Source organism: Desulfuromonas sp. (assembly GCF_002868845.1).
In the GTDB taxonomy this organism is placed as follows: domain Bacteria; phylum Desulfobacterota; class Desulfuromonadia; order Desulfuromonadales; family BM501; genus BM501.
Genome location: NZ_PKUB01000009.1, coordinates 1 through 57671, shown reverse-complemented (window position 1 = coordinate 57671; position 57671 = coordinate 1). Strand labels below are relative to the sequence as shown.

The window sequence follows — 57671 nt, the reverse complement described above, 5'->3', positions numbered from 1 at the left end:
CAACATGCTCGAGGTCTCGCCCCACTCCGGTTACATGATGAGCACCGTGGACGGGACTCTGCACTTCATGGCGGGCGACAGGAGCATTTTCTCCACGGTGCGCATCGACGACGGCACCTGGAAGCATGTCGTCGCGACCCTCTCGGGGACGACCGGGACGATCTACATCGACGGCGTGTCGCACACCTCCGGTACGCTCGGCGTACCGACCTACGAAACGCATGTCGACCAGACCATCGGCGGCGCCTACACCCATGCGACCTACAACTTCCCCGGCGACATCGACGAGTTGACTATCCTCAACCGGGCTCTTTCGGGCGCCGAGGTGACGACCCTTTACACCGGCGTGGACCAGGAAGATGACGGCGGCGACGCCGACGGCGACGGCGTCAGCGACAACCTGGACAACTGCCCGCAGAGGGAGAACCCCGACCAGGGCGATTTCGACGAAGACGGCCTCGGCGACTCCTGCGACGAGGACGGCGACAACGACGGGTTCCCCGATTTCTACGAACTTCCCTTCCGCTATGACGCCAGCGAGTGGCAGGACGGCGACGGCGACGGCATCGGCGACAACGCCGACAACTGCCCGCTGGTTCGCAACCCGGACCAGCTCGCCTCGGGCGGCAACAGTTACGGCGACGCCTGCAGCGATGACATGGACCAGGACCGGATGCCGAACGCCTACGAACTGGCCAACGGCCTCGATCCCGCCGACCCGGCCGACGCCTCGGGCGACCTCGACGGCGACGGGCGCAAGAACCTGACCGAATATCTCAACGGCACCAATCCCAGGGTCGGCGGGGACCCTGTCACCCTCTTTACCGAAATCGGCTTTATCGACCTCCCGGGGATGCAGGTCAACGACATCGATCTCGATTTAATGACCGTCTATGCCGCCGCCATGGACGCGGGAGTCCGGATCATCGATGTCGGTACGCCCGAAATGCCCACCGAGATTGGCGCCTACGAGATGGCGACCGAGGCCTGGGAGGTGGCCTGCGCAGCCGGCTACGCCTATGTCGGCGATTCCGACATGCGGGTCATCGACGCCACCGACCCGGCCGCACCGCGGGAGATCGCCCATTTCCCCACCGAGGGCTGGCTCTGGGGCATGGGTACCGATCTCGATTACTACTACGCCGCCGATTACCATGGGGGATTCCGGGTGTTCGATCTTATCGACCCGGCCCGCCCAGTGCAGGTCGCCTCGATCCCCGTCTCCGGCACGGTCAACGATCTGGTGATCGACGGTCGCCTGGCTCTTCTGGCGACAGGCTCCGGCATCCCGGAGGCCCCGGGTGTCGTCCGCATCATTGACCTGAGCGATCCGACTTCGCCCCTGGAGGTCGGTTCTTTCGAAACCCCAGGCATGCCGACTCAGGTTGCCGTTTCCGGCGACTACGTCTTTGTCGGCGAGTTCGGCAGGGAGCCCGGCACGGACAACGGGATCAGGGTTCTCGACATCTCCACCCCCTCCGCCCCCATCGAGGTCAGATTCTTTTATGAGCCGGGAATGTTGATCCGGGACATGGCGGCCCAGGAGAACATGCTTTACTGGATCGGCAGCGATCAGCGTCTGTGGGCGGCCGATGTCACCGACCCGACCCGGTTGCACGGCGGCAATTTCACCGATCTGCCAGCCCCCGCCTGGAGCCTGCGAATCGATGAGAAAAAGGTTTTTCTCGGCGACAACGAAGGCCTGCGGGTGATCCGGATCGACGGACCGGTAGCGGGCGCATCGCCCGGTACGGAAAATAGCCACATCTGGACCAACGACCTGACCATCGACCGGTGTTCGGAGTCGCTCTACAGCGACCACGCCGACGTCCTCGTCGAGAGGGACTCGCAATCGGGGACGGTTCCGGTCACCGGCCTGATCAACGGAACCATTGAGGGCACCGTCGATCGGCGCATCACGATCCTGACCGGCGCGAAGGCCGGCTGGGGCTACTTCCGCACCAGCTGGACCGTGACGTCCGATTCGGGGGAGATCTACCACTCCAAGGGCTACGGGGTGGTCGACATCACCGCCAACAAGCATTACGGCGCACTGGTCGGAGACATCAGCGGCACCTTCCGCAACGACGGGCCGGATACCCGCCTCTACGTCAGCAGCATTCGCGGGGAGAAGGCGAGCGGCGAAATGGTCTCGCCCCGGCCCGCTCCCATCACCTTCGCCGAGACCGAACTGCTCGAGAACACCCCGCTTGAAATCTCTGGCGGCTGGGAGGCCTCCGGCGCCGCCTCGGGGCCATACAGCGGGCCCTTCTGGAACAACATCGAAGAGGCGGTATACATCCCGGCCCTGGCGCCGGAAGATCCGGGCTTCGTCAAGGGCACTTACCGGCTCGGCGCCGCCTCGCTGGCCGACAGGGGCGATAGCTTCGTCTACATGCACGGCGCCAACGGGGCCAGCATCGTGTATTCGGGGCCCTATACCGGCGTCGGCTTCGGCCCGCTGCCGACCTCCTGCGCGCAGGGAACCCGCTTCATTTCCCGGGGCGAGGTCGTGATGCACTACAACTTCGTCGAACCGCAGAACGATGTGGCGATCGCCGTTCACCCGGACGATACCGAGGTTTTGAGCGAACCGGTCGAGATCCTCTTCGAGGAGATCAGCCAGGCCGGATCGGTGAAAGTCCTGGTCGATCCCGGCACACCGGAGCCGACCAGCTACCATTTCAACGGCACCATCTTCGATATTTCGACCACCGCAGCTTACTCGGGCAGCGTCGAGATCTGTCTGCCCTACGACGACACCGGCATGAGCGAGCAGGACGAGCTCGCCCTTTCACTGCTGCACTTCGTCGGCGGCCGCTGGGTCAACATTACCGAGCTGAGCTCAGCCGACCCCAACCCGGACATCGACAGGAACATCGTCTGCGGCAAGACCGATTCCTTCTCGCCCTTCACCGTCGCCACCCCGACTCCCGACGACACCGACGGCGACGGCATCCTCGACGGAGATGAACTGACGACGACGTTCACCGATCCCAACGATCCCGACACCGACGGCGACGGCATGCTCGATGGCTGGGAAAACCTCTACGGTCTCGACCCGAACGCTGACGACGCATCGGCGGATGCCGACGGCGACGGATTGTCCAACCTGCAGGAGTTCCTGTCGGACAGGGACCCGACGGCGGGCATATCCGGCGCGTCCACTGCCACGGCCAACCGCGTTCCGGTCATGGACGGCTGGTGGCTTCTGCTCGGGGCCCTCGGCGGCATGGGCGTGATCGGGCGCCGCAGGAAAACCTCTAACTGATCGGTCATCGGATGACAAAGAAACAAAAAATACCCGTACAACATCCGGGGGCGGCAAGCAGCCGCCCCCGGTTTCCTGTCGGCCGGGTCTGCACGGTCTTTGCGCTGCTCGTGTTCGGGCTCAACCTGGCCCATTGGCAACTCATGACGCCGGGCTACCTCCTGCCCCTGCAGGAGGCGACGGCCCGTATCACGGCGGCACTGGTCTCTGCCTCGGGCATTCCCCTGACCCTGACGGGGATCGAAATCATCATGCCGGAGGCGCACTGGAAAATCGTCGCGGAGTGCACCGCATACTCGGCGGCTTTCGTATACCTCTCCTTCGTCTTCGCCTATCCGGCCAAGGTGAGGTCCAAGGCCATCGGGATGGCCGTCGGGATACCCTTTCTGTTTGCCGCCAATATCGTCCGCCTGGTCGGATTGGCTTGGGTGGTGCGGCTGATCCCTCGCCACGAGGCTCTGGTGCACGACTACGTGTGGCAGGTGGCGTTTCTTTTTCTGTTGATCCTGATGTGGCTGGCCTGGATCGAGATGGTGGTGAAGCGTGAAGATAAATGTGTTGTTCCTGGCTAAACTGCTCGGTTTCTCCTTGCTGCTCTTCGCTTGCCAGAAGTGGGTGATGATGGGGTACGAGCTGATCCTGCTCCTGGCCATGTTCCTGCTGTCCAAAGGTTCCGGCCCTTTTCCCGCCTACTACGACAGCGCCTACCGGATAATCCCTTTCCTCGCCCTGGTCCTTGCCACTCCGGGACTGTCGCCGAGGCGGCGTCTTCTGTCACTCCTCGGCGGCTTGTCAGCCTTCTGGGCCATCGACCTGCTCAGCTTCATGGTCTGGGGGGCGCCGCCTTCCAGGGGCCTCGGTGACGGGGCCTCAAAGGCCCATTACCTCTACAGCCTTTTCTGGGAGCTTGCCGGCCACTGGGTGTTGCCGATACTGCTCTGGATCATCGCAGCCCACCGACAATTGGGCGAACTGCTCCTGTCGAGCGATCCCCAATCGTCCGAGGACGCCAAGGCGACTCAAGCCTAGCCGGTCATTCCTGCTGCCGCCGTGCAGGAGGCCGACGTGGTGTCATATGCGATTGCTCTGCAGCGAGAAACCCTCTCCGGTATCGTTCCGGCCGTTGTTGTTCTTAACGGACGCAGGAGATTCATCGCCCTAATAATCACGTTTGTTTGTCTGCCTCGTCCTGGTATAGAAATCGTTTGCCGAACTGCAGGAGTTGCTTCCCGTGGGCATTTTCCGTAAACTGCGGTTCGAGTGAAACATCTAATCAAGGGAGGGCGGGGTGAGCGATCAGCAGACGACGCTGCAGGAGCTGAAGGAGAGGATGGCCGCCTTCGTGCGGGAGCGGGACTGGGAGCAGTACCACGCCCCCAAGAACCTCTCCATGTCCATCGCCATCGAGGCGGCCGAGCTGATGGAGCACTTCCAGTGGCTGACTGTGGAACAGTCGAAGGCCCTTGACGCCGAGGCCCTTGAGGAGATCGGCGAGGAGCTGGCCGACATCGTCATCTACGCTCTCTCCATGGCCAACACCCTCGGACTCGACCTCTCCGAGACGGTGCTGGCCAAGATGGCGAAGAATATCCGCAAATACCCGAAAGAGAAGGTGCGGGGCAAATCCCACAAGTACACCTACTATCGGGACGGGGAATGAGCGGCCCGGTCCGCAAGCCGGGCAAGCCGGCCAAGAAATACAGCCAGGCGGCGCGGCTGCACGATGTGATCCGCATCCTCAAGGCCCGCTACGGCGCGACGGTTGCGGAGCTGGCCGAGGAGTGCGGGGTGACCCGCCGTACGGTCTACCGCGACCTGCAGGCCCTGGAGGAGGCCGGCTACCCCCTGACCCGCGAGGAGCAGCCCGACGGGACCGTGCTGCACGGCTTTATCTCCGAGTTCAAGGACACTCTTCCCATCACCTTCTCCCTGCAGGAGCTGATGACCCTCTACTTCTGCCGGGGCCAGCTCGCTTTTCTCCGCGGAACCCCCTTTCAGGACGACCTCGACGCCATCTTCGCTCGCATCCGCTCGGCCCTGCCGGCCCGCAGCGTGGCCCACCTCGAGCGCCTCGCCGAGGCGGCCGTGCCGCGCTTCCAGGGACTGCGCGACTACAGCGGCAAGCGGGAGATCCTTGAATCGCTTCGAGATGCCCTGCTTCGGCAGTACCGTTGCAAGATCCTTTACGCCCCGCCGCGGCGGGAGGCCGAGGAGTACCTTTTCGATCCCTACACACTCCTGTTTTTCAAGGACTCCCTCTACCTCGGGGGATTCGCCCACAACCGCGGCGCACTGCGCCTTTTTCTCGTCGATCGTCTTCAGCGCGTCGAGCCCGGCGCCGAGCGCTTCGAGGTTCCCGAAGATTTCCGGGTCGAAGACCTGACCGGCAGCGCCTTCGGGCTCATCGACGACGCGCCGATGGCGGTTCGGGTCCGCTTCGCCCCCGAGGTGGCCCACCTCATCCGTGAACGGACCTGGCACCCCGACCAGCTCCTCGCCGTTGAGAAGGGGTGCTCCGTCGTCCTTTCCTTCGATGCCGGCGGCGAAAAGGAAATCCTCTCCTGGCTCTATTCCTACATCCCCCACGTCGAAGTTCTCTCCCCGCCGGAACTGAAGCGCACCTTTGCCTAAGGCCTGGAAAAGGCCCTGGACAGAAACGCAACGGCGTAAGATCTTTTTTGCCCCTGGCTTCTGGCCCCCGGCCCCTGCGACATATTCTGTCACCAGTCTCTGGTATCTCTTGTTTCACGCAGGACAATCCTTTCGTACAGGAGGCAGAAGATGGTCTGGCTGAACATGGCGGGAAACGACGGCAGTCTGCTTTATCTTGACGTATTCAACGTGGAGCATCGGCGGCAGCGGGGGGAGAAGGTCGTCGCTGTCTCGGCCGTGCTGGGGGACGGCCTCTTCGAGGGGCAGGTCCTTCTCGAGGTGGGGGTGGGGGTTGAGGTGACCTTCGTCGATGCCTGGCTGGCCGAGGAGCGCTTGCGGGACTTCTTCGCGCGGGTCGACCGCGAGGAGGTCGAGGAAGCCCTCGAAGAGGCCGCCCGCGCCCTGACGGGGTCGGCGGGACGGCAGGCGCCATCGCCCGCCTGGATGTCCCCCCATCCCGGCGGAGGAGGCTCTGCATCCCGGGTCGCCGAGGACGCTCCGACATGGAGCGCGGTGGCCTGAAGGACAGGGCGGGTAAGCCGTTGCAATTTCGGATTCGCTGGGGTACAAAAGGGGAAACCCCCTGCCAAGGACCGTCCCCATGCGTACCCTCGTGCTCGCCTCGACAAGCCCCTACCGGCTGCAACTGCTGCGCCAGCTAGGCCTCCAGTTCCACGTCGACGCCCCCCTGTTCAAGGAGGAAATCGACCAGGAGGTGGCCCCCGAACTTCAGGTCAAGCACCTCGCCCACCACAAGGCCAAAAGCCTTCGGGAGAGATATCCCGATGCCCTGATCCTCGGCGCCGACCAGGTGTTCGTAGACGCCCGCGGCCATGTCCTGGGCAAGCCCGGGACGGCGGAGGGGGCCTTTCGGCAGCTTCGCGAGATGGCCGGGCGCAGCCACGTTTTCTACACGGGGGTCAGTCTCTTCGACAGCGCCTCGGGGGATTCGGTCACCGACGTCGCCACCTACACCGTGACCCTCCGCTCCCTGAGCGACGACCAGATCCGGACCTATCTCGAGCGGGAAAACCCCTTGGACTGCGCCGGCTCCTTCAAGATCGAGGGGCTGGGCATCGCCCTCATGAAGCGCATGGCGGGAGACGACTACACCGCCCTGATCGGCCTGCCCCTGACCAAGGTGATCGACCTCCTCGGCCGCTTCGGGGTGGAGGTTCTCTGACCCCTCGGGTATCGCTTGACGCCCCCGCCGCTCTGGGGTAACATGCAGGCGCCTCGAATCCAGCCAACCGGTCATCGCAACGCGGCAGCGTTCGCCGATATCGGTTTTTTTTTACCCGCCGCAGGGCGGGGGGCGAAAGGTGACAAGGAGGAAGTGAAAAGCCCGCCCGGCAGGCTTTTCCTCCCCTGCGACCTGCCGCTTGACACCTCGACATCCAGGTTTCCATGGAACACGCCAATTTCGTCCATCTTCACCTCCACAGCCAATACAGTCTTCTGGACGGGGGGATCAAGATCCCCGACCTGATCGACCGCGCGAAGCAGTACAAGATGCCGGCGGTCGCGGTCACCGACCACGGCAACATGTTCGGCGCCGTGGAGTTCTACAGCAAGGCGATGGCCGCCGGGATCAAGCCGATCATCGGCTGCGAGGTCTACGTCGCGCCCGGCTCGCGATTCGACAAGAGCAACGCCCGCGGCAGCTCGGAGGCTTCGTTCCACCTGGTCCTGCTCTGCAAGAACCTGGTCGGCTATCGCAACCTGTGCCGCATGGTTTCGGCCGGTTACCGCGAGGGGTTCTACTACAAGCCGCGCATCGACTGGGAGCTGCTTCGGGAGCATAACGAGGGGCTGATCGCCCTGACCGCCTGCCTCGGCGGCGAGGTGCCCTCCCTCATTGGCAAGGGGCAGCTCGACCGGGCGACCGAGCGGACCCGTGAGATGGCCCAAATCTTCGATCGCGACCGCCTTTACCTTGAAATTCAGGAAAACTTCCTCTCCGAGCAGGAGCCTGTCAACAAGGGGCTGATCGAGATCTCCCGGGAGCTTTCCCTCCCCATGGTCGCCACCAACGACTGCCACTACCTGACCCGCGAGGACGCTTACGCCCACGAGGTGCTCCTCTGCATTCAGACCGGCAAGACGATGGACGACCCCGGGCGGATGCGCTTCTCCAACGACGAGTTCTACGTCAAGACGCCCGCCGAGATGGCCGAACTCTTCAAGGCCACCCCCGACGCCCTGGCCAATACCGTCGCTATCGCCCAGCGCTGCAACCTGGAACTCGACTTCGACACCTACCATTTCCCCCAGTACGAGAAGCCGGCGGACAAGACCCTCGACGATGTGCTCGAGGAGATGGCGAAGGATGGCCTTGAGGAGCGGCTCAAGGCCATCCGCAGGCTTCAGTCCGATTTTTCCGCCGAGGACGAAAAGGACTACCGGAAGCGGCTCGACATCGAGCTCGACTGCATAAAGCAGATGGGCTTTCCGGGGTATTTACTCATCGTCGCCGACTTCATCAACTGGGCCAAGGACCACGACATCCCGGTCGGGCCCGGCCGCGGCAGCGCCGCGGGCTCCCTGGTGGCCTACTCCATCCGCATCACCGACATCGACCCGATGCCCTACAACCTCCTTTTCGAGCGCTTTCTCAACCCGGAGCGCGTGTCGATGCCCGATATCGACGTCGACTTCTGCATCTACGGCCGGGAGGAGGTCATCGACTACGTGCGCAAGCACTACGGGGAGGCGAACGTCGCCCAGATCATCACCTTCGGCACCATGCAGGCCAAGGGGGTCATCCGGGACGTCGGCCGGGCGGTCGGGATGTCCTTCTCCGAGACGGACAAGGTTGCCAAGATGATCCCCGGGGTGCTCAACATCACCCTCAAGGAGGCCCTGGCCCAGGAACCCAAGCTCAAGGAGTACGCCGAGAAGGACCCTCAGGGCAAAGAGCTGATGAAGGTGGCCCAGGCCCTCGAGGGGCTGACCCGCCACGCCTCGACCCACGCCGCCGGGGTGGTGGTTACCCCCCGGCCGCTCCCCGAGTACCTGCCGCTCTACACCGACCCCAAGTCCGAAGCCCAGGTCACCCAGTTCGCCATGAGCTACGTCGAGAAGATCGGGCTGGTCAAGTTCGACTTTCTCGGCCTCAAGACCCTGACCGTCATCGACAACGCGGTGCGCATTATCCGGGCGGGCAAGACCCCCGATTTTGATCTCGACCTGGTCGGCGACGACGACCCCAAGACCTACGAACTTCTCTGCGCGGGGGAGACGACCGGCGTCTTCCAGCTCGAATCCTCGGGCATGAAGGAGATGCTGATCAAGCTCAAGCCGAGCTGCTTCGAGGACATCATCGCCGCCTGCGCCCTATACCGGCCCGGCCCCCTCGGCTCGGGGATGGTCGACTCCTTTATCAAGCGCAAGCACGGGTCCGAGAAGTTCGGCTACGATTTTCCCCAACTCGAGCCGATTCTCAAGGACACCTACGGGGTCATCGTCTACCAGGAGCAGGTCATGCTCATCGCCCAGGTCCTGGGGGGGTACACCCTCGGCGGCGCCGACCTGCTGCGCCGGGCGATGGGCAAGAAGAAGGCCGAGGAGATGGCCAAGGAGCGGGAGAAGTTCCTCGCCGGGGCCAAGGAAAACAAGCTCGACCAGAAGAAGGCGGCGGGGGTCTTCGACCTCATGGAGAAGTTCGCCGCCTACGGCTTCAACAAGTCCCACTCGGCCGCTTATGCCCTTATCGCCTACCACACCGCCTACCTCAAGGCCCATTACCCGGTGGAGTTCATGGCGGCGCTTCTCACCGAGGACATGGAGAACACCGACAAGGTGATCAAGAACATCGCCGAGGTGCGCTCCATGGGGGTCGAGGTCCTGCCCCCAGACATCAACGCCTCGGACCGCTCCTTCACCGTGCACGACAAGTCGATGCGCTTCGGCCTCGGCGCGGTCAAGGGGGTCGGCGCCGCGGCCATAGAGGCGATCCTCGAGGCGCGCAAAGAACAGTCCTTCGAGTCCCTCCACGATCTCTGCGAGCGGGTCGACCTGCGCCGGGTCAACAAGAAGGTCGTCGAGGCCCTCCTCAAGTGTGGTGCCTTCGACTCGCTCGGTGGCAAGCGCGCCCAGTACATGGCGGCCCTTGAGGACGCCATGGAGGTCGGGCAGAAAGTGCAGCGGGAGAAGGCTCAGGGCCAGGAGTCCCTCTTCGGCGCCGAGGAGATCATCACCTCCCCGGGCAACGGCTACGGCAAGCTGCCGGAGCTGGAGGAGTGGGACGAGAAAATCCGGCTCGGTTTCGAGAAGGAGGCCCTCGGCTTCTTCATCACCGGGCACCCCCTGGCCCGCCACAGCGCCGTCATCAAGCGCTTCGCCACCTGCGACACGGCGGGGCTGGCCGAGCGCAACGACAAGGAAGAGGTCAAGGTCTGCGGCCTGGTCTCCTCCATCAAGGAGCTGACCACCAAAAAAGGGGACCGGATGGCCTTCGTCACCCTCGAGGACCTCTCCGGTTTCGTGGAGATGGTGGTTTTTCCCGAGGTCTATCAGGCCGCCGGCGAGCTGCTCAAGGGAGACGAGCCCCTGCTGGTCAGCGGCTCGCTGGATGTCGGCGAAGAAACTTGTAAACTAATGGTGTCCGAGGTCCTTTCCCTGCAGAACGTCAAGGAAACCTTGACCAAAAGGATCCATTTCCGCCTCACCACGCCGGGCCTGGAAGAGGCGCAGCTGCGGGCCCTGCGGCAGATCGTGGAACGACACCGCGGCAGCTGCGACGTGCTGCTGCACCTGGTCATTCCGAATCGCAGCGAGACGGTCCTCGCTCTTCCCGACAGCCACAAAGCTGCTGCATCCGACGCTATTATGGAAGACGCCGAAAAGTTGTTCGGCTACAATGTCATAACCTTCGAGTGACGGGCGGGCCGCACCGGTGGCACGCTCAAGGTTCACCCGGGCCCGCCTGCCGGGTGAAAGCTGAAATGACAGGAGATTAAAGATGCGTTTTTCCCTAGATTTTGAAAAGCCCCTGGTCGAACTGGAACGGAAGATCAGGGAACTCAAGGAGTTCTCCACCGCCAAGGTCGATTTTACAGGGGACATCCGGAAGCTTGAGAAGAAAGCCGACAAGCTGCGGGCGGAGATCTTCTCCAACCTTTCGCGCTGGCAGCGGACCCAGCTGGCGCGGCACGTGGACCGGCCTTTCACCCTCGACTTCGTGGAGCACATCTTCACCGACTGGTTCGAGGTCCACGGCGACCGCAACTTCCGGGACGACCCGGCCCTGGTCTGCGGCTTCGCCCGCCTCGACGGGGAGCCGTGCTGCGTCATCGGCCACCAGAAGGGGCGGGACACGAAGGAAAAGGTCTACCGCAACTTCGGCATGCCCAACCCGGAGGGGTACCGCAAGGCCCTGCGGGTAATGCAGATGGCCGAGCAGTTAGGGGTGCCGATCTTCACCTTCGTCGACACCCCGGGGGCTTTCCCCGGCATCGGCGCCGAGGAGCGCGGCCAGGCCGAGGCGATCGCCCGCAACCTGCGCGAGATGGCGGCCCTGACCGTACCGGTCATCGTCACCGTCACCGGGGAGGGCGGCTCCGGAGGGGCCCTGGCCATCGCCGTCGGCAACAAGGTCCTGATGATGGAGTACTCGGTCTACGCAGTCATCTCCCCCGATGGGTGCGCGGCGATCCTCTGGAGCGACGGCACCAAAGGCCCCCAGGCCTCCGAGGCTCTCAAGCTGACCGCCCACGACATCCGCGAGCTCGGCTGCGTCATCGACGACGTCATCCCCGAGCCCCTCGGCGGGGCGCACAACGATCCGGTCGCCGCCGCGGCCAAGGTCAAGGAATACCTCAAGAAGCATCTCGAAGACTTGCAGCAGCTCTCCGCCGAGGAGATCGTGGAGCAGCGCTACGAGAAGTTCCGGGCCATGACCCGGGTCGCAGAGTAGGGTGAGCCACCAGGTCGTAGGCCTCGGCCAGTGCGCCCTCGACCTGCTCGGCACCCTGTCTCGCTATCCCGGGGTCGATGAGAAGGCGGAGCTGCACGAGGTCCTGATCCAGGGCGGCGGGCCGGTGGCCACGGCCCTGGTGGCTCTTTGCCGACTTGGCGTCGAAACGGCCTTTTGGGGCCGGGTCGGCGACGACGACTTCGGGGAGAAAATCCGCTCCGGACTGGAGGGGGAGGGGGTCGATTGCAGCGGCCTCCTTTCCGACTCAGGACGGACCAGTCAGGTCGCTTTCATCGCGGTTGAAGGGGGAAGCGCCCACCGCAACATCTTCTGGCACCGGGGCAGCGCCAGGCCCCTGGAGCCCGATGAGGTGGACCCCGGGATCCTCGGAGCCGCGCAGGTCCTGCACCTCGACGGACTGCAGCGGGGGGCGTCCCTGGCCGCTGCCCGCATCGCCCGCTCTCGGGGTTTGATCACGGTCCTCGACGGAGGCACTTTCCGGGAGGGGACCGAGGAACTGCTTCCCCTTATTGACCATCCCGTTGTCAGCGAGCGCTTCGCCCGCTCTCTCTGCCCCGATGACCCTCTTCGGGCCGTCGATTTGCTCCTCTATCGCGGGGGGCTGGCGGCGACGGTCACCCTCGGCGCCTTGGGCAGCCATACCGGAAGCCGGGAGGGGGAACGATTCCATCAGCCCGCTTTCTTGGTCGACGCAGTCGACACCACCGGGTGTGGGGACGTCTTTCACGGCGGCTACATCTTCGGCCTGCTCCAGGGGTGGCCCTTGAAGCGGGTCGTCCGTTTCGCCGCCGCCTGCGCCGCCCTCAAGGCCCGCAAGCTCGGCGGGCGCACTGCGATTCCGACCCTTGCCGAGGCGGAGGCTTTTCTTGCCGAGCGGGTCGATGCCTGATCCGAGGGAGGGATTGCGGTGAACCGCTCCGGTGCCCCCTTCTCGTTTGCAATTCCATCCAGGACAGCCACGAAAAGCTCTGAAAAGCAGGCAGATAGGTGGTCGTGGCTAAACCATCGCTTTAAATGTCTTCAGTGCAGATTTCAGGATGTCTTTGCGCCTTGAGAGAGCGCATCGAACTGGCGTGAGACCTGTTTCCGCTTTACCCCGAAGTTGAAGGACCCGATGTCCCTTAAACGCATTTACTATTCTTTTCTTCTTCTGTTCCTTGCCCTTCTGCTCGGTGCCTGCGGTGGCTACCGCACGCGGGTCATCGACACCCCCGAGAACAGCCACCTGAAGGGGCACCAGAAACCGTACACGGTCAACGGCGAGCGTTACGAGCCGATGCTGCGCTCCGAGGGGTTCGTGCAGGAGGGGGGCGCCAGCTGGTATGGGGAGAAGTTCCACGGGCGCAAGACGAGCAACGGCGAGATCTACGACATGTATGCCATGACCGCCGCCCACAAGACCCTGCCCCTCGGGGTGACGGTCAAGGTTCGCCACCTTGGCAGCGGGAAAGAGACGGAAGTGCGGGTCAACGACCGGGGTCCCTTCGTCAAGGGGCGCATCATCGACCTGTCTCTCGCCGCGGCGACGAAGCTCGGGGTGGTCGGTCCCGGTACCGCGCCCGTGAGGATCGAGGCTCTCGGTTTCCGGCAGATCGGCGAGGCGGGGAAGGTGGAGTACCGGCGCCTGGACAGCTACGACTCCGGCCCCTTCGCCATCCAGGTGGGGGCCTTCGGCGTTGCGGCCAACGCCGAACGGCTGAGGGCGGACCTGGAGGGACGCTACGGCGTGGCCACGGTGGAGCAGGAGCGGGTCGGCGGCACCCTCTTTCACCGGGTTCGGGTCGGCCGGTACGAGTCCCTGCTGGCCGCCGATCAGGCCCGGGCGAGCCTTGCCGCGGCGGGGCATGGGAACGGTTTCGTGGTGGCGATCGACTAGGGAGGGGAGCGGGCCGGGCCGCAAGGGCCGCCGCCGAATTTACTTGAAGAGGGAAGGGGAAGCCGCCGGACCGGAATGATCGGTCCGGCGGCTTTCGCGCTTCAGGAGGGCGCTTCTTTCGATGGCCTCAGGCGCGTGGCGGCCCGGCGAGGAACCCCTTGACCCTGGCGAGGTAGCGGCGGGTTTCCCCCGGGAGCGTGCCGTCGCTGCGGTCCAGGTTTCCAGGCCCCCAGTTGTAGGCCGCGAGGGCCGAGTCGAGGTCCCCGTCATAGCGGTCGAGAAGCTGCCTCAGGTAGCGGGTTCCCCCCATGACGTTCTGCTCCGGGTCGAAGGAGTCGCGCACCCCGAGCTCTTGCGCGGTGGCCGGCATGAGCTGCATCAGGCCCCTGGCCCCGGCGGGTGAGACCGCCTGTGTGTCGAAGTCGCTCTCGGCCCGGATCACCGACCTGACCAACCTCGGCTCCAGGCCGAAGCGGCTCGCGGCCTTCTCCACAATGGCGTCGAGGTTCGCCGAGTCTTCCTTGTAAAGGCTCAGCGCCCGGTTTTTTTCTGGTGCGGCCGGCAGTGGCGGGGACGGTTCGATATTTTGATCCCCGCGGGCCACGGCGCTCCGCAGGTTCTCCAGCCAGGCGGAGGAGGAAAAAGCTCCGCCGCCGCTGTCTCCGTCCGACAGGCCCAGCAGGCCCCGGGACATCTGGAGGCTGACCATCCGGGCCAGTGCCGGGCCGTCCACGGAGGGGGTAAAGCCTTTTTCGCTTTTGCGAAGCAGGGACTCCAGGGCATTTTCGAAGGCGGAATCTTTGCCGTGGCCGCGGTGCGGCGCGCCCCTTTCCGCCGGGAACGCTCCCTTTCCGGGGAGCCCTCTTGCTGGGTTGATCGCCATCCGGTTCTCCACGCCTGTCGGAAAAATGTCATCGCAGGCCGGTTATGGGGACGACCGAATGAAAATGCAGGGAGCGTACCAAACGGGTGGTCACAACGCCCTTTCTCGAGGTCCTTCAGCCGATGGTTTTTTCGCATCGCCGAAGGGCCGACGCTGAGCTGGGGTTAATGGCCATGAGGATTGACACGGGAGAGGGGGTTGGGTTATTTCTAGCAGAAGTGTGTTTCATTAGGTACGTGGGAAAGGGGCTGAAAGTGCGCCGTTTTTCCCCAAAAACGGAGCCCAGTAAAGCGTATGTATGTCCCCGTCCGCGGTAAACTTGCCCTGGCAATGGCTTTCGCCATCTCCTGGGTCGCCTTCAGCCTTTATGTCGCCCTTCCCTGGATCAACGACCTGGCCGAACTCTTTTCCCTGCCCGTGGCCTGGTTTATCGTCGCCGGCATCGCCCTGATTCCGGGATGGGCCAACGCCTTCCTTGTCGCCGGACTCCTGATCGACCACCGGCCCCGCTACTTCATCCACGAGAAACTGCCGCCGGTGACTCTGCTCATCGCGGCCTACAACGAGGAGGGGTGTATTGGCGACACTCTCCGTTCGGTCGCCGTCCAGGACTATCCCGGGGACGTGGAGGTGCTGGTCGTCGATGACGGTTCCACCGACCGGACCCGCGAGGTCGTGGCCGAGACCATCGGGACCCTCGGGGCCGGGAAGAATTTCAGCTTCCGGCTGATTCCGGTCTTTCCCAACGGGGGCAAGGCCAACGCCCTGAACGTCGCCCTCGCCCAGGCCAGTCACGATCTTATTGCTTCGGTCGACGCCGACACCCACCTGTTCAAGGATGCCCTGGCCCGCATCGTCACCAATATCATCGACGGTCCCGCCCATACCGCGGCTGTGGCCGGCACGGTTCTGGCCCGCAACTCGCGGAACAACATGATCACCAAGCTCCAGGAATGGGACTACTTCCTGGGGATCTCCGTGGTCAAACGCATCCAGTCTCTTTACCAGGGGACCCTCGTCTCCCAGGGGGCCTTCTCGGTGTACCGCAGGGAGGCCCTGGAGAAAGCGGGGGGGTGGGCCGATACCGTCGGGGAGGACATCGTCCTGACCTGGGCCTTTCACGAGCTCGGCTACCGGGTGGGGTACGCCGAAAACGCCTTCGTCTTCACCAATGTTCCCGAGACCTATGGTCAGTTCTTTCGCCAGCGCAAGCGCTGGGCGCGGGGGCTGATGGAGGCGTTCCGCTTTCATCCGCGGATCTTCACCCGACCGAGGATGATCACCCCCTTCATCTACCTCAACGCACTCTTCCCCTACCTTGACCTCGTCTTCCTGTGCGTCTTTCTTCCCGGCGTGTTCGCCGCGGTCTTCTTCCAGTATTACGCCATTGTCGGGGTCATGACCCTGCTGTTGCTGCCTCTGATGCTTCTGATCAACGTTTTGATGTTTTTCAACCAGCGGCGCATCTTCCGCCGCTACGGCCTGAAGGTCCGCAAGAACTTTCTCGGGCTTATCCTTTACATGCTGACCTACCAGGTGATCATGTCTCCAGCCAGCATTCTCGGGTACTTCTCCGAATTCTTTCACTTCAAGAAATCATGGGGGACGAAATGATCCGCCTGTCGATGGTTCTGCTGATCACCCTGGTCCTCTTCGCCCAGGGGGCTCACGCCGGCAACCGCGTCACCGGCGGGGTCGAGTTCTCCAGCGACAGCGACGACGCCGATCAGTACGGCGTCTACCTGGGGTACTCGCATCGCTTCGACGACAGTGCCTATAAGCCTGAATGGGGCTTTCGCGGCGGCGTGTTGACTCTCAACGACGTCTCCGGATCGGAACGGTTCAAGGTCCTGGAACTGAACCACCGTTCGGACCTTTCGGAAAACATACACCTCGACCTGAAGGGGAAACTCTACCAAGGTGACGACTGGTCCCCCGCCCTCTATGCGGCCAACCTGGTTTACGGCCCGACCCGCAAGTGGTACGCGGAGGTCTTCGCCGAGCGGGGGATCGTCGACTCGGTGACCTCCGCGCGCCTCGAGTACACGGTCGATACCTACGGCGTCTCTGCCGACTACAACATTACCGACGAGTTCACCGTGGTCGGGGCGCTCTTCACCCAGGACTTTTCCGACGGCAACGACCGGCTCGGCCGGGTCGGGCGCATCGTCTACACGCCGCGCAACCACGACTGGTTCAACGTCCAGCTCAAGGGGCGGGTCCTGGAGAGTGATTTCAACGGCATCGGGTATTTCAGCCCCGACCGGCTCGAGGAATACTTTCTTCTCTTCGGCGCGGCCAAAGCCTTCGGGGGCGACAACTGGGTGATTCGTGGCCTGGCCGGTCCCGGCATCCAGGTGATCGACGACGAGAACAAGGAGGCCTACTGGGCGGAGGCCCGGCTCAAGGGGTGGTTCACTCCGGAGTTCGGCCTGGACACCCGTTTCGGCTGCACCACGGCCCAGGCGACAAGCGAGAGCTACCGCTACTGCTTCGGTCACGCCAACCTGATCTACGCCTGGTGAGGCAGGCCGGACTTGCCTAGACCCGGTTCTTTTTCAGCTCCTCCAGCCCGTAGTGGGTCCCCCGCCAGTCGATCCCCCCTTTCAGGGTGATCACGATCGCCGAGCGCCACAGCACGTAGACGAAGAGCAGGGTCGCCAGGGGCAGGCCGAGGCCGTAGCGGAGCCGGATGCCGTTGGCGGAGGCGCACTCGAAGTAGATCAGGCAGATGGCCCCGACGACGCCCAGGTTGCACCACCAGGTGATCCCCGAGGTCAGCAGGACCGCCGCGAAGGGCCATGCGAAGCCGAGCAGGCAGGCGAGGGTTCCGGCGATCAGCAGAGCCCAGTTGTAGTTCACCCCGGCGAAGGTGTTTTTCTCCAGCCCCCGCACCATCTCCCCCGCCGAAGCGTACCACTCCACCCGCAGCATTCCCCTTCCCGCCAGCAGGTCCTGGCGGAATCTCTTTTTCTTGATCAGCTTGCCGAGTTTCATGTCGTCGTCTGGGCGCATGGCGATCGCCCGGTGCCCTCCTGCGTGTTGGTAGGCCTTCCGGCGCACCATGTTGAAGGCGCCGATGCCGATGTGGGCGCCGCTCTTCGGATTGCGGACGGCCCAGGGCCGGGCGTAGAGGGTGAAGAAAATCATGAAGGCCGCCGCGAAGCAGTTGAGGATCCATCCCTTCATTGCGACCTCCGGCCCAACCGCCAGATGGTCGATGCCGGTGCGCTCCATATAGGAGACAGCTCTGGAGACAGCCGAAGGCTCCATGACCACGTCCGCATCGGTGAAGAGCAGGATGTCCCCCTGCGCCCTTTGCGCGCCGAGCCACAAGGCGTGGTTCTTGCCCAGCCAGCCCGGGGGCAGGTCTGTGACGGTGACGACGTGCAGTTGGGGACCGTTCGCCCCGAGTTCCTCGAGGATGGCGCCGGTGGCGTCTGTCGATCGGTCGTTGACGACGACGATCTCTTTGGCCGGGTAGTCCTGTGCCATGACCGAACTCAGGGCTTCGGCGATGTTGCGCTGTTCGTTGCGGGCGGCGATGATGACCGAAACCGGGGGGCAGACCTTGCAGGGGGCGACGGTCCCAAGGTTCAGGCGGTATCCCCTGCTCCCGAAGAGGGCGGCAGCGAAGGCGGCAAAAAAGCCGAGAGTGCCGAAGGCGAGGGCCGTGAGCAGGGCTGTCATCTCTTCTTGTCCATATAGCCCCGCTTCTTCAGCTCTTCGCGGATCAGACCCTTCTGGCGCGGAGTCAGGCGGGGGGAGGCGAGAAGGTTGTTGATGTCGCTGGGCTTGAGGCGGGGCAGGAAAAGGGTGAACCAGACCGCCGGGGTCTTGCGGTTTTTGAGGATAGCGAGGCGCACGTTGGGCCGGTTTTTCCACCGGGGGTGACGGGCCGCCGCGGAGATCGACGCGGCGGTTCCGTGGGGTCCCTGGAGGAGTTGCAGGATGGAGACTTCTTTCAGCCTGGGATTGGACAGGCAGGCTTCCATCAGGGCCGGGTGGCCTTCCTTGAGGAGTTCGCCCGCAACCGTCGCCGTCGCCCTGCGGGCGAGGGTGATCTTATTGCCCAGTTCGGTCTCGGCCAGGCGCTGGACGATGGCCCTCTCGGCGGCCACGCGCTGATCCGGGGTGACCCCGGGCAGGAAACAGAGGTCAACCAGTTCGAAGAGGTGGAGGTGGGGAAGCAGGCTGCGGACGATCGGCCCGGGGGTGGCCGGGTTCCGGACCAGGGCGACCTTGAGGCGATGGCCGGGGCGCTTCTGCTCAAGTTGGTAGAGCGCCTTGAGCAGGGCATCTGACAGGTCGCGGCGTTTGAGAAGCGCAAGGAGATGTTCTTCGGAGATGTGAGGGTTTTTCAGCGCGGCGCGCAGGACGTCCCCGGAGGAATCCTGCAGTATCGCGAAGAGGGCGTCCCCCCGGGCCGACAGGGCAAGCCGGAGACGCCCGGCCAGGCCCGGGTCGAGGCCGCCTCTATGGTCCGCATCGCTCATGCGTCCATTATGGGATGCGGCCGAGTGCCCGTCAACCTTTGGCGGGAGTATATCCGTATTGGCCGAGGAATTCTGCTTTGAAGGCGGCAAACTCGTTATTCTCGATGGCCTGCCGGGTCCGGCTCATCATGTTCTGGTAAAAGCGGACATTGTGGATCGCCGCGAGGATGGCGGAGAGGATTTCGTTGGCGTTGTACAGGTGGTGCAGGTAGGCCCGGGTAAAGTTGCTGCAGCAGTAGCAGTCGCAGGCGGCGTCGACGGGGTAAAAATCGCGGCGATAGCGGCGGTGGGTGAGGCGGATCTTGCCGCGGCTGGTGAAGAGGGTGGCGCTGCGGGCGTAGCGGGTGGGGATAACGCAGTCGAACATGTCCATGCCCCGCTCGACGCTCTCGAGGATGTCCTCGGGAAGCCCGACCCCCATCAGGTAGCGCGGCTTGTTCTCGGGAAGAAAGGGGGCGGTGTATTCGACCACCTGCTTGAGCAGGTCGAGCCCCTCGCCGACGCTCACCCCTCCGACCGCGTAGCCGGGGAAATCCATGGCGGTCAAGGCCTCGGCGCACTGGCGGCGCAGGTCTTCGTAGATCCCCCCCTGGACGATGCCGAAGAGGGCCTGGTCCGACCGGCGGTGGGTCTTGAGGCATTCTTCAGCCCAGCGCAGGGTCTTCCTGATCGATGTGGCGGCATAGTCGTGAGTCGCAGGGAAGGGGATGCACTCGTCGAAGGCCATGATGATGTCGGCGCCGAGGGCGTTCTGGATGGTCATGGCCTCGGCGGGGCCGAGAAAGATCTCCTCGCCCGTGACCTCGTGACGGAAAAAGACCCCCGTGTCGGTGATCTTTTTTTTCGGCAGTGAAAAGACCTGGAACCCGCCGCTGTCGGTGAGGATCGGCTTGTCCCAGTTCATGAACCGATGAAGGCCGCCGGCTTTTTCAACCAGCCCCTCGCCCGGCTTGAGATGAAGGTGGTAGGTGTTGGAAAGAATGATCTGGGCGCCGGTCTCGTCCACCTGGGTCGGGGTCATCGCCTTCATCGCTGCGTGCGTGCCGACGGGCATGAAAACCGGCGTCTCGATGACTCCGTGGGGGGTGGTCACACGGCCCCGGCGTGCGGCGCTGGTGCGGTCGGTCGTCAAAAGGTCGAAACGAAACATGGGCGGTTCCAGAAATGGTGAGTGGGGACGATGGTTGCGGTCCTGCTTTGCGAAACGAGCTGGGCGAGAACTCTAGCAGAAACGGTAACCTTTGGCAACGAAGGGTTTTAGAGGGAAAGATCGCGTTCCGAGGGGAGGGCAAGGGGGGTGGGAACCCGGTCGAATAGGAGGAGAACAGGGTTTTACAAGGTGCATACTGTATACATATTTTGGTTGACAGCGGCGCTCTGCGGATGGTAGATAAACTCAGTTTTGTCCTGCCAAAGGGCCAGGGTGTTGTGTGTCTCGCTGGTCTTGGCGGGGCCCTTGTATTCAAGTCAATGTCACTTTTTCCCAAGGAGAGAAAAGATGCAGAGTTTCAGCAGTTGGCGGGGACCACCGGTGGTGGATTGGAGATGTCCAGGCGGAAGCGTGGGAACCATTCCCTCGCCCCGGCTGTGAAGGGAGCCTTTGCATACGGCTCAAAACGGTACATCACCGACCCTGATAGACTCTTGAATTTCATTCCAAGGGATTAAAATTATGCTACTTACGAATAGTTCTGTGGGCAGAAAGATCTTGATGGCCTGTACCGGCCTGATCTTGATCAGCTTCATCATCGTTCATCTGCTCGGTAACTCATCGATATTTGCCGGTCCCGACGGCATCAACGCCTATGCGGAGCACCTTCATGCCCTCGGGCCCCTGGTATGGATTTTCCGGCTGGTCATGCTTGCTGTCTTTGCCCTGCACATCGTTATGGGCGTCCAGCTGACCCTGGAAAACCGCGCCGCCCGCCCCGGCAGCTATGTACAGAAGCAGAACCTGCGCACCACCATCGGCGCCCGGACCATGATCTGGTCCGGCCTCGTTCTGCTGATCTTCCTGATCTACCACCTGCTTCACTTTACCGTGCAGGTATCCAACCCGGAGATTTCGGCCCACAACCTGCCGCTCGACGCCATGAACCGGCTCGATGTCTTCTCCATGGTCGTCCTCAGTTTCCAGAAGCTGTTCATCGCCCTCGTCTACGTCGCTGCCATGGTCTTCCTCTTCCTCCACGTGAGTCACGGTTTTGGCAGCTTTTTCCAGACCATGGGGTGGAACAACGACCGGACCATCGACGGGATCGGGATGGCCAGCAAGGCCTTCGGTTTTGTGGTCCTTCTAGGGTACATTGCCATCCCCGTCCTCATTATCGTGGGCTTCGTCAAAATTTAGGGAGATTTCATCGTGATATTAGACGGAAAATGTCCTACCGGACCTATCGAAACTTCATGGGATCGTCACCGTTTCGAATCGAAACTGGTGAACCCCGCCAATAAGCGCAAGTTCAAAGTCCTCGTTGTCGGCACCGGCCTGGCCGGCGGCGCCGCCGCCGCGACCCTTGGCGAGCTCGGCTACAACGTCGAGGCGTTCTGCTACCAGGACAGCGCCCGGCGCGCCCACTCGATCGCCGCCCAGGGCGGGATCAACGCCGCAAAGGCCTACCCGAACGACGGCGACAGCATCTACCGCCTCTTCTACGACACCATCAAGGGCGGCGACTTCCGGGCCCGCGAGGCCGACGTCTGGCGTCTGGCCCAGGTGTCGAACAACATCATCGACCAGTGCGTCGCCCAGGGTGTGCCCTTTGCCCGCGACTACGCCGGTTACCTGGACAACCGCTCTTTCGGCGGCGCCCAGGTTTCCCGGACCTTCTACGCCCGCGGCCAGACCGGCCAGCAGCTGCTGATCGGCGCCTACCAGGCCCTTTCCCGCCAGGTCAAGGCCAAAACCGTCAAGCTCTTCGAGCGCCGCGAGATGCTCGACCTGGTCGTGGTCGACGGGGTTGCCAAGGGGATCACCTGCCGCAACCTGGTCAGCGGCGAGATCGAGTCCTACTGGGGCGACGCCGTGGTGCTCGCCACCGGCGGCTACGTCAACGTCTTCTATCTCTCGACCAACGCCATGGGGTGCAGCGTCACCGCCGCATGGAAGGCCGCCCGCAAGGGCGCTTACATGGCCAACCCCTGCTACACCCAGATCCACCCGACCTGCATTCCGCAGACCGGCGACCATCAGTCGAAGCTGACCCTGATGTCCGAGTCGCTGCGTAACGACGGCCGCTGCTGGGTGCCCAAGAAGAAGGCCGACTGCGACAAGGCCCCCGGCGACATCCCCGAAGGTGACCGCGACTATTACCTGGAGCGCAAGTACCCCTCCTTCGGCAACCTCGCCCCCCGCGACATCGCCTCCCGCGCCGCCAAAGAGCAGTGCGACGACGAGCGCGGCGTCGGCCCCGGCAAGCGCGGCGTCTACCTCGACTACCAGACCGCCATCGACCGGGTCGGCGAGAGCACCATCCGGGAGCGCTACGGCAACCTCTTCCAGATGTACGAGAAAATCACTGACGAGAACGCCTACAAGCAGCCGATGCGCATCTACCCCGCCCCCCACTACTCCATGGGCGGGCTGTGGGTCGACTACAACTGCATGAGCAACGTCCCCGGTCTCTTCGTCCTCGGCGAGGCGAACTTCTCCGTCCACGGCGCCAACCGCCTCGGGGCCTCCGCCCTGATGCAGGGTCTGGCCGACGGCTACTTCGTCATCCCCTACACCATCGGCAACTACCTCGCCACGGTCAAGCCCGGCGTCGTCAAGGACGACCATCCCGCCTTCAAGAAGTCGGTGGAAGAGGTTAAAGCCCATATCAAGAAGCTTCTCTCCATCAACGGCAAGAAGACGGTCAGCGAACTGCACCGCGAGCTGGGCAAGGTCATGTGGGAAAACGTCGGCATGGCCCGTTCCGACGCCAGCCTGAAAAAGGCCCTCAAGCGCATCCCCCAGATTCGCGACGAGTTCTGGAACAACGTGAAGGTCACCGGGAACGCCGATGAGACCAACCAGCAGCTCGAGAACGCCGGCCGCCTGGCCGACTTCCTCGAGTTCGCCGAGATCATGACCAAGGACGCCCTGCACCGTGAGGAGTCCTGCGGCGGCCATTTCCGGACCGAGCATCAGACCGATGACGGGGAAGCCATGCGCGACGACGAGAATTTCACCTACGTCGGCGCCTGGGAGTTCAAGGGGGTCGGCAAGGAGCCCGAGCTCCACAAGGAGCCCCTGAAATTCGAAAATGTCAAACTTGCCGTGAGGAGTTATAAATAATGAATCTGACACTGCACGTATGGCGCCAGAAGGGCCCCAACGCGAAGGGGAAGATAGAGCAGTACGAGGCGAAGGATGTCAGCCCCGACATGTCTTTCCTCGAAATGCTCGACGAAGTCAACGAAGACCTGATCAAGAAGGGGGTCGAGCCGATCATCTTCGACCACGACTGCCGCGAGGGAATCTGCGGCATGTGTTCCCAGGTCATCAACGGCATCCCCCACGGTCCCGAGGAGGAGATCACCGTCTGCCAGCTGCACATGCGGCGTTTCAAGGACGGCGACCACGTCTTCATCGAGCCGTGGCGCTCCCGGGCCTTCCCGGTCATCAAGGACCTGATGGTTGACCGCGGTGCCTTTGATCGCATCATCCAGTCCTACGGCTACACCTCCGCCCACACCGGCGGGGTGCCCGACGGCAATGCCATTCCCATCGCCAAGACGGCCGCCGACGAGTCGATGGACGCCGCCGCCTGCATCGGCTGCGGGGCCTGCGTCGCCGCCTGCCCCAACGCCTCGGCGATGCTCTTCGTCGCCGCCAAGGTTTCGCACCTCGGGGTCCTGCCCCAGGGCGAGGTCGAAGCCGCCCGCCGGGTCCGGGCCATGGTGGAGCAGATGGACGCCGAAGGCTTCGGCAACTGCACCAACCACTACGAGTGTGAGGCCGCCTGCCCCAAGGGGATCAAGGTCAAGTTCATCGGTCGTCTCAATCGTGAGCTGATGAAGGCCCTGCCCAAGGGCAAATAATAATAATCAAGGGGTCGTCTCCGGGAGACCCCTTTTGCTTAGCTCGCATGGAAACATGCTCTGGGGCGAAGGGTCATTCCTTCGCCCCTTTTTTTCGTGCGGAAGTTTCAGTGGACTAATTATCGGCCCCGGGGAGGTGAGGTATGGGTGGCGCACCCGAGCAGTTGCGAGCGGCAGAGTTCTCTTCTTTGATCTTTCGTCTGGAATTTTTGGACGATTTCCATCTGACCGAGGAAGCCTTGTTGCGAATGCGGCGCGATCTCCGGCAGGCCGCCCGTTCAGCCCTTGATATGGAGCCGGGAGGTCGGGAGAGGTTGGCCCTTCTCTTTGAGCCCCCGCTGAGTTCAGATCCGGTCGCACTTCGCCGGTTTCAGCGGCCGGGGCCCCCCTTCGTCATACATCCGCCCGGTTGCGGATTTCCCCATGATTTTGAAATGGGCGATCAGCTGGAATTGCCGGTACTGTTCTGGGGGAACGGGCGGCACCTGGTGGAAGCCTTTGCCAAAGCCCTGAGGGCGCTCGGGCCGGTCGGCTTTCACAGAGGACAGGGGCTCTTCGACCTGGTGGCGGTTGAAGCCGTGGCTTCCGGCGGGGAGAAGGTAAGGATTTGGGACGAGGGGCAGAGGATCGGACGTTGGGTCCTTCCGATTCAAGATGCCCTGTGGTGGCTCGAGGTTCAGGATGACCTGGCGGAGAATGTGGCCATGGACTTTGTCACACCCGCCCGCGTGATGTCCCAGGGACGGCCCCTCTTCCGGGCCAGTTTCTCCCAAATATTCCCCTTTCTGCTGCGCAGGGTGACCTCCATGCTTTTTGCCCATTGCGACCTGGAGGTCGTCAGCGATTCAAGCCCTCTCCTGGCTTCAGCCCGGCAGGTGGAGGTTTTGGAAAGCACCCTGGCCTGGCGGGACTGGCGGGTCCTGGGGGAAGGAGTGAAAGAGCAGGATTTGGGGGGACTGGCCGGATCGATGATTCTGGGGGCAAAGAGCCTCGGGGAGGTCGACTGGGTGCTGAGGCTCGCCTCTCTGTTCAATATTGGCAAGGGGGCGGCCTACGGAGCAGGCCACTTCTCCCTTTCCGGTCGTTCCGCCAGCCGCTAGTGTCCTCAGGTCATGGCTTCTTATGAAGGATGGCGTACGGCTTTTTGCAGGACTTGAAAGCCTCGTAAACCGCGTTATACTTCATTAAAATAGAACATCACTTCGGGGGGAGCTGCCATGACAAATGTGTGGGACGAGCGAAAAAAGGCCCTGGAAAACGAGTTTATCTACAAGCAGGAGAAAGAAAAAATTCAGAAGATGAAGGAGACCGCACGGGAGCAGGTTGTTCGGGAGTGCTGCCGTAACCGTTGCCCCAAGTGCGGGGATCCCATCGACCCCCTGACCTTTCGCGGGGTCCCCCTCGACAAGTGTCCCGGGTGCGGTGGGGTTTGGTTGGGGCCCCGTGATCTGCAGCTGCTCGCCGAGAAGGACCATCGAACCTGGTTCGACAAATGGTTCAAAGGGGAAAAAGACTGAGAGACGGATATATGGTTCAAGGCGGCGGGAATTCCCCGCCGCCTTTTTGTCTTCTGGTCTGGCATAGGGCCCAAGTTGCCCCGTTGTCCTGCCCTGATAGACTGATAAGTGCCCGATATGTCAACCCACTTGTCTCGCCGGCGGAGAGAATATGAATAAAAACGCCTGGAAACAGGTCTTTTTCATCCTCCTGCTGATCCTGGTGTTCAATTACCTGTATGTGACATTCGCGCCCCGGGAACCGACCCTGGTCGCTTCCATCAGTTACAGCCGATTTAAACACGAGCTGAGACAGGACAACCTCCTCGAGGTCACTTTTCAGGGGACGGCCATTGCCGGGAAGTTCAGGGAGGCTATCCTGGTCGGAGACGCGCAGAGGGCCGTTCCCGCCCCCCATTTCATGCAATTCCAGACCACCCTGCCGCCTTTTCAAGACCCCCAGCTCCTCGCAGAGTTAGCCAGCAGGGACGTGGAGGTCCATGTCCTGCCCGAGGAGGAGCCTTCGCCCTGGGCCACGGCCTTGCTCTACCTGATCCCCTGGGTGCTGATCATCGGGGTCTGGTGGTTCATCCTGAAAGGAATGCGTAGCAAGGGGGCGGGCGGAGGCGGGATCATGGGGAGCTTTTCCAAATCGGGGGCCCATCTCTATACCCGGGAGTCCTCCAGCGTGACCTTCAAGGACGTGGCCGGGTTGGAGGAGGCGAAACAGGAACTCGGCGAGGTGGTCGATTTTTTGCGCAACCCGGACAAATTCACCCGCCTCGGCGGGAAGGTGCCCCGCGGCGTCCTTCTGGCCGGACCGCCGGGGACAGGAAAGACCCTGATGGCCAAGGCGGTCGCCGGGGAGGCGGGGGTTCCCTTTTTCTCCATTTCCGCCTCCCAGTTTATCGAAATGTTCGTGGGGGTTGGGGCCAGCCGGGTCCGGGACCTTTTCAACAATGCCAAAAAGAATTCCCCCAGCATCATCTTTATCGATGAACTCGACGCCGTCGGCAGGGCCAGGGGGACCGGTCTCGGGGGGGGGAATGACGAGCGGGAGCAGACCCTCAACCAGCTTCTGGCCGAACTCGACGGCTTCGAGACCCACGAAGAGGTCATTGTCATGTCGGCCACCAACCGGCCCGACGTTCTCGATTCGGCCCTGTTGCGCCCGGGGCGCTTCGACCGGCAGGTTGTCCTCGACCGGCCCGACTGGCGGGCGCGCCTCGGCATTCTCAAGGTCCACACCCGTCGCATTCCTCTCGGCGATGACGTCGATCTGGAGTTGATCGCCCGCGGCACCCCGGGGATGTGCGGGGCCGACCTTGAGAACCTGACCAACGAGGCCGCCCTGATCGCCGCCCGGGAGGATCGGGAGTTGGTCGTTATGGATCACTTGGAACGGGCCAAGGACAAGGTGCTGATGGGTGCGGAGCGCAAACTCTTCCTTTCCGAGGAGGAGAAGCGGATCACCGCCTATCATGAAGCAGGCCATACCATCGTGGCCAGGAATCTGCCCGGTGCCGATCCCATCCACAAGGTCACCATCATCCCCAGGGGGCAGGCTCTGGGGATGACCCAGCAACTACCACAGGACGATCGCTACCACTACGGCCGGGGCTACCTCATGACCCGCATCGGGGTCAGCCTCGGCGGGCGGGCCGCGGAAAAGGCTGTGTTCGGCGAATTCTCCACCGGTGCTCAGAGCGACCTGAAGCAGGTGACGGAACTGGCGGAGAAGATGGTGTGCCAATGGGGGATGAGCGAGAAGATCGGCCCGGTCACCTTCAACCGTGGCGAGGAGCATCCTTTCCTGGGGCGGAAGCTGGCGGCGGAGAAGACCTTTAGCGAACAGATGGCCTGGCTGATCGACCAGGAGATCGAGAAGCTCATAAAGAAAGGGGAGCAGACCGCCGATATGATTATTGGTGAGAATCGTTCGGGCCTGGATGCGTTGGCAGAGGCCCTGCTGGAAGAGGAAGTTTTGGGAAAAGACCGTGTAGAAGAGGTCCTCGGCCGGGTCGAAACCGATTCCGAGACGGGAACCCGGACCTCCCCAGTGGAGGAGCGCGGTGGTTCGCATGGGCAGGTCTCTGCCGGGGAGGAATGATATGGGAGTGGTTTTCTGGATCGTTGCCGTTGGGGTTGTCGTTTTCGGCTATTTTTCCTGTCGAAAATTAAAGGACCTTGAGGAGGAGATCCGCGGCGAGTTGAGGGAGTGTGTCTCGAGTGAACCAGAAACAGAGATCGTAAAGGACGGTTCAGACGGTGGTGGTGCCGAGGCCGCAGGGCCTGAATCCGACCGCGAACCGCCTCCGATAGTTGTCCCAGAGGACCCGGTCCAGACGACCATCGAGGAACGTATCCTGGAGGTCTTGCGGGAGCACCCCGGCATCTTGCAGACCGATCTGTATCCGCTCTTTCCCAACGAACCCCGGCGGCGCTTTCAGGGCCTTCTTCGGGAGATGGATGCCGCCGGGGCTCTCAGCCGAATCCGGGAGGGCGGAACCTTTCGGCTCCATCCCGGAAAGTAAGAAAAAGGAATGCACAAAACGCGCAAAAGGTGGACCGAAATCCGCCGCTCTATAACGCAGATCCGGCCAGGAGGCGGGAAGGGGCGCAAAGATTGACGATCTGAGAATCGGGCGTGGTATTCCCCTGTTTTGAGCTTTGCATCACAGGTCTGCGTCCCCAGGGGAAAACATTTCGTTTGGGTTGAAGGACATAAAAAAGCCCGCGGCACGCCGCGGGCTTTTTTATGTCCGTTGGGGCAGGGTTACTTGCGGGCGAGATTGTAGAAAACATCCCGGCCGGCGAAGACGGCCACGTCATCCAGCTCGTCCTCGATGCGCAGCAGCTGGTTGTACTTGCACACCCGGTCGGTGCGGCACAGGGAGCCGGTCTTGATCTGGCCGGCGTTGGTCGCGACGGCGAGGTCGGCGATGGTGGTGTCCTCGGTCTCGCCACTGCGATGCGAGACGACGGAGGTGTAGCCGGCGCGTTTGGCCATCTCGATCGCCTCGAGGGTCTCGGTGAGGGTGCCGATCTGGTTGACCTTGATGAGGATGGAGTTGGCGATCCCCTTCTCGATCCCTTCCTTGAGGATTTTGGTGTTGGTGACGAAGAGGTCGTCGCCGACGATTTGGATCTTGTCTCCGAGCTTCTCGGTCATCAGCTTCCAGCCGTCCCAGTCGTTCTCGGCCATGCCGTCTTCGATGGAGATGATCGGATAACGCTCGACCAGGTCCTCGTAAAAGGCCACCAGTTCGGCGGCGCTCTTCTTCGGCTGGGCCTCGTTCGCCAGCAGGTAGGTGCCGTCCTCGTAGAGTTCGCTGGAGGCGACGTCGAGGGCCAGCAGGACATCGTTGCCGGGCTTGTAGCCGGCCGCTTCGATGGCCTCCATGATGACCTGCAGCGCCTCCTCGTTGCTCCCGAGGTCGGGGGCGAAGCCGCCCTCGTCGCCGACTGCGGTGTTGTAGCCCTTGGCCTTGAGGACGTTCTTGAGGGCGTGGAAGATCTCGGCGCCCATGCGGAGGGCTTCGCTGAAGGAGCCGGCCCCGGCAGGCATGATCATGAATTCCTGGATGTCGACGTTGTTGTCGGCATGCTCGCCACCATTGATGATGTTCATCATCGGCAGAGGCAACTCTTTGGCGTTGGTCCCTCCCAGGTACTGGTAGAGGGGCAGACCGGCTTCCTCGGCGGCCGCCTTGGCGCAGGCCAGGGAGATGCCGAGCAGGGCGTTGGCTCCGAGGTTGCTCTTGAAATCGGTGCCGTCCATGTCGAGGAGCTTGCGGTCGATGTTCGCCTGGTCGGAAGCGTCCCATCCGATGAGGGCGTCGGCGATCACCTCGTTGACGTTGGTGACGGCTTTCTGGACACCTTTGCCCAGGTAGCGGGATTTGTCGCCGTCGCGCAATTCAAGCGCCTCTCGCTCGCCGGTCGAGGCACCGCTCGGTACCGCAGCCCGGCCCATGGCCCCGCTCTCCAGAAGAACTTCCACCTCGACGGTGGGATTTCCACGCGAATCGAGAATCTCTCTGGCGTGAATATCGACAATTTCGCTCATGACAACCCCCTTGTAGAAAAAAATTGTCCCGGGTCTCCCCGGGTTGTCGGACCTATTTATAACATAATGGGGTTAAATGAAAAGCCCCTTTTCGCCATTCTGCGGTTTTGCAACGTGTGAAAATAATTGCTTTCGACGAGCTGCGATGATAACATTTAAAGCTTGAATTGCTGCCCAAACCAAGGATAGCTTTTTGAATAAGAGCAACACCCCGGGGCGTTTTGCCGCCGCCGACCAAAAATTGGCCAACCTTCTGTTTGGCCAACAGAATGCCAACCTGAAGCAGATTGAACGGCTTTTGGGTGTGCGCATCGGTTCCAAGGGATGTGAAATTCATATCCAGGGGGAGCGGTTTCAGGCGCATCTGGCCCAGCGGCTGCTGGAGGAACTCCACGGCCTGTTGCAGGAGGGCTATCCTCTTTATCCGGCCGACATCGGGTATGCCCTGCGCATTCTAAGCGCCGATTCCAATGCCCGCCTCAAGGATATTTTTCTCGACACCATCTTCATTTCGGCCCGGAAAAAGATCATCACCCCAAAGAGCCTGGCGCAAAAGACCTATATCGACGCCATCCGGACTAACGACGTGGTTTTCGGAATCGGTCCGGCGGGAACGGGAAAGACTTATCTTGCGATGGCGATGGCGGTTTCCTGCCTGGCCAAGAAGGAGGTCAGCCGCATCGTGCTTGTGCGTCCGGCGGTCGAAGCGGGAGAGAGGCTCGGTTTTCTCCCCGGGGATATCGCCGAGAAGGTCAACCCGTACCTGCGCCCTCTGCACGACGCGTTGTTCGACATGATGGACTTTGAGAAGGGGCAGGCACTGATCGACAAGGGGGTGGTAGAGGTGGCTCCTTTGGCCTTTATGCGGGGGCGTACCCTGAACGACGCCTTCGTCATTCTCGACGAGGCTCAGAACACCACCGCGGAGCAGATGAAAATGTTCCTGACCCGGCTCGGCTTCGGAAGCCGAGCCGTCGTTACCGGTGATGTCACCCAGATCGATTTGCCATCCGGGCGTCTCTCCGGACTCGTTCAGGCCGTTGAGGTCCTCAAGGGGGTCAAGGGGATTCACCACAACTTTTTTTCCGACCGCGACGTGGTCCGTCATCCTATCGTGCAGAGCATTGTGCAGGCCTACGAAAGGGCTCGCTCGTCATCCGTAAAAGTGAAGACCGATTGATGACCAGGAATGATCGCAAGCAAGAACCCGGTGGACGCAAGACACGGAGGTCTTCGTCCGCCGTGAGGCGTTTTCTCTTCTTGGGAGAGCGCCAGCAGAGGCATTTGCTCTTGGTTCTGCTCGCTCTGGTTCTTACCGTGATTATCATTCCCAAGGGGGGGTTCGTTCCCGACTATTATCAGCCGGGGGATATCGCCTCGCGGGACATCAAGGCCCCCCGGGAAATGCTCGTCGCGGACCAGCCCCTCACTGAAAAAAAGCGGCTTGAAGCCGAAGAGGCTGTTCTCCCCCTTTACGATTTCGACCCGCAGACCGGCCAGGAAATCCCCGGCAAGATCGAGGCGGCCGTCAGCAGGCTTCAGGGCGGCCTGTTGGGAGCCGCAACAGAGAACCTGGTGGAGGATCTTCAGGGTCTTCTGGGGGTCAGCCTTGAAGATTCCGAAATGGGCGCTTTGAGGGCCTTTGCCGTGACTCCTGCCGGTCAGGAGGCTCTCCCGGCGGAGGCGACACCCGAGGCCAGTGAACGACCTGCGGTCGAACAACCAACCGGATCCGACGCGGCAAAGCCCGGTCCCGATCCCCTTTCGGGCCTGCGCCAGGCGATGGTTCAGACCCTGGGGCGCAAGGTTGTAGGCAACCTCCAGCTTTTCCAGGCCGATCGTTCTAGAGGGGTTATCATTCGCAACCTGGTCAGCCGGACCGAGGCCGAGGGGAACAACCTGGAGAGCGTCATCGGGTTGGGCGACGCCCAGGACCTGTTGCGTGACAGGCTGAAGCAGATTGAAGGCCTGTCGGACGATCAGCGCAGGGGAGTGACCTCCCTGGTTCAGAAGCTGCTGCGGCCCAACCTGACCTTCAACAAGAACGAGACCGAGGATCGCAAGCGCCAGGCGCGCGAGGCGGTCAAGCCGGTCCTGTTTCAAGTCAAGAAGGGCGAGATGATCGTCCGGGAGGGCGAGCGGGTCAACGAGGGGCAGATCAAAAAGCTCAAGGCCCTGAGTCAGCTGGGCAACCATTACAGCACCCTGAGGACCGGCGCCGGGCTGTTTCTCTCAATTCTGCTGCTGTCTTTCGTCGGACACCGGTTCGCCCGGCGCAATATCCGGAAGTACCATCCCAACACCCGGGATCTTCTGTTCCTGGTCACGACCTTCATCGGGCTGTTCGGCCTCATCAAGCTCGCTATATTTATCTCCACTGCGCTGGAAAGCGCCTTCCCCTACGTCGATTCGGCGAGCTACTACTATCTCTTCCCCTTTGCCGTCGGGACCATGCTGGTGAGGATCGTCCTCAACTCGGAAGTGGCCCTTGTTTTCGCCCTCGTCTCTTCGCTGCTCATGGGCGTGCTGTTCGGCAACAGCCTTTTCATCGCCATCTATGCCCTGGTCGGAAGCATGACCGCGGCTCACTGGGTTCGGCACTGCAAGGAGCGCACGACTCTCTACAACGCAGGGCTGAGGCTCTCGCTCATCAACGCTTTGCTGATCCTGGGCATCCATCTCCTGGCGGGACGGGCCTTCGACGTGCAGCTGCTCTACAAGCTCGGCTTCGGTCTGGCGGGCGGTCTGTTCTGCGCGGTGGTCGTCACCGGGACCATTCCCCTCGTGGAACACCTTTTCAAGTACACCACAGACATCAAGCTCCTCGAGCTGGCCAACATGAACAAGCCGGTTCTTCGGGAGTTGATGATTCAGGCCCCGGGCACCTATCACCATTCCATTATCGTGGGGAACCTTGTGGAGACGGCGGCCGAGGCGATCAACGCCAACCCCCTTCTGGCGCGGGTGGCCGCTTACTATCACGACATCGGCAAGATTCGCAAACCCCTGTATTTCGTTGAAAACATGGGCGGAGGGGAGAACAAGCACGACAAACTCGCTCCCTCCATGAGCGCCCTTATTCTCATGTCTCACGTCAAGGACGGTGTCGAAACCGCTCGGGAGAACAGGCTCGGTGAATCCCTGGTCGATATTTTACGCCAGCATCACGGGACCGCGCTGATCAAGTTCTTTTTCGACAAGGCCAAGAATAACGAGGACCCCGAGGTTCAGCAGGTCAACGAGAGGGATTATCGCTACCCCGGGCCCAAGCCCCAGACCCGCGAGGCGGCTCTTATCATGCTCGCCGATGCGGTGGAAGCGGCCAGCCGGACCCTGCCTGACCCGACCCCCGCACGCATTCAGGGCATGGTTCAGAAAATTATCAACAATATCTTCATCGACGGCCAGCTCGACGAATGTGAGTTGACCCTGAAGGATTTGCACAACATCGCCAAGAGTTTCAACCGTATTCTGGCGGGGATTTTCCATCATCGCATCGATTACCCCGAGCCGGCCTACAAGGGGCGGGAAAACGAACCTGTCAGGAAGAAGAACGTTGATGATCCACATCGAGAACAGGCAAAAGAACCTAAGGTTAAAGACCCAGGCCCTGGAAAAGGTGGCGGGGAGGATCTTAAGCGCCTTGGGATGTCCTGACGCCGAGATCTCTGTCGTCATCGTCGACGATGAGGAGATCCGGAGCCTCAACCGGGACTACCTCGGGCGGGACCGTGCCACCAACGTGATCTCCTTCGCCATGCAGGAGGGGGAGGGGGCCGGGCTTCATCCCGAGGTGCTCGGAGACGTGGTGATTTCCGCAGAGACTGCGGACCGGCACGCCCGGGAAGCGGAGCTTCCCTTCGAGAGCGAACTCTATTTTCTGCTGCTGCACGGCACCCTGCACCTGCTGGGATTCGACCACGAGCGGGGAAGCGCCGAAGAGGCGAGGCGCATGGAGGCCAAGGAGGAGGAGGTTTTTGACCTTATTCGTGAGGAATTCCTGCCTGCCTGAACTGGCGCCGAGATGAAGCCCACCAACTGGTTGGAGAGCGTTAATTGCGCCATCGATGGCGTGATATGGGCCGTCCGTACCCAACGGCATATGCGCTATCACTTTTTCGCCGCCATGGTGGTACTTCTTCTTGCCATGTGGCTGCGGGTTTCGGCCCTCGAATTCACTCTGCTCGCCCTCGCCGCCACCCTGGTGCTCTGTGCCGAACTGGTCAACACGGCCCTTGAGGTGGTCGTTGACCTTGTCTCGCCCGACTACCATCCCTTGGCTCGCCGGGCCAAGGACGTGGCGGCCGGCATTGTCCTTGTGGCCAGCGTCGGTGCCGTGGTCATGGGCTACCTGATCCTCTCCGGGCATCTTTTCCCGAGCCTGAAAGGTGAAGAAGAAGGGGCCTGGCAGGCCCCGGGGGAACTGGCGATCGTGTCGCTGCTGGCGGTGACGATCGTGGTGGTTCTGCTCAAGGCCCGCAGCGGGGGCGGGGCTCCATTGCACGGAGGGATGCCGAGCGGTCATTCCGCCATGGCCTTCTGCATCGCCACCGCAATGATGCTTTCCGGGGCGGGTACGCTTCTGTCGCTGATGGCCATATCCCTGGCTGCCATGGTCAGCCACAGCCGGCTGCTCCTGGGAATCCATTCCCTGCGGGAAGTTCTGGTCGGCGGCGTCCTCGGCATCATGGTCCCCCTGATCTTCTACCTGTTCCTGGGCTGACGAGGACCTTCGGCCCCGGGGCCGTTACTTTTTTCATTTTTAAGGAGGAGGTTTTTGGACGACGACAGTTCCAACGGTAAAACCGGGGCCTGGTTGCAGGAGTTGCAGCGGGTCCTTTTCGGCCGCCGGCGGGTCCTGACGGAAAAGGACCTTCAGGAGGTCATCAGCGAGTCTGAAGAAGAGGGGATCATCAACGAGGATGAGGGGGACATGCTCCACTCCATCTTCGAGTTCGGCGAGACCATTGTGCGGGAGATCATGGTGCCTCGCACCGACATGGTCTGCTGCAGCATCACCACTTCTCTGGATGAACTGGTGGAGGCCATATTGACCTCCGGGCACTCTCGGATCCCCGTTTACGAGGGCTCCGCTGACCGGATTGTGGGACTGGTCTATGCCAAGGACCTTTTGAAATACTGGGGGAACAGGGCCCAGGATATCTCCGTCGGTGAGGTCATGCGCACTCCTTACTTTGTCCCCGAGACCAAAAAGATCGAAGAGCTGCTCCAGGAATTTCGCACCAAGCGGGTCCACATGGCTATTGCCGTCGATGAGTATGGCGGCACCTCGGGCCTGGCGACTATCGAGGATCTCCTCGAGGAGATCGTCGGGGACATCCAGGACGAATACGATCTGGAGGAGTCGTGGCTGCAGGATGAGGGCGACGGAGCGGTTCAGGTCGATGCCCGCCTCAATATCGAGGAACTGGAGGAGCATTTCGGAATCCACATTCTACGGGAAAAATTCGACACGGTTGGCGGTTACCTTTTCCACCTCCTTGGGCACGTGCCCCGGGCCGGGGAGGAGATCGGGGACGGCGGCCTGGTCATGACCGTGTTGGAGTCGGACGAGCGAAAAATTCACCGGGTGCGGATTCGTCGGACGGACCAGAGCCTCCCGGAGCAGGGGGAGGGCTGATTTCCATGGGTCGTTTTCTTCCCGATCGCACCAGCTGCCTGGCCCTTTTATCGGGCCTGCTGCTGGCCATGGCCTTCCCGCGTCCCGATGTCGCCAGCCTCGCATGGGTCGGGCTGGTGCCGCTATTTCTTGTCATGGACCGGCGCCCCTTTCGCAGCGGCTTTGTCGCCGGAGTCGGCTTTTTCGGCCTGGTCCTCTATTGGCTGAACATTGTCATGACGAACTACGGGAAGCTCCACCCGGTGTTTTCCGTCGTCGCATATCTGCTCCTGGTCGGCTATCTGGCCCTTTTTTTCGGCGCCGCCACCTGGGCCTCCTGCCGCCTGAAAGAAAAACTCGACCTGTCCCCCGTCTGGACTCTGCCGGTGTTCTGGGTGGGCCTCGAGTTCCTGCGTTCTTTTCTGCTGACCGGTTTCCCTTGGGCCACCCTCGGTTATTCCCAGCAAAGTCACCTTCACATCATCCAGTCGGCAGACCTGTTCGGGGTCTACGGCCTCAGTTTCCTCCTGGTGCTGAGCAACGGGGTTCTGGCCAGCTGTGCACGGTCCCTGTGGGAGCGGCAGCCAGGATATCTTCCCTGGCCGGCCCTGGTCCTGACGGTCTGCCTTTTTGCAGGCAATCTCGGGTACGGTCACTTTCGTCTCGGACAGGGGCTTGACGACAGGAATAAAACCCTGCAGACATCCCTCGTCCAGGGGAACATCGACCAGTCGGTTAAATGGGATCCTGCCCACAAGGCCTCCACCGTGAGCACTTATGGCCGGCTTTCCCGGCAAGCCGCCGCCGACGGTCCCCTCGATTTGATCGTTTGGCCGGAAAGCGCGACTCCTTTCTATTTTCAGAACGGGGGGCCCCTCTCTGCCAGGGTCGAATCGGTCGCTCGAGGAACCGGGGCCCACTTGCTCTTCGGCAGCCCCGCCTACGAGGTGCTCAATCGCCAGAACCGTTACCTTAACAGCGCCTTTCTCCTCTCCGGGGAGGGCCGAGGACTCGGGCGAAGCGACAAAGTGCACCTGGTTCCCTTCGGAGAGTATGTGCCCCTCGGGCGCTTTCTGCCCTTTATCGACAAAATGGTTGTCGGAATCGGCGACTTTTCCCCCGGCGCGGTCAGCCCCCTTCCCCTGAACGGAGAGAGTCTCGGGGTTCTGGTCTGCTTCGAGGGGATATTCCCCGAATTGGCCCGTGATTTTGTTCGGCAGGGGGCCGATGCCCTGGTCAACATTACCAACGACGCCTGGTTCGGCCGTTCTTCGGCCCCTTTTCAGCATCTGGCCATGACCCGCTTTCGGGCCGTTGAGAACCGGGTCTGGGTCGCTCGGGCCGCCAACACGGGAATCACGGCCTTTATTGCACCCTCGGGCCGCATCTCAGAGCGCACGAAGTTGTTCGAAACGGCCTTTTTGAACGGTTCGATCGGCCTCGGTGCCGATCCGACTCTTTACAATCGGATCGGAGACCTCGGCCCCGTCCTTTGCCTTGTGCTGGGGCTGTGGTGGCTGGTCCGGACCCGGCGCCGGCTTGCCATCCCCTGAAGAGGCCGAGGCGCAGCGGCCGATGGGGAGGGAGAAATGTGCATCGAGGCTTGTTCTGGCCGCGCCGACTCGTTATAATCCCCACGTTTTGATCGATTTGATAAAGGAGAGTTGCCATGTTTCGCGAGGAGAATGAAACCCTGAAGGATCTCCAGCTCAAGCTCGAAGAGCTGAGGGGGTATCTTTGACATAGACGCCAAGAAAGAGCGCGTCGCCGAACTGGATACAGAGAGCGCCAAGCCCGATTTCTGGGATCAGGGCGAAAAGGCCCAGGATCTTCTCAGGGAGCGGACCTCTTTGCAGAAGCAGGTGGAGACCTGGGAGGGGGCTTTCGGGCAGCTTGAAGACCTGCAGGTTCTTGTGGAGCTGGGGGGAGAGAGCGAGGACCAGGCGTCCCTGGACGAGGTTCGAGATGTGCTGCCGTCCCTGGAGAAGACCGTGGCCCGGATGGAGTTCGCACGGATGCTTTCCGGCGAGCACGACGCCAATAGTGCCATCCTCAGCATCAACGCCGGCGCCGGCGGGGCGGAGGCCCAGGACTGGACCGAAATGCTGTTGCGCATGTATCTGCGCTACTGCGAGAAGAAAGGGTTCAGCACGGAAATAACCGATTATCAGGATGGGGACGTGGCTGGGATCAAGGGGGTCACCATCGCTGTCCAGGGAGACTATGCCTACGGCTACCTGAAGGCAGAAATGGGCATCCATCGCCTTGTTAGAATCTCCCCTTTCGATGCCAGCGCCCGGCGCCATACCTCGTTCGGTTCGGTATTCATCTTTCCCGAACTCTCCGACGAAGTCGACGTGGAGGTCAGCGAGAAGGATCTCAAGGTCGATACCTACCGCGCCAGCGGAGCGGGCGGTCAGCACGTCAACAAAACCGATTCGGCCATTCGTATCACCCACATCCCCACAGGCGTCGTTGTCGCCTGCCAGAACGAGCGCTCCCAGCACAAGAACCGGGCGGTGGCGATGAAGCAGCTCAAGGCCCGGCTTTATGAAATGGAAGTGCGCAAGAAAGAGGAGGAAGCCGCGGTCCTGACCGGTGAGAAGAAGGATATCGGTTGGGGAAGCCAGATTCGCTCCTACGTCCTGCATCCCTACCGGATGGTGAAAGACCATCGCACCGGTTTCGAGGTCGGCAATACCGATGCGGTGCTCGATGGCGACTTGGACGGATTCATCGAGGCATACCTGCTGCAGAAGAAATGATCTTTACCCTGCCGAGAGGTTTACGGATGCAAAATCTGATTATTTTCAAAAGGCTGCTGGCGATTTTCGCGGTCGCTTTCCTCGGTCTGTCCAGCGGTTGCTCCGACGAGAGCAACGGTGACCTGACGCCGCCGGAACTGACGCTCGATAAAACCGGCGAACGTTCGACCCTGGTTCGATTTGTCGACCTCGCCGGAGACGTGGAAGAGGGGGCGGCCGTGGATGTCAGGATAGAACCCGACGCCACCGTCGGAGAGGTCGATCAAAGCGAACAGGGGCGATGGACGTGTTCTCTGTCGGACCTCGATGTCGGGACCAGCACCGTCATCGTCTCGGCGGAGGATGAGGCGGGGAACCTCTCCAGTCTCACCTTTTTTCTGACCTACGACGGGTTCGCCCTGGACGAGTTGGTCTCGCCGACGGTGGAGAGGGCCCAAACCCTGACCGGGACCTACGATCCTTACAATGTGGGCTCGATCCAGGTTGCCTTGAAGGGCGAAGAGCCCGGGGCGGCCGATCTTGAAAGTTCCGACGGCACCTGGTCGTTTTTGCTTGAGGGGCTTGCCGACGGTGAAAACAAGGTCACCCTCGAGGCATTCGAGGACGAAAATGCGACGAGTTCCCTGCGCTCCCTCAAGGTGGAAATAACTGTTCAGGCTGTGACCATAGACGTTGTCGACGATCTCACCAATCAGTCGGAGCAGACCATCAGCGGCTCCTTCGACCCCTCTCAGGTGGATGCCGTTCTGGTGAAGATCGACGGGGGCGAAGAGCTGCCGGCGACCGTGCAGGACGGCGGCTGGAGCTACCTTGTCGCCGGGCTGGACGAGGAAGACACCTACGATGTCTCTGTTGTCGCGAGAAAGGACGGGCAGAAGGTCGTGACCGAAAAGACGGTCATCACCCTCGACCTGACCGCCCCCTTCGCGGAGGAGACGAACCCCAGGGAGGGGGCCGTCGATGTCGAGGCGGAGACGGACATCAGCGTTCTGCTCAGCGAGTCCCTCGATCCGGACACCTTTGGGGAGAGATCCCTTGTGATGGTGGACGCAGGAGGGAACGAGGTCGATGGGCAGGCCGCGTACAGCGAGATATTCCGGGTCGCCATCTTTACCGTCGCTGAAGGTCTCGCCCTGGACAGCGGCACAACCTATACGATGAGTTTCGGCGAGGGGATCACCGATCTCGCAGGGAATCCGCTGGACGATTTCTCCTGGTCCTTTACAACGGCCGAAGGCTCTCCCTGAGGGGCCGGCGTTCGTTGGGTATCTGATCCCCCGAGGAAATTTTCAATGGCCGTTCGAGGGGTGCCCGCCGTCCTTGTTAGACCTTGACTTGCCTACCCCCCCGGTATAAGGTACGTCCCCGGATAAATCCGGACGAAAGGTGTTGGAATCTATGGAAGAACGCAATGAACTGGTGAGACAGCGCCTCGCAAAGATCGAGGACCTTCGCGGCCAGGGGCTCAACCCCTATGCCAACGATTTCCCCGTCAGCCATACCACCGCGGATGTCCTCTCCGCCCATGAGCAACAGGATGACGCCGCTCTGGAAGATTGTGCCGATCGCTACGTCCTCGGCGGGCGCATCATGGCCCGGCGCGACTTCGGCAAGGCGGCCTTTATCCAGCTCCAGGACCGCAACGGTCGCCTCCAGATCTATGTGGCCCTCAATCAGGTCGGGGCCGAGGTGTTTGAGCAGTTTCGCAAACTCGACCTGGGGGATATCGTCGGCGTAGCCGGGACCCCCTTCCGGACCAAGACCGGCGAGCTTTCCCTGCGCGCCGAGACGATCCGTATCCTGACCAAGTCGATGCAGCCCCTTCCCGAGAAGTGGCACGGGTTGACCGACGTGGAGACCCGCTACCGCCAGCGTTATCTCGACCTCATCGTCAACGCGGAGGTCCGGGACGTGTTCCAGAAGCGCAGCCGCATCATCAGCCTCATACGCGACTTCATGGTGGGGAACGATTTCCTCGAGGTCGAAACGCCCATGATGCAGCCCATTGCCGGAGGGGCGACGGCCAAACCCTTCACCACCCACCACAATACCCTGAAGATGGACCTCTTCCTGCGCATCGCGCCGGAACTCTACCTGAAGCGTCTTGTGGTCGGCGGGTTCGATCGGGTCTTCGAGATCAATCGCAATTTCCGCAACGAGGGCATCTCCATACAGCACAATCCCGAGTTCACCATGATGGAGTTCTACCAGGCCTATGCCACCTACGCCGACCTCATGGATTTCACCGAAAGACTGATCTGCCACGTGGCCCAGGAGGTTGTGGGCAGTCTCGTCTTTAACTACGGCGGAAAAGAAGTCGATCTCACCGCCCCGTGGGACCGCCTGACGGTGCGTGAGGCGATTGCCAAGTACGGCGATATCTCCATTGATGACCTCGAAGACCGGCAGGCATGCCTTGACTACGCCGGACGTCTGGGGCTGGAGCTGGACAAGGCGATCGGCCACGGCAAGCTACTCACCGAGCTTTTCGATGCCGTTGCCGAACCCAACTTGTGGAACCCGACCTTTATCACCGAATACCCCACCGAGGTGTCGCCCCTTTCGAGAAGAAATGACGCCAATCCGGACGTGGTCGACCGCTTCGAGCTGTTCATCGTCGGGCGGGAGCTGGCCAATGCGTTCTCGGAGCTCAACGATCCCGTCGACCAGAGGGAGCGCTTTCTCAAGCAGCTGGCCGAGAAGGAGGCCGGCGACGAAGAGGCCCACGCCATGTACGAGGACTACGTCCGCGCCCTGGAGCATGGTCTGCCGCCCACCGCCGGCGAAGGGATCGGCATCGATCGTCTGGTGATGCTGCTGACCGACGCGCCTTCGATCCGCGAGGTCATTCTCTTTCCCCAGTTGCGGCCGGAAACCAAGTAAGCCTCCCCGTTCCGCCCACGCCGAAGGAGACCCATGGGTTACGAGTGGTTCGTTAGCCAGCGCTATCTGCGGGCCAAGCGCAAACAGACCTTTATCTCGGTCATTTCCTTTATCTCCATTGCCGGGGTGACCCTGGGGGTGGCCGCGCTTATCGTGGTCCTTGCGGTTATGACCGGTTTCCACGACGGTGTGCGCAAGCAGATCCTCGGGAATATTCCTCACGTCCTCGTGCAGAAGCACGGGGGGGAGATCGCCGAATATCCCGAGGCCGTCTCCCGTGTCAGCGATTCTTCTGCTCATGTCATCGGGGCCTCGCCCTTCGTTTCCAAAGAGGCCATGCTCCTGTCCCGAGGCAACGTTGCAGCCGTCAGCGTCAAGGGGCTGGAGCGGGGCAACAAGGTCTTTCAGCAGCCCTTCCTGACAGTCAGGCAGGAGAATGTCGAAGAGCTGCTCTTCACTGAGGCAGAAGGGATGCCGGGCATTGTTATCGGCCTGGACACCGCCACCACCCTCGGTGTTGCAGTGGGCGACCCGGTCAACGTGATTCCCCCCATGTTCACCATCACCCCCTTTGGAATGATCCCGAAGATGAAACCCTTCCGGGTCGTCGGGATTTCCCACCACCGGGGAGGATTCCTCGATACTTTTTACGCTTATGTCTCACTGTCCGAGGCGCAGCGTTTCTTCGATGCCGAGGGGGTGGTGTCGGGCATCGAGGTGGAGGTCGATTCCTTTGACCACGCGAACCTGGTCGCCTCAGAACTGCGCGAGCAATTCGCCTATCCCTTCGTGGTGCGCTCCTGGGAGGATCTCTTCGGTTCCTTCCTTTCGGCGCTGCGCCTGGAAAAGCTCGGCCTGTTCATCGTCCTCGGCATCATTGTCCTTGTCGCCGCCTTCAACATCGCCACAACCCTGATCATGGTGGTGATGGAAAAACACAAGGATATCGCAGTCCTCCGGGCCATGGGGGCGACCGCCAATAGCGTGATGAAGATTTTCGTTCTGGAGGGGCTCATTATCGGCACTGTGGGGACCGCCCTCGGGACGGTGCTCGGACTGCTCCTGGCGAAAAACGCCGACCCCATTATCAAGGGGCTGGAAGGCCTTTTCGGAGTCAAGATCTTTGATCAGTCGGTTTACGGCATGGAGCACTTCCCTTCCGTGGTCAACCCCGGCGACGTGGTCATGGTGACCCTGGTGGCCATGACCATCTCTCTGCTGGCGACGATCTATCCGGCCTGGCGGGCGGCGAGGATGGACCCTGCCGAGGCGTTGCGATACGAATAGCCGTTTGGTGGGAGCGGTTGGGGTGGCAAAGACGGGACCGACTCGGGAAAAGGCATCAAACCGTGGTAAATGCGATGATCGAAGTCGAAAATCTATCCAAAAGCTTCGTTTCCGGCACCTCACAGGTGGACGTGCTGCGGGACGTTGTATTGAGCATCCGCGAAGGTGAGCGCATCGCCGTGGTCGGTGCCTCCGGCGCCGGCAAGACGACCCTGATGCATACTCTCGGTGCCCTCGACCAGCCCACCGCCGGCCGGGTTCTGTTCGAAGGTAAAGACATTTTCTCGCTTCGGGGTCCCGACCTGGACGGTTTCCGCAACCGGACCATCGGCTTCGTCTTCCAGTTTCATCAGCTTCTCCCCGAGTTCTCCGCCCTTGAAAACGTCATGATGCCTGCTCTGATTGCACGCCAGGCGCCCCGCATGGCCCAGACAGCCGCCGAGGCCCTGCTTCGTGAGGTAGGGCTCGGTCATCGCCTCTCCCACAAGCCGGGTCAACTCTCCGGCGGAGAACAGCAGCGGGTTGCCATCGCCAGGGCCCTCGTCATGAAGCCCCGGGTGCTCCTCGCCGACGAACCGACGGGCAACCTGGACAGCGGGACCTCCGACGAGATCTACCACCTCCTTCAGCAGCTGCACCAGACCCGGGGGCTGACCATGATCCTTGTCACTCATAGCGAGGTGTTGGCAGGACGGATGGACCGGGTCGTGCGCATGGAGGACGGCCGAATTCTCGGCTAGTTTGGGGTTTACACCCCCTGGTGCATCTCCTATAATGCTCCTTTTTCAATCGACCCGCATCATCGTCAGGGATGGGATGTTCAAGACCGTATTTTTTTCACTTGTCATGCTTGCGGCCCTTGCCGCAGGCGCCGCGGCGCAGAGCCTCTCTATCGGTGAAGTCGCTGTCGAGGGAAACGTCCGGACCGAGAAGAGTTTTATCTTCTCCGTCGTCGGGGTGCAGGCCGGCCAGTCCGTCACTCTCGAGGAGATCGATCAAGACCTCCGGGCCATTTTCAAGCTCGGGCGGTTCGTCGATGTCAGCGCAGAACTCCAGGACCTGGGAGACGCCAAACTCCTCACCTATCGGGTGGCCGAGCGGCACCTCGTTCGAAAGGTCGAGATCTCGGGGAACGATGAGCTTGAACTCGACAAACTCCAACCCCTCGTCGCCATCGATCCGCCTGCCTTTTACAGCCCCCGTGAGGTGTCCAGGGCAGCCGATGCCATCAGGAAAGCCTACCGGGAGGAGGGCTACTATGCCGCAACGGTAGAGCCGCGTCTCGACACCTCCGAAAACAACGAAGCGACCCTTGCCTTTGTCATCGATGAAGGCAACAAGGTCCTGGTGGATCGTATCCGCTTCGACGGGAACGACGTTTTCCCGGCGAAGGAGTTGAAGAAGGCCATGGTCACCAAGGAGCGCTGGCTATTCTCCTGGCTGACCGACCGGGGCACCTTCAACGAGGAGGCACTTCAGGCCGACCTCGAAATCATTGCCGACCAGTACTTCAATACCGGCTATCTCGAGGTCAAGGTGAAGCAGCCCCTGGTGACCTTGAGCGACGACAGAAAGTACATCGACCTTCTTGTCGAGATCGACGAGGGGCAGCAGTACAAGGTCGGAACGGTCGATATCCGGGGCGACCTGATCCGGCCCAAGGAGGAGCTTGTCGACCTGCTCCAGCTCCAGACCGGGGATGTCTTCAGCCGGAGCCGGTTGCGCCAGGACGTCTTCGCCATCAACGACCTTTACGCCGACCGGGGGTACGCATACGTCAACGTCTCGCCCCTGACCAGGCTCGACCCTCTGAAGCGGGAGGTCGTACTCCTGTACGAAGTGGAACAGGGACTGCAGGTCGCTATCGAGAGAGTCCGCATCTCCGGCAATACCAAAACCCGGGACAAGGTGATCCGGCGCGAAACGAAACTGGTCGAGGGTGACCTGTACAGCGCAACCCGGATCAAGGAGAGCCGCAGCAAAATCCGGAACCTCGGCTTTTTCGACGAGGTGAGCGTTGCGACCAGCAGGGGGAGCGATGAAGCTCACATGAATGTCGACGTAGAGGTGAAGGAGCGTCCGACCGGAACCTTCAGCCTCGGCTTCGGGTACTCCTCGGTGGACGGCTTCATCGGCCAGGGGTCCGTCTCCCAGGATAACTTCCTGGGCAGGGCCTTGCGGCTCAACCTCGCCGGCTCCTTCGGCGGAAGCAGCAACACCTACCAGGTCGGCATTTACGAGCCCTACTTCCTTGACAGCAAACTCTCCCTCGGCTTCGACCTGTACAAGACCCGGCGCGATTACGTCGATTTCTCGAAAAAAACCGACGGCGGAGATGTCAAGGTCGGGGTTCCGGTGACGGAAAACACCCGTGCTTTCCTTGTCTATCGATACGAAAACAAGGAGATCTACGACGTCGATGCCGACGCCTCCTTTGTTATCCGCGAGCAGGAGGGGACCTCGACCTTATCCTCGATCCTCGCGTCCCTCAATCGCAACAGCACCGACTACCGCCTCGACCCCTCCTCGGGGGCTGTCAGCGAGGGGTCGGTCGAGTTTGCCGGACTGGGGGGAACGGAAAAATTCAGTAAATACATTCTCGATCACCGGCACTTTTTTCCGGTCAAGTGGGGAACGGTCTTTTCGGTCCACGGTCGCCTCGGTTACATCCAGAAGGTGGGCGGCGAAGAGATTCCCATTGACGAGCGTTTTTTCCTCGGCGGCATCAGCACCCTCCGGGGATTCAAAACCCGGGAGGTTGGCCCCCGGGTGCGCACGGCCATCCAGAGCATCGATCCCGAAACCGGGATTGTCGGCGCGGAAAGCAAGGATTACCAATACATCGGCGGGGACAAGGCCGCCTACATCAACTTCGAATATCTTTTTCCAGTGGCCAAGGAGATGGGTTTGAAGGGCCTGATCTTCTTCGACACCGGGAATGCCTGGGGGGAGGACGAGGACTTCTTCACCGGTATGCGCTATAGCGCAGGCGCTGGTATCCGCTGGTTCAGCCCCATGGGGCCGATGCGTCTGGAGTGGGGTTACAACCTCGATCCCGAAGAGGATGAGGAGCGCAGTCAGTTCGAGTTTTCTCTCGGGCGGTTCTTTTGAGACAATTACCTAAAAAGGAGAGACCCATGAAGCATTTTTCCGCCCTGATTCTGGCCATTGTTTTGTTGGCTGCCGTTCCTGCCTGGACCGCCGAACCCAAGATCGCCTATGTCGACCTGCAGACCGCCCTGAATGAATCGGAGTCGGGCAAGGCCGCCAAGGAGAAGATCGCCCTGAAGGTCAAGCAGTACGAGGGGGTCATCAACAGCAGCCAGGAAGAACTCAAGGCTCTGAAGGACGAACTGGAGAAAAAGGCCCTGCTTCTCTCCGAAGAGGCGCGCGCCAACAAGGAGCGCGACTACCAGCAAAAGGTCAAAGAGTTCCAGCGCTTCACCAAGGACGCGCAGGAGGAGTTGCGGCAGGAAGATGCCGATTTCACCCGCAGGATTCTGGACGGACTTCTTCAGACCGTCGAAGAGATCGGTGCGCAGGAGGGGTACACCCTCATCATGGAGAAGACTGAAAGCTCCATCCTTTATGCCGATCGGGCCATCGACCTGACCGAAAAACTGGTCCACTCCTACAATGCAGCTTTCAGGGCCCAGAAGGGGCAATAAGGTGGCATCGGTACGGCTGAGCGAACTGGCGGAACTGGTCGGCGGCGAGCTCGTCGGAGATGGGGACTTGGAGATTCTCCGGGTGGCCGCCATCGACGAGGCCCGGCAGGGGGAAATCACCTTCTTGGTCAACCCCAAATACGCCGCCCTGCTCGACCAAACCGATGCCTCGGCGGTCATTGTCTTTCCTGGTGTAGAGGTCGAAGGCCTCTCTCTGATCGTCTGCCAAAACCCTTATCTCGCTTTTGCCAAGATCCTTACCCGCCTGCAGGCGGAGCGTCCCGCGCCGCAGGGGGTCATGGAGGGGGCGAGGGTCGCTCCCAGCGCCACCCTCGGGAAGGATGTCACCATCTATCCCGGGTGCGTCGTCGGTGAAAACGTCACCATCGGCGCAGGGACCATCCTCTACCCTAACGTAGTTCTCTACGACGACGTGGTCATGGGGGCGGACTGTATCGTACACGCCGGGTGCGTGGTGAGGGAAGGGTGTCGCCTGGGCGACCGGGTCATTCTTCAGCCCTCGGCGGTCATCGGGTCCGACGGTTTCGGTTTCGCTCCTGACGGGGCGAAATACTTTAAAATTCCCCAGGTGGGGATCGTCGAGATCGAAGACGACGTGGAGGTCGGGGCCTCTACTTGCATCGACCGGGCCGCCTTGGGGGTAACCCGCGTGAAGCGCGGGGTCAAGCTCGACAACCTGGTGCAGATCGCTCACAATGTCAGCGTCGGGGAAGATACGGTAATGGCGGCGCTGGTCGGGATTGCCGGGAGTACCGAGGTCGGGACCCACTGCACCTTTGGCGGGCAGGCCGGGACAGCCGGGCATATCAAGATCGGCGACAATGTCACTATCGGTGGCAAGGGCGGGGTGTCCAACAGCGTAGGACCCAACCAGGTTCTTTCGGGCCTGCCGGTCATGCCGCACAAAGAATGGCTCAAGGCGTCCATGAGTTTTTCAAAGCTCCCGGAGATCCGCAAAGACGTGAATCGTTTAAAAAGACAAATTGACGAACTTGAAATGAAGCTCAAAGAGAGGTAATGGCAATGGTGTTGAATATCCAGGAAATCATGAAGTTGCTTCCGCACCGGTTCCCTTTCATCCTGGTGGACCGCATTGTGGAGTTGGAGGAAGGGAAAAAGATTGTCGGCGTCAAAAACGTCACCATCAACGAGCCCTTTTTTCAGGGGCATTTTCCCGATCACCCGATCATGCCGGGGGTCCTTATCCTCGAGGCGATGGCTCAGGTCGGGGGAGTCTTTGCGATCGTTTCGGACAAAATCGACGATGACAAGGTTACCTATTTTGCCGGGATCGATAAGGCCCGTTTCCGCAAGCCGGTCGTCCCCGGAGACGTTCTGCGCATGGAACTGGAACTGCTCACCTGCCGACGCGGCCTGTATTGTTTCAAGGGCAAGGCGTATGTCGATGGCACCTTGGTCGCCGAAGCCGAGCTGAAGGCCACCTTCGCGGCCCGCTAGAGGGTTTTCCTAAATCATGATTCATCCGACAGCTATCATTCATGAAGGTGCCCGGATTGCGGACGGGGTCGAGATCGGTCCCTATGCCGTTATCGGGGAGCACGTCTCCATCGCCAGTGGGACCACTATCGGCCCCCATGCCGTCATCGAAGGGTGGACCGAGATCGGGCGCGGCAACCGGATCTTCCAGTTCGCCTCGGTCGGTGCGGCCCCCCAGGACCTCAAATTCGGCGATGAGAAATCCTGGTTGCGCATCGGCGACCGCAATACGATTCGCGAGTTCACCACGCTGCACCGCGGAACCGAAAGCGGCGGCGGCGAAACCGTTGTCGGAAGCGACTGCCTCTTCATGGCCTACTCCCACGTGGCCCACGACTGCCGGGTGGCAGATCGGGTCATTCTCGCCAACGGGGCGACTTTGGCCGGCCACGTGGAGGTCGGGGAGCAGGCCATTTTTGGGGGGCTGTCCGCAGCCCATCAGTTTGCCAGGATCGGCTGCCATGCCATGATCAGTGGCGGTGCCATGGTCACCCAGGACATCGCCCCCTTTACCATCGCCCAGGGTGACCGGGCCAAAACGGTCGGAATCAACACCATCGGTCTTGAGCGCCGGGGGTTCTCGCCCGAAGCCATCCGAGGCATAAAGCGGGCCTTCAAGCTGGTGTTCCGCAGTAAACTGCGAACCGAAGAGGCTCTTGAGAAGGTTTCCCAAGAAATCAAAGGCATTCCGGAAGTCGACCTCTTCGCCGATTTCGTTCGCAACAGCCAGCGGGGGGTCGCCCGTTGATGGAAAGTGAGAGGATCAATGAGTAAACTGCGCGCTGGAGTCATCGGAGTCGGATATCTGGGGCGCTTTCATGCCCAGAAATATGCAGCCCTCAAGGGGGTAGAACTCGTCGGGGTGGTCGATTATGATCCGGCCCGAGCCGATGAAATCGCTGCCGAGGTAAAGGCCGAAGCCTTTACCGACCACAAGGAACTCCTTTCCCAGGTGGACCTGGTTTCCATTGTCGTCCCCACTCAGTATCATTTCGGCGTGGCCAAGGATTGCCTGGATGCCGGCGTACATATCCTGTTGGAGAAGCCGGTCACTCAGACGGTGGAGGAGGCCGAGGAACTCATTGCTCTGGCGAAAGAAAAGGGTCTTGTCTTCCAGGTCGGGCACTTGGAGCGCTTCAATCCTGCCATCCTTGCCCTTGAGGATGTCCTGGACAACCCCCTCTTCATCGAGACTCATCGCCTTGCCCCCTTCAAAGCGCGGGGCACCGACGTCAACGTGGTGCTCGACCTGATGATTCACGATATCGACATCATCCTCAGCCTTGTCGGTTCCAAGATCAAGACCGTCAATGCCGTGGGGGTACCGGTGCTCACCGAGCAGGGGGACATTGCCAACGCACGTCTGCAGTTTGAAAACGGCTGCGTGGCGAACGTCACCGCCAGCCGGGTCAGCCGCGACTCCATGCGCAAAATCCGCATCTTTCAACAGGACGCCTACGTCTCCATCGACTACGAGGCCCGCAAGACCGCTATTTACCGCAAGGGGGGAAAGGGGCTGCCGGTGCCGAGCATTCCCAACGTGACCATGGAGCACGCCAGCTTCAAAAAGAGCGACGCCCTGCTGGCGGAGATCGAGTCCTTTATCGAGGCGGTGACCGAGGGCAAGGCGCCGGTGGTCAGCGGCGAAGACGGCAAGAGGGCGCTGGAGGTGGCGTTGCAGATCACCCAGAAACTCTGGCACGAAGTTCGGCCTTGAGGCCTGACCAAAGGACCAAAAAACAACCGGCGAAGGCCCCCAGGGTGGCCTGCGCCTTTGTTTTTTTAAGCAACTTTTTACGGAGATTATCAAATGAATATCCCCATGGTGGATCTGAAGGGGCAGTACCAGCAACTTAAAGGGGAGATCGACGCCGGCATCGCCGAGGTGCTCGAATCGACGGCTTTTATTCTCGGACCCAATGTCAAGGCCCTGGAGGAGGAGGTCGCCGCCTATTGCGGTGTTAAACACGCCATCGGTGTTTCCTCTGGCACCGATGCCCTTCACCTGGCCTTGCGGGCCGCGGGGATCGGCGAGGGGGACGAGGTCATCACAACCGCCTTCACCTTTATCGCCACCGCTGAGGCGATCTCCTACGTCGGGGCCACGCCGGTCTTTGTCGACATCGACCCCAAAAGTTTCAATATCGACGTGGGAGCCATCGAGGCAGCCATCACCGAGAGGACCAAGGCGATCCTCCCGGTCCACCTCTTCGGGCAGCCCGCCGATCTCGCGCCCATTCGGGATCTGGGCCAAAAGCACGGGGTTCTGATCGTGGAGGACTGCGCCCAGTCGTTCGGCGCCGACTACCAGGGGAAGATGACCGGTGCCTGGGGGGCGCTCGGATGCTTTTCCTTTTTCCCCAGCAAGAACCTCGGCTGCTACGGCGACGGTGGAATGATCATCACCGATGACGATTGTTTGGCCAAAGATGTTCTGGTGTTGCGCAACCACGGCAGCAAGGAGCGCTACCACCACAACGTCATCGGCTACAACAGCCGGCTCGACGAGATGCAGGCGGTGGTGCTGCGCGCCAAACTCAAGCGCATCGACACCTACAATGCCAATCGTCGCCGGGCAGCTCACCATTACACTGCGCGCCTGAAGGCCATGGGAGTCACCCCTCCCTTTGAGGACGGCCTGGGGACGCACGTCTACCATCAGTACACCCTTCTGTCCGAATCCCGGGAGCGGATTCAAAAGGCGCTGACGGAGGCGGGGATCGCTTCGGCCATCTACTATCCCATCCCCCTTCACCGTCAGGATGTCTATGCCGAGCAATTTGCCTCGGTGGAGCTGCCGGTGACCGAGGCGGTGGCCCAGAAGGTCCTCTCTCTGCCCATATTCCCGGAACTGACCGAGGCCCAAGTCGATCAGGTCTGCGATGTCATTGAGGGTGCACTGTAAGGGATGCCTGGAGTGGAGAAAAAGGGTCGCCGGCGGGCGATGATCGTTGCCGGAGAGGCTTCGGCCGATCTGCACGCCGCCAAGGTGATTCGCGAGGCCAAGGCCCTCGACCCCGATCTGTCATTCTTCGGGGTCGGTGGCGAGACCATGGTCAAGGAGGGATGCGAGATTCTTATCCCCGCCGAGGAGTTGTCGGTCATGGGCCTGGTGGAAGTGCTGGGGCACTTCCCGGTGATCTGGCGAGCCTTTCAACGTCTCAAGAAGATTCTTCACAGCTCCGAGGCGCCCGATGTGCTGGTTCTGCTCGACATGCCCGATTTCAACCTGCGCCTGGCCAATGAGGCGAAAAAAGCCGGGGTGCCGGTCCTCTACTTCATCAGCCCCCAGGTCTGGGCGTGGCGGCAGGGTCGGGTGAAGAAGATCGCCTCTGTAGTCGATCGCCTGGCCACCATCTTTCCCTTCGAACCCCTGTACTACAAGGGGCTAGACATCGACGTGGAATACGTTGGGCATCCCCTGCTCGATGAGGTGCAGGTCGCCTGTGAAAGGCAGGGCTATCTCAATGCCCTGGGTATCGATCCCAGCCTGCCGGTGGTGGGCCTTTTCCCCGGCAGCCGAAGAAGCGAGCTGCGTTACAACTTAGACACTCTGGTTCAAAGCGCCCAAGCCATCCAGCGGGAGCGTCCCGAGGTCAGTTTCCTCCTGCCGGTGGCGCCGACCCTGGCCGAGGAACATTTTGAGCAGACGCTTGGGGGGCTCGACTTGCCCGTGACCCTGGTGCGCCGGGATATCTACGATGCCATTAACGCCTGCGACGCCATTCTCACGGTCTCGGGGACGGTGACATTGCAGATAGCCCTCGTCGGGACGCCCATGGCGATCTGCTACAAGATGGCGCCTCTGAGCTACGCTATCGGCCGCCGTCTGGTGCGCGTTTCGCATATCGGGTTGGCGAACGTTGTGGCCGGTAGGGGCGTGGTTCGTGAGTTTATCCAGGACCAGGCCACCCCGGAGGCGCTCGCCGGGGAGGTCGAGAAGATACTATTGGACGAAGAATACAACGGCGAGATGCGGCGGGGACTGGCCGAGATTAAAGACCGCATGGGGGAACCGGGCTGCTCGGAGCGGGTGGCGCTCATGGCTTCCGAGATGAGCCGGCAGTCTGCGCCGGGGAGGGCATAGGTCGGGTGAGCGGAACCGGTCTCAACATATACCGTCGGTTGCTGGGGTACTCCAGACCCTATTTCGGGCGAATCGCGCTGGCCATGCTGGCCTCACTGGTCGTGGCGAGTGTCGATGTCGCCTCGGCGAAGTTGATCCAGCCCCTGATCGACCGCATTATCGCCGCTCGGGAACTCGCCCTGGTGAATATCGTTCCGGTGATCGTCATCGGGCTTGCCGTGGTTAAGGGGGTGGGACGCTACGTGCAGGCCTACCTGATCAAGACCGCCGGTCAACTGGCGGTGCAGGATATCCGCAACGACCTGTACGCCCATTCCCTCTCTCTTTCGATGGGGTATTTCGCCCGTTCCCCGATGGCCAACCTCATGTCGAGGATCCTCAACGACGTGGGGATCATGCAGCGCTCCGCCTCCGATGTCCTGGTGGACGCTCTGCGTGAAAGCTTCACCCTGGTGGGGCTGACCTGCCTGGCTTTTTACACTGACTGGAAATTGGCCACTATGGCTTTTCTGGTGCTGCCCGTGGCGGTGGTGCCGGCCTCCCTTATCGGAGGGAAGATCAAGGTCAACACCCGCCGGGGACAGGCCAGCATGGGGAACCTCACGGGCATCCTGCAGGAGACCTTCTCCGGAATCAAGGTGATCAAGGCTTTCGGCAAGGAGCAGGATGAAGTCGGCAGGTTCCGCACGGAGAATCGCTCCTTCTATCACTTCATGCGCAAGGTGCTCAAATACGATTCTGCCGCCACCCCGATCATCGAACTCCTCGCATCTTTCGGTGTCGCCGCGGTCTTCTGGTACGGAATCAACCGGGTTCTCACCGGCGCCATTACCCAGGGGGAGCTCTTTTCCTTTACCGCGGCAATCCTGATGCTCTACACTCCGGTCAAGCGGCTGACCAAGGTCAGCAATACCATCCAGAAATCGGTCGGAGCCGCCGAGCGGGTTTTCGAGGTGCTGGACGAGGTTCCCGATATCCGGAACGCTCCCGGTGCCTGCTCCCTCGGCCGGGTCGCCGGTGAGGTGGCCTTCGACCGCGTGACCTTTGCCTACGATCAGGACCCGGTTCTGCGTGACTTTTCCGTCGTCGCGCAGCCCGGAGAAGTCGTCGCCCTGGTCGGGCCCAGCGGGGCGGGCAAATCGACGGTGGTCGGACTGCTGGCCCGGTTCTACGACCAGAGCGAGGGAACGATCCGCATCGACGGGCAGGACATTCGGGGGGTGACCCAGGAAAGCCTCAAAGCGAACCTGGCCTTTGTCGATCAGGAAACCTTTCTTTTCAACGACACGGTTCGCGCCAACATCCGGTACGGGAACCCGTCGGCAAGCGACGTTGAGGTGGAAGAGGCGGCCCGCCAGGCCTTTGCCGAAGAGTTCATCGCCCAGATGCCCGAGGGTTACGAGACCCATATCGGCGACCGCGGGGTGCGCCTTTCCGGCGGCCAGCGCCAAAGGCTCTGCATCGCCCGGGCGATCCTGAGGAACGTGCCGATCCTGATCCTCGACGAGGCGACCAGCGCCCTCGACACGGAAAGCGAGGCCATGGTCCAGAAGGCCCTCGCCAACCTGATGCAGAACCGCACCACCTTTGTCATCGCCCATCGCCTTTCGACGATCATGCATGCCGACAAGATCGTTGTCCTCGACGACGGAAGGGTGCAGGAGGTTGGAACCCATCGGGAGCTGCTCGAGCTCGGCGGCCTGTATAACAAGCTTTACGAAATGCAGTTTCAGGACTAGGCGCCATGTCCAAGGGGTCCTTTCCGAAATGGTGTCTTCTCAACCTGGCTCCCCCCGCGGCCGCCTTCGTCATACGGATGCTGGGAAGGCTGATGCGTTTGGAGACGGTCGGCGGGGAAGTGCCCCGCTCCTTTGTGGAGCGTGGCGAGTACCCCATCCTGGCTTTCTGGCACGACCAGTTGCTCCTCATGGTCCTCGGCTATACGGGCCCCGGCTCCAAAATCCTCATCAGCGCTTCCAAGGACGGGGAACTGATCGCACGCGTCATGCACCGCTTCGGCATGGGGGCCGTGCGGGGATCGTCGAATCGGGGCGGACGGGCGGCTTTTCGGGAACTCGTCGCCCTGGGCAAGGAGTCAGTCGATCTGGTGGTGACCCCCGATGGTCCCAAGGGGCCGAGGCACCAGGTGAAGGACGGGGTTGTTCAGCTGGCTCGCCTGACCGGGCGGGGGGTCGTTCCGATGGCCTTTGCCTGCAGTCGCGGGCATCGTTTTGCCTCCTGGGACCGTTTCCTGCTGCCGTACCCATTCTGCAGGGGGGTTTTTGCCTTTGGGCCTCCTCTTTACCACGCCGAGGGGGAGAGCGTTGAACAGTTTCGGGCACGGATTCAGGAAGCCATGAAGGAGAACCTGGAGCGGGCCGAGAGCCGGTTGACAAGTTATGGTTTATCTGCTGTATGATCTGATCCTGCTGTTCTCCGCTCTTTTCCTGATCCCCTATTATCTTTTGCGGGGGCTTCGACGGGGCAAGGTTCGGCGGGGCATCCGCGAAAGGCTGGGGTTTTTCCTGCCCGGGCAACTCGATCTCCTGGAAGGCCGAACGGTCTTCTGGGTGCATGCCGTGTCGGTGGGGGAGACCCGCGCCGCCATCCCTTTGCTGAAAGCCCTGAAGGCGGCTTATCCCGATTGCGCCCTGGTCCTTTCCAACGTTACCGAGACCGGGCAGGCCGTTGCCCGGGAAATTGCCGAAGCGGACCTGTGCCTTTTCTTTCCTTTTGACCTCTCCTGGGTGGTGCGGCGGGTGCTGCGTCGGGTTCGGCCCTCCCTGGCCGTTATTGTGGAAACGGAGATCTGGCCCAACTTCGTTCGCATGGCCCATAAAGAGGGGATTCCCGTTGCCCTCGTGAACGGGCGCATCTCAGATCGCTCCTTTCCCCGTTACCGGATGGCCCGCACATTTCTGCGGCCGGTTCTTGAGCAGTTCTCAGTTCTGTGCATGCAGACCGAGCAGGACGCCGAGCGTATCGTGGCTCTCGGCGCCAGGCAGGAGCGGGTGGAGGTCACCCGGAACCTCAAGTTCGACATGCAGGCCGCGGTTCCCGATGAAGCAGCTGCGGCAGGACTAAAGGCCGCCTTCAGAGTTCCCCAGGACGCCCTTGTCTGGGTCGCCGGAAGTACTCACGCCGGCGAGGAAGAGGACGTGGTCTCTGTTTTCCGGGAGCTGGCCGCTGAAGAGGCCGAGCGTTGCGGGCTCGTTCTGGTTCTCGTGCCGAGGCACCCCGAGCGGTGCGGAAGCGTCGGGGACCTCCTTCAGGACCAGGATGTGCCCTTTGTCCTGCGCAGCGAGGTGGAAGCCCTCCCACGGGCTTTGGCCGCCGGGGAGGTTCTGCTCGTCGACAGCGTCGGAGAAATGCTGAAGTTCATCGCGGTTGCGGACCTGGTCTTCGTGGGGGGGAGTCTTGTCCCGGTCGGCGGCCATAATGTTCTGGAGGCCGGGCTGCTTGGAAAACCGGTGGTTTTCGGGCCCCATATGAACAATTTCAGGGAGATTGCCCATCTCGTTCTTCAGGCACAGGGAGGCCTGTGCGTCGATGACCGAGCCGGGCTGAAACGAGCTGTGCGAACGCTGCTCGACCGGGAGGACATGCGTCTGGCCATGGGGAAAGGTGGGCAGGATCTTGTCCGGCAGCATGCCGGTGCTACCGAAGCCACCCTTGCCACCCTGCGGCGGATTCTCGGGGATTAGAATGAGACGCCTGGAGGCTCTGCACCGACGCCTGAGCACGAAGGGCCCCCGGGGCGGGTTGCAAAGAGTGCTTCTCTTCGCCCTGCTGCCTTTCGGCTGGTCGTTCGGATGGCTGTCGCGGTTTCGGGCGTGGCTCTACCGACGGGAAATCCTCCCCTCCTTCCGGGCCCCGGTTCCCGTCCTTTCCGTCGGCAACCTCGCGGTCGGAGGGACCGGGAAGACCCCGGTGGTGGACTTCCTGGTGAAGCGGTTTCTCGCCGCCGGAAAGCAGGTTGCCGTCGTCAGCCGGGGATACGGAGGTTCCGGGACGGAGGGCGTTGGCGTGGTCAGTGCAGGTCAGGGCCCCCTTCTGTCCCCTCGCGTCTGCGGAGACGAGCCCTTTTTGCTGGCCCGGCGCAATCCTCTGGCTCTGGTCTTTATCGCGCCCCGGCGCGCCGAGGGAATCCGCCTCGCAGTCGAGAAATATGGCGCAGAGATCATCGTTTTGGACGACGGCTTCCAGCACCTGGCCGTCCGGCGCGACCTCGACATCGTGCTGCTTGACGCATCCCGGCCGCTCGGAAATGGCCATGTTCTTCCCGCCGGGATTCTGAGGGAGTTTCCCGCAGCTCTCGGACGGGGGGACCTTTTTCTGCTGACCCGCTGCGGAGACAGGGAAGGGTTCCTACCGCCGGTCCCGGGACCCGTTTTGCGCAGCCGTCATGTCCTGTCGGGCCAGGCCGTCTCCCTGTCCGGCGAAGTCGTGGCTCTGGAGGATCTTAGCGCGAAGAGAGGGGTCGCATTTGCCGGAATCGCTGATCCCGGAAAGTTCTTCGCCTCCCTGGAGAATGCGGGCTTGAATCTCCTCCACTCCCTTGGGTTTTCCGACCACTGCGGGTACCTGGGCGAGGATTTGGCACGGCTGATCGAGGGTGCCAAAGGGGCCGATTATCTGGTGACCACCGAAAAGGATGGTGTTAAACTTCCTTCCGGTGAGCTTCCCGTCCCCTGCTACCAGGTCCCCATGGATCTCGTCGTTCAGGACGAGGCGGTCATGGAAAGGGCGTTGAACCCCTTTTTGCGAGAAGGAGTTGAGATGGCAATTTCGGAAAAGTTGCTTGAGCTGCTGGCATGTCCCAAGTGCAAGGGGGAGGTGCATCTCCGGAAAGAGAAGAACCGGATCGTCTGCGAAGAGTGCCGGCTTCTGTACCCGATTCGGGACGACATCCCGGTCATGCTCATTGACGAGGCGGAGAGTTTTTGATCCCTGATCATGGGGCTCCAGGCCCAAAGTCCGGAGTAGGCACGGAAGACAAAGGCATGCTGCGTTCCCTCCATATTATCGGCAGCCGCAAAATGGGCGGAGCCGAACAGTTTTTCCAGCGGTTGGTCCGTGGACTGAACGGACCGGACCACCGTGCCATGGCCGTCGTGCGGCCTGGCAGCGAGCTGCGCCCCGTCGTCGGAGACTCCACGCGCCAGTTCCACGTTCCCATGCGAAACGGCTGGGACATCCTCTCGGGCCTGGCAATCCGCCGCCTGGTGCGGAACGAGGGGATCGATATCGTTCAGAGCTACATGGGCCGCGGCACCCGGCTGACCCGCATCCCCGATGGTTGGGGAGTTAAGCACGTGGCGCGACTTGGGGGATACTACAAAATAGACGGCTATTACCGTCACGCCCACGCCTGGGTCGGCAATACCCGGAAATTGTGCGATTATCTCGTTCAGCAGGGGTTGCCATCGGAGCGGGTGTTCTACATCGGCAACTTCGTCGAACCCCGCTCCGTGACTCCCCCGGAGGACCGGGAACGGCTGCGGCGCTCCCTCCGGTTGCCGGAGGACGCTTTCGTCCTTTTCGCCCTCGGGCGGTTCACAGGGGTCAAAGGGTTCGACGACCTGCTGCCGGCCTTTGCGCGGCTACCTGCTGAGGTCGGGGGGCGGCCCTTTTTCCTGGTCATTGCCGGGGACGGCCCCCTCAAGAAAAATCTTTTGGCCCAGGCCGCAGAGCTTGGCATCGAGGAGCGGTTGCGCTGGGCGGGCTGGCAGAACGATCCCCATACCTATTTCGACCTCGCGGATCTCTTCGTGTGCCCTTCCCGGCACGAAACGCTGGGCAACGTCATCCTGGAGGCGTGGGCTCACCGGCTGCCGGTGGTGTCGACCTCCTCGTTGGGCGGAGCGGAGTTGATCCGGGACGGGGAAAACGGTCTGCTGGTTCCTTGCCAGGATCCGGTCGGGATGGCGGACAGGATGTCCGAGTTGATCCGGGCCGGTGACTCTGACCGCAGCCGTATCGCCGAGAGGGGGTACCAGACCCTTTGCTCCGAGCACAGCCCTGAAGCCGTACTTGCTGCATACCGCGCTCTTTACCAGGAACTGCTGACCGCATAGACATCCGGGGAGGAGACGATCGCCTCCCGCTCCTTGGAATATGAAAAAGATACTGATCAT

Annotated in this window: 49 protein-coding genes (1 of these 49 running past the window's edge); 44 read left to right on the top strand and 5 right to left on the bottom strand. The window is 61.7% G+C overall.

Annotated features, from left to right (window positions below):
• The 11 genes from C0617_RS02440 to C0617_RS02390 form a co-directional block, all read left to right on the top strand.
• Window positions 1–3271, top strand: the 3' portion of a protein-coding gene (locus C0617_RS02440) for a LamG-like jellyroll fold domain-containing protein (protein WP_291315431.1). It extends 2738 nt beyond the left edge of the window; only the last 3271 of its 6009 coding nucleotides appear in the window; its start codon lies off the left edge, out of view; its stop codon occupies window positions 3269–3271.
• A gap of 11 nt (window positions 3272–3282) precedes the next feature.
• Window positions 3283–3843 (top strand): archaeosortase/exosortase family protein, encoded by a 561-nt coding sequence (locus C0617_RS02435; protein ID WP_291315430.1) that lies wholly within the window; start codon window positions 3283–3285, stop codon window positions 3841–3843.
• Window positions 3830–4300, top strand: a complete 471-nt coding sequence (locus tag C0617_RS02430) for a hypothetical protein (RefSeq protein WP_291315429.1) — start codon at window positions 3830–3832, stop codon at window positions 4298–4300. Before C0617_RS02435 ends, C0617_RS02430 begins: the two co-directional genes overlap by 14 nt.
• Before the next feature lie 259 nt (window positions 4301–4559).
• Window positions 4560–4931 carry a nucleotide pyrophosphohydrolase gene (locus C0617_RS02425; RefSeq protein WP_291315428.1) on the top strand — a complete coding sequence of 124 codons (372 nt, stop codon included), beginning with the start codon at window positions 4560–4562 and terminating at the stop codon, window positions 4929–4931.
• Window positions 4928–5902, top strand: a complete 975-nt coding sequence (locus C0617_RS02420; RefSeq protein ID WP_291315427.1) for a transcriptional regulator — start codon at window positions 4928–4930, stop codon at window positions 5900–5902. The genes C0617_RS02425 and C0617_RS02420 overlap by 4 nt, the downstream gene beginning before the upstream one ends.
• A gap of 150 nt (window positions 5903–6052) precedes the next feature.
• Window positions 6053–6445 carry a hypothetical protein gene (locus C0617_RS02415; protein ID WP_291315426.1) on the top strand — a complete coding sequence of 131 codons (393 nt, stop codon included), beginning with the start codon at window positions 6053–6055 and terminating at the stop codon, window positions 6443–6445.
• A gap of 79 nt (window positions 6446–6524) precedes the next feature.
• The gene (locus C0617_RS02410; protein ID WP_291315425.1) at window positions 6525–7106 is read left to right on the top strand and encodes a Maf family protein; all 582 of its coding nucleotides are present in this window, start codon (window positions 6525–6527) and stop codon (window positions 7104–7106) included.
• Window positions 7107–7330: 224 nt separating this feature from the next.
• On the top strand, window positions 7331–10804 hold the full coding sequence (gene dnaE / locus C0617_RS02405; RefSeq protein ID WP_291315424.1) for a DNA polymerase III subunit alpha: 3474 nt from the start codon (window positions 7331–7333) through the stop codon (window positions 10802–10804).
• Window positions 10805–10886: 82 nt separating this feature from the next.
• Entirely contained in the window at window positions 10887–11840 is a 954-nt protein-coding gene (gene accA / locus C0617_RS02400; RefSeq protein WP_291315423.1) for an acetyl-CoA carboxylase carboxyl transferase subunit alpha, read from the top strand.
• A gap of 1 nt (window position 11841) precedes the next feature.
• Window positions 11842–12750, top strand: coding sequence for a PfkB family carbohydrate kinase (locus C0617_RS02395; protein ID WP_291315422.1), 909 nt, complete (start codon window positions 11842–11844; stop codon window positions 12748–12750).
• 225 nt (window positions 12751–12975) lie between these two features.
• Window positions 12976–13737 (top strand): septal ring lytic transglycosylase RlpA family protein, encoded by a 762-nt coding sequence (locus tag C0617_RS02390; protein WP_291315421.1) that lies wholly within the window; start codon window positions 12976–12978, stop codon window positions 13735–13737.
• 127 nt (window positions 13738–13864) lie between these two features.
• Here C0617_RS02390 and C0617_RS02385 read toward each other — a convergent pair whose 3' ends face one another.
• Window positions 13865–14620 carry a lytic transglycosylase domain-containing protein gene (locus tag C0617_RS02385; RefSeq protein WP_291315420.1) on the bottom strand — a complete coding sequence of 252 codons (756 nt, stop codon included), beginning with the start codon at window positions 14618–14620 and terminating at the stop codon, window positions 13865–13867.
• A gap of 294 nt (window positions 14621–14914) precedes the next feature.
• Between C0617_RS02385 and C0617_RS02380 the strand changes: the two genes are divergently transcribed.
• Both C0617_RS02380 and C0617_RS02375 read left to right on the top strand, forming a co-directional pair.
• Window positions 14915–16234, top strand: a complete 1320-nt coding sequence (locus tag C0617_RS02380) for a glycosyltransferase (protein WP_291315419.1) — start codon at window positions 14915–14917, stop codon at window positions 16232–16234.
• On the top strand, window positions 16219–17145 hold the full coding sequence (locus tag C0617_RS02375; protein ID WP_291315418.1) for a hypothetical protein: 927 nt from the start codon (window positions 16219–16221) through the stop codon (window positions 17143–17145). The genes C0617_RS02380 and C0617_RS02375 overlap by 16 nt, the downstream gene beginning before the upstream one ends.
• A 16-nt stretch (window positions 17146–17161) precedes the next feature.
• Here C0617_RS02375 and C0617_RS02370 read toward each other — a convergent pair whose 3' ends face one another.
• Genes C0617_RS02370 through tgt form a run of 3 tightly spaced genes read right to left on the bottom strand, consistent with a single transcriptional unit; the run spans window position 17162 to window position 20266 of the window.
• Window positions 17162–18310, bottom strand: coding sequence for a glycosyltransferase family 2 protein (locus C0617_RS02370; RefSeq protein ID WP_291315417.1), 1149 nt, complete (start codon window positions 18308–18310; stop codon window positions 17162–17164).
• The gene (locus C0617_RS02365) at window positions 18307–19116 is read right to left on the bottom strand and encodes a hypothetical protein (protein WP_291315416.1); all 810 of its coding nucleotides are present in this window, start codon (window positions 19114–19116) and stop codon (window positions 18307–18309) included. Before C0617_RS02365 ends, C0617_RS02370 begins: the two co-directional genes overlap by 4 nt.
• A gap of 31 nt (window positions 19117–19147) precedes the next feature.
• Window positions 19148–20266, bottom strand: a complete 1119-nt coding sequence (gene tgt / locus C0617_RS02360; protein WP_291315415.1) for a tRNA guanosine(34) transglycosylase Tgt — start codon at window positions 20264–20266, stop codon at window positions 19148–19150.
• A 522-nt stretch (window positions 20267–20788) separates the two neighbouring features.
• Here tgt and C0617_RS02355 point away from each other — a divergent pair.
• The 7 genes from C0617_RS02355 (at window position 20789) to C0617_RS02325 (ending at window position 28171) form a co-directional block, all read left to right on the top strand.
• Window positions 20789–21466 carry a succinate dehydrogenase cytochrome b subunit gene (locus tag C0617_RS02355; RefSeq protein ID WP_291315414.1) on the top strand — a complete coding sequence of 226 codons (678 nt, stop codon included), beginning with the start codon at window positions 20789–20791 and terminating at the stop codon, window positions 21464–21466.
• A 12-nt stretch (window positions 21467–21478) separates the two neighbouring features.
• The gene (locus C0617_RS02350) at window positions 21479–23395 is read left to right on the top strand and encodes a fumarate reductase/succinate dehydrogenase flavoprotein subunit (protein WP_291315413.1); all 1917 of its coding nucleotides are present in this window, start codon (window positions 21479–21481) and stop codon (window positions 23393–23395) included.
• Window positions 23395–24141, top strand: coding sequence for a succinate dehydrogenase/fumarate reductase iron-sulfur subunit (locus tag C0617_RS02345; protein ID WP_291315412.1), 747 nt, complete (start codon window positions 23395–23397; stop codon window positions 24139–24141). The genes C0617_RS02350 and C0617_RS02345 overlap by 1 nt, the downstream gene beginning before the upstream one ends.
• Window positions 24142–24575: 434 nt before the next feature.
• The gene (cas6, locus tag C0617_RS02340) at window positions 24576–25241 is read left to right on the top strand and encodes a CRISPR system precrRNA processing endoribonuclease RAMP protein Cas6 (RefSeq protein WP_291315411.1); all 666 of its coding nucleotides are present in this window, start codon (window positions 24576–24578) and stop codon (window positions 25239–25241) included.
• 117 nt (window positions 25242–25358) lie between these two features.
• A complete protein-coding gene (locus tag C0617_RS02335) occupies window positions 25359–25658 on the top strand; it encodes a zf-TFIIB domain-containing protein (RefSeq protein WP_291315410.1) in 300 nt (99 codons plus the stop codon).
• Window positions 25659–25809: 151 nt separating this feature from the next.
• Window positions 25810–27747: an ATP-dependent zinc metalloprotease FtsH gene (gene ftsH / locus C0617_RS02330; RefSeq protein ID WP_291315409.1), complete on the top strand. Its 1938-nt coding sequence runs from the start codon at window positions 25810–25812 to the stop codon at window positions 27745–27747.
• Between the two features lies 1 nt (window position 27748).
• Complete coding sequence (locus C0617_RS02325; protein ID WP_291315408.1) at window positions 27749–28171, top strand: hypothetical protein; 423 nt, start codon at window positions 27749–27751, stop codon at window positions 28169–28171.
• A 242-nt stretch (window positions 28172–28413) separates the two neighbouring features.
• Here C0617_RS02325 and eno read toward each other — a convergent pair whose 3' ends face one another.
• Complete coding sequence (eno, locus tag C0617_RS02320; protein WP_291315407.1) at window positions 28414–29706, bottom strand: phosphopyruvate hydratase; 1293 nt, start codon at window positions 29704–29706, stop codon at window positions 28414–28416.
• A gap of 193 nt (window positions 29707–29899) precedes the next feature.
• Here eno and C0617_RS02315 point away from each other — a divergent pair, with 193 nt between their 5' ends.
• The 24 genes from C0617_RS02315 (at window position 29900) to C0617_RS02200 (ending at window position 57611) form a co-directional block, all read left to right on the top strand.
• The gene (locus C0617_RS02315; protein WP_291315406.1) at window positions 29900–30886 is read left to right on the top strand and encodes a PhoH family protein; all 987 of its coding nucleotides are present in this window, start codon (window positions 29900–29902) and stop codon (window positions 30884–30886) included.
• A gap of 62 nt (window positions 30887–30948) precedes the next feature.
• Window positions 30949–33363, top strand: coding sequence for an HDIG domain-containing metalloprotein (locus C0617_RS02310; protein ID WP_291315405.1), 2415 nt, complete (start codon window positions 30949–30951; stop codon window positions 33361–33363).
• Window positions 33266–33718 carry an rRNA maturation RNase YbeY gene (ybeY, locus tag C0617_RS02305; protein WP_291315404.1) on the top strand — a complete coding sequence of 151 codons (453 nt, stop codon included), beginning with the start codon at window positions 33266–33268 and terminating at the stop codon, window positions 33716–33718. Before C0617_RS02310 ends, ybeY begins: the two co-directional genes overlap by 98 nt.
• Before the next feature lie 12 nt (window positions 33719–33730).
• Window positions 33731–34429, top strand: a complete 699-nt coding sequence (locus C0617_RS02300) for a diacylglycerol kinase (protein WP_291315403.1) — start codon at window positions 33731–33733, stop codon at window positions 34427–34429.
• Window positions 34430–34483: 54 nt separating this feature from the next.
• Entirely contained in the window at window positions 34484–35347 is an 864-nt protein-coding gene (locus C0617_RS02295) for a hemolysin family protein (RefSeq protein ID WP_291315402.1), read from the top strand.
• Between the two features lie 5 nt (window positions 35348–35352).
• Window positions 35353–36879, top strand: coding sequence for an apolipoprotein N-acyltransferase (gene lnt / locus C0617_RS02290; RefSeq protein WP_291315401.1), 1527 nt, complete (start codon window positions 35353–35355; stop codon window positions 36877–36879).
• A 116-nt stretch (window positions 36880–36995) separates the two neighbouring features.
• A protein-coding gene (gene prfB / locus C0617_RS02285) for a peptide chain release factor 2 (RefSeq protein ID WP_291315400.1) occupies window positions 36996–38091 on the top strand; the annotation gives its coding sequence in 2 pieces (ribosomal slippage) (window positions 36996–37064 and window positions 37066–38091; 1095 coding nt in all).
• Between the two features lie 26 nt (window positions 38092–38117).
• A complete protein-coding gene (locus tag C0617_RS02280) occupies window positions 38118–39338 on the top strand; it encodes an Ig-like domain-containing protein (RefSeq protein ID WP_291315399.1) in 1221 nt (406 codons plus the stop codon).
• 151 nt (window positions 39339–39489) lie between these two features.
• Window positions 39490–40974: a lysine--tRNA ligase gene (gene lysS, locus C0617_RS02275; protein WP_291315398.1), complete on the top strand. Its 1485-nt coding sequence runs from the start codon at window positions 39490–39492 to the stop codon at window positions 40972–40974.
• A 33-nt stretch (window positions 40975–41007) separates the two neighbouring features.
• On the top strand, window positions 41008–42261 hold the full coding sequence (locus C0617_RS02270; protein ID WP_291315397.1) for a lipoprotein-releasing ABC transporter permease subunit: 1254 nt from the start codon (window positions 41008–41010) through the stop codon (window positions 42259–42261).
• A gap of 74 nt (window positions 42262–42335) precedes the next feature.
• On the top strand, window positions 42336–43001 hold the full coding sequence (locus tag C0617_RS02265) for an ABC transporter ATP-binding protein (RefSeq protein WP_291315396.1): 666 nt from the start codon (window positions 42336–42338) through the stop codon (window positions 42999–43001).
• A gap of 76 nt (window positions 43002–43077) precedes the next feature.
• On the top strand, window positions 43078–45372 hold the full coding sequence (gene bamA / locus C0617_RS02260) for an outer membrane protein assembly factor BamA (protein WP_291315395.1): 2295 nt from the start codon (window positions 43078–43080) through the stop codon (window positions 45370–45372).
• Window positions 45373–45398: 26 nt separating this feature from the next.
• On the top strand, window positions 45399–45929 hold the full coding sequence (locus C0617_RS02255) for an OmpH family outer membrane protein (protein ID WP_291315394.1): 531 nt from the start codon (window positions 45399–45401) through the stop codon (window positions 45927–45929).
• Between the two features lies 1 nt (window position 45930).
• A complete protein-coding gene (gene lpxD / locus C0617_RS02250; protein WP_291315393.1) occupies window positions 45931–46968 on the top strand; it encodes a UDP-3-O-(3-hydroxymyristoyl)glucosamine N-acyltransferase in 1038 nt (345 codons plus the stop codon).
• Window positions 46968–47408 carry a 3-hydroxyacyl-ACP dehydratase FabZ gene (gene fabZ / locus C0617_RS02245; protein ID WP_291315392.1) on the top strand — a complete coding sequence of 147 codons (441 nt, stop codon included), beginning with the start codon at window positions 46968–46970 and terminating at the stop codon, window positions 47406–47408. Before lpxD ends, fabZ begins: the two co-directional genes overlap by 1 nt.
• A gap of 16 nt (window positions 47409–47424) precedes the next feature.
• Window positions 47425–48195 carry an acyl-ACP--UDP-N-acetylglucosamine O-acyltransferase gene (gene lpxA, locus C0617_RS02240; protein ID WP_291315391.1) on the top strand — a complete coding sequence of 257 codons (771 nt, stop codon included), beginning with the start codon at window positions 47425–47427 and terminating at the stop codon, window positions 48193–48195.
• A gap of 18 nt (window positions 48196–48213) precedes the next feature.
• A complete protein-coding gene (locus tag C0617_RS02235) occupies window positions 48214–49164 on the top strand; it encodes a Gfo/Idh/MocA family oxidoreductase (protein ID WP_291315390.1) in 951 nt (316 codons plus the stop codon).
• Between the two features lie 93 nt (window positions 49165–49257).
• Window positions 49258–50352 (top strand): DegT/DnrJ/EryC1/StrS family aminotransferase, encoded by a 1095-nt coding sequence (locus tag C0617_RS02230; RefSeq protein WP_291315389.1) that lies wholly within the window; start codon window positions 49258–49260, stop codon window positions 50350–50352.
• Between the two features lie 39 nt (window positions 50353–50391).
• Complete coding sequence (gene lpxB, locus C0617_RS02225; protein WP_363324360.1) at window positions 50392–51534, top strand: lipid-A-disaccharide synthase; 1143 nt, start codon at window positions 50392–50394, stop codon at window positions 51532–51534.
• Between the two features lie 5 nt (window positions 51535–51539).
• A complete protein-coding gene (locus tag C0617_RS02220; protein ID WP_291315387.1) occupies window positions 51540–53273 on the top strand; it encodes an ABC transporter ATP-binding protein in 1734 nt (577 codons plus the stop codon).
• Window positions 53274–53278: 5 nt separating this feature from the next.
• Window positions 53279–53953 (top strand): lysophospholipid acyltransferase family protein, encoded by a 675-nt coding sequence (locus tag C0617_RS02215; RefSeq protein ID WP_291315386.1) that lies wholly within the window; start codon window positions 53279–53281, stop codon window positions 53951–53953.
• Window positions 53934–55238, top strand: coding sequence for a 3-deoxy-D-manno-octulosonic acid transferase (locus C0617_RS02210; protein ID WP_291315385.1), 1305 nt, complete (start codon window positions 53934–53936; stop codon window positions 55236–55238). The genes C0617_RS02215 and C0617_RS02210 overlap by 20 nt, the downstream gene beginning before the upstream one ends.
• 1 nt (window position 55239) lies before the next feature.
• Entirely contained in the window at window positions 55240–56481 is a 1242-nt protein-coding gene (lpxK, locus tag C0617_RS02205; RefSeq protein WP_291315384.1) for a tetraacyldisaccharide 4'-kinase, read from the top strand.
• A gap of 56 nt (window positions 56482–56537) precedes the next feature.
• Window positions 56538–57611, top strand: coding sequence for a glycosyltransferase (locus tag C0617_RS02200; RefSeq protein WP_291315383.1), 1074 nt, complete (start codon window positions 56538–56540; stop codon window positions 57609–57611).
• Window positions 57612–57671: the final 60 nt, after the last annotated feature.

Excerpts from the sequence above, each read along its gene's own strand:
- C0617_RS02435 (WP_291315430.1), top strand. The coding sequence starts at position 3,283 with ATGACAAAGAAACAAAAAATACCCGTACAACATCCGGGGGCGGCAAGC.
- C0617_RS02420 (WP_291315427.1), top strand. The coding sequence starts at position 4,928 with ATGAGCGGCCCGGTCCGCAAGCCGGGCAAGCCGGCCAAGAAATACAGC.
- C0617_RS02415 (WP_291315426.1), top strand. The coding sequence starts at position 6,053 with ATGGTCTGGCTGAACATGGCGGGAAACGACGGCAGTCTGCTTTATCTT.
- C0617_RS02410 (WP_291315425.1), top strand. The coding sequence starts at position 6,525 with ATGCGTACCCTCGTGCTCGCCTCGACAAGCCCCTACCGGCTGCAACTG.
- dnaE (WP_291315424.1), top strand. The coding sequence starts at position 7,331 with ATGGAACACGCCAATTTCGTCCATCTTCACCTCCACAGCCAATACAGT.
- accA (WP_291315423.1), top strand. The coding sequence starts at position 10,887 with ATGCGTTTTTCCCTAGATTTTGAAAAGCCCCTGGTCGAACTGGAACGG.
- C0617_RS02390 (WP_291315421.1), top strand. The coding sequence starts at position 12,976 with ATGTCCCTTAAACGCATTTACTATTCTTTTCTTCTTCTGTTCCTTGCC.
- C0617_RS02385 (WP_291315420.1), bottom strand. The coding sequence starts at position 14,620 with ATGGCGATCAACCCAGCAAGAGGGCTCCCCGGAAAGGGAGCGTTCCCG.
- C0617_RS02380 (WP_291315419.1), top strand. The coding sequence starts at position 14,915 with ATGTATGTCCCCGTCCGCGGTAAACTTGCCCTGGCAATGGCTTTCGCC.
- C0617_RS02375 (WP_291315418.1), top strand. The coding sequence starts at position 16,219 with ATGGGGGACGAAATGATCCGCCTGTCGATGGTTCTGCTGATCACCCTG.
- C0617_RS02370 (WP_291315417.1), bottom strand. The coding sequence starts at position 18,310 with ATGACAGCCCTGCTCACGGCCCTCGCCTTCGGCACTCTCGGCTTTTTT.
- C0617_RS02365 (WP_291315416.1), bottom strand. The coding sequence starts at position 19,116 with ATGAGCGATGCGGACCATAGAGGCGGCCTCGACCCGGGCCTGGCCGGG.
- tgt (WP_291315415.1), bottom strand. The coding sequence starts at position 20,266 with ATGTTTCGTTTCGACCTTTTGACGACCGACCGCACCAGCGCCGCACGC.
- C0617_RS02355 (WP_291315414.1), top strand. The coding sequence starts at position 20,789 with ATGCTACTTACGAATAGTTCTGTGGGCAGAAAGATCTTGATGGCCTGT.
- C0617_RS02345 (WP_291315412.1), top strand. The coding sequence starts at position 23,395 with ATGAATCTGACACTGCACGTATGGCGCCAGAAGGGCCCCAACGCGAAG.
- cas6 (WP_291315411.1), top strand. The coding sequence starts at position 24,576 with ATGGGCGATCAGCTGGAATTGCCGGTACTGTTCTGGGGGAACGGGCGG.
- C0617_RS02335 (WP_291315410.1), top strand. The coding sequence starts at position 25,359 with ATGACAAATGTGTGGGACGAGCGAAAAAAGGCCCTGGAAAACGAGTTT.
- ftsH (WP_291315409.1), top strand. The coding sequence starts at position 25,810 with ATGAATAAAAACGCCTGGAAACAGGTCTTTTTCATCCTCCTGCTGATC.
- C0617_RS02325 (WP_291315408.1), top strand. The coding sequence starts at position 27,749 with ATGGGAGTGGTTTTCTGGATCGTTGCCGTTGGGGTTGTCGTTTTCGGC.
- eno (WP_291315407.1), bottom strand. The coding sequence starts at position 29,706 with ATGAGCGAAATTGTCGATATTCACGCCAGAGAGATTCTCGATTCGCGT.
- ybeY (WP_291315404.1), top strand. The coding sequence starts at position 33,266 with ATGATCCACATCGAGAACAGGCAAAAGAACCTAAGGTTAAAGACCCAG.
- C0617_RS02300 (WP_291315403.1), top strand. The coding sequence starts at position 33,731 with ATGAAGCCCACCAACTGGTTGGAGAGCGTTAATTGCGCCATCGATGGC.
- lnt (WP_291315401.1), top strand. The coding sequence starts at position 35,353 with ATGGGTCGTTTTCTTCCCGATCGCACCAGCTGCCTGGCCCTTTTATCG.
- C0617_RS02280 (WP_291315399.1), top strand. The coding sequence starts at position 38,118 with ATGCAAAATCTGATTATTTTCAAAAGGCTGCTGGCGATTTTCGCGGTC.
- lysS (WP_291315398.1), top strand. The coding sequence starts at position 39,490 with ATGGAAGAACGCAATGAACTGGTGAGACAGCGCCTCGCAAAGATCGAG.
- C0617_RS02270 (WP_291315397.1), top strand. The coding sequence starts at position 41,008 with ATGGGTTACGAGTGGTTCGTTAGCCAGCGCTATCTGCGGGCCAAGCGC.
- C0617_RS02265 (WP_291315396.1), top strand. The coding sequence starts at position 42,336 with ATGATCGAAGTCGAAAATCTATCCAAAAGCTTCGTTTCCGGCACCTCA.
- bamA (WP_291315395.1), top strand. The coding sequence starts at position 43,078 with ATGTTCAAGACCGTATTTTTTTCACTTGTCATGCTTGCGGCCCTTGCC.
- C0617_RS02255 (WP_291315394.1), top strand. The coding sequence starts at position 45,399 with ATGAAGCATTTTTCCGCCCTGATTCTGGCCATTGTTTTGTTGGCTGCC.
- fabZ (WP_291315392.1), top strand. The coding sequence starts at position 46,968 with ATGGCAATGGTGTTGAATATCCAGGAAATCATGAAGTTGCTTCCGCAC.
- lpxA (WP_291315391.1), top strand. The coding sequence starts at position 47,425 with ATGATTCATCCGACAGCTATCATTCATGAAGGTGCCCGGATTGCGGAC.
- C0617_RS02235 (WP_291315390.1), top strand. The coding sequence starts at position 48,214 with ATGAGTAAACTGCGCGCTGGAGTCATCGGAGTCGGATATCTGGGGCGC.
- C0617_RS02230 (WP_291315389.1), top strand. The coding sequence starts at position 49,258 with ATGAATATCCCCATGGTGGATCTGAAGGGGCAGTACCAGCAACTTAAA.
- lpxB (WP_363324360.1), top strand. The coding sequence starts at position 50,392 with ATGATCGTTGCCGGAGAGGCTTCGGCCGATCTGCACGCCGCCAAGGTG.
- C0617_RS02215 (WP_291315386.1), top strand. The coding sequence starts at position 53,279 with ATGTCCAAGGGGTCCTTTCCGAAATGGTGTCTTCTCAACCTGGCTCCC.
- C0617_RS02210 (WP_291315385.1), top strand. The coding sequence starts at position 53,934 with ATGGTTTATCTGCTGTATGATCTGATCCTGCTGTTCTCCGCTCTTTTC.
- lpxK (WP_291315384.1), top strand. The coding sequence starts at position 55,240 with ATGAGACGCCTGGAGGCTCTGCACCGACGCCTGAGCACGAAGGGCCCC.
- C0617_RS02200 (WP_291315383.1), top strand. The coding sequence starts at position 56,538 with ATGCTGCGTTCCCTCCATATTATCGGCAGCCGCAAAATGGGCGGAGCC.